Source organism: Methylocystis sp., from assembly GCF_051061285.1.
GTDB lineage: Bacteria > Pseudomonadota > Alphaproteobacteria > Rhizobiales > Beijerinckiaceae > Methylocystis.
This window is the reverse complement of sequence record NZ_JBPFEA010000010.1, coordinates 1-53,884: the sequence shown is the minus strand read 5'-3', so window position 1 is coordinate 53,884 and position 53,884 is coordinate 1. Positions and strand designations below refer to the sequence as shown.

Annotated in this window: 59 protein-coding genes and 1 riboswitch (1 of these 60 cut by a window edge); of the genes, 22 read left to right on the top strand and 37 right to left on the bottom strand. The window is 63.6% G+C overall.

What is annotated here, in order from left to right; genetic code table 11:
- A protein-coding gene (locus ACR65T_RS02915) for an AAA family ATPase (RefSeq protein WP_124738253.1) crosses the window boundary here: on the bottom strand, positions 1-173 show its 5' end (the start). It extends 832 nt beyond the left edge of the window; 173 of the gene's 1,005 nt are visible here — the first part of the coding sequence; the start codon lies at positions 171-173; the stop codon falls past the left edge of the window.
- 328 nt (positions 174-501) lie between these two features.
- Between ACR65T_RS02915 and ACR65T_RS02910 the strand changes: the two genes are divergently transcribed.
- Together ACR65T_RS02910 and ACR65T_RS02905 are read left to right on the top strand one after the other, a co-directional pair.
- Positions 502-759 (top strand): DUF6111 family protein, encoded by a 258-nt coding sequence (locus tag ACR65T_RS02910; protein WP_434495085.1) that lies wholly within the window; start codon positions 502-504, stop codon positions 757-759.
- Positions 756-2,003 carry a CCA tRNA nucleotidyltransferase gene (locus ACR65T_RS02905; RefSeq protein ID WP_434495084.1) on the top strand — a complete coding sequence of 416 codons (1,248 nt, stop codon included), beginning with the start codon at positions 756-758 and terminating at the stop codon, positions 2,001-2,003. The genes ACR65T_RS02910 and ACR65T_RS02905 overlap by 4 nt, the downstream gene beginning before the upstream one ends.
- Positions 2,004-2,012: 9 nt before the next feature.
- Here the strand turns inward: ACR65T_RS02905 and ACR65T_RS02900 are convergent, their stop codons facing one another.
- The 5 genes from ACR65T_RS02900 to recJ form a co-directional block, all read right to left on the bottom strand.
- Positions 2,013-3,083: a DNA polymerase III subunit delta' gene (locus tag ACR65T_RS02900; RefSeq protein WP_434495083.1), complete on the bottom strand. Its 1,071-nt coding sequence runs from the start codon at positions 3,081-3,083 to the stop codon at positions 2,013-2,015.
- Positions 3,080-3,754, bottom strand: a complete 675-nt coding sequence (tmk, locus tag ACR65T_RS02895) for a dTMP kinase (protein ID WP_434495082.1) — start codon at positions 3,752-3,754, stop codon at positions 3,080-3,082. The genes ACR65T_RS02900 and tmk overlap by 4 nt, the downstream gene beginning before the upstream one ends.
- Positions 3,751-4,938, bottom strand: a complete 1,188-nt coding sequence (locus ACR65T_RS02890; protein WP_434495081.1) for a D-alanyl-D-alanine carboxypeptidase family protein — start codon at positions 4,936-4,938, stop codon at positions 3,751-3,753. Before ACR65T_RS02890 ends, tmk begins: the two co-directional genes overlap by 4 nt.
- Before the next feature lie 88 nt (positions 4,939-5,026).
- Positions 5,027-6,037 carry a septal ring lytic transglycosylase RlpA family protein gene (locus ACR65T_RS02885; protein ID WP_434495080.1) on the bottom strand — a complete coding sequence of 337 codons (1,011 nt, stop codon included), beginning with the start codon at positions 6,035-6,037 and terminating at the stop codon, positions 5,027-5,029.
- Positions 6,038-6,316: 279 nt separating this feature from the next.
- Positions 6,317-8,113: a single-stranded-DNA-specific exonuclease RecJ gene (recJ, locus tag ACR65T_RS02880; protein WP_434495079.1), complete on the bottom strand. Its 1,797-nt coding sequence runs from the start codon at positions 8,111-8,113 to the stop codon at positions 6,317-6,319.
- 292 nt (positions 8,114-8,405) lie between these two features.
- Between recJ and ACR65T_RS02875 the strand changes: the two genes are divergently transcribed.
- From ACR65T_RS02875 to ACR65T_RS02865, 3 genes are read left to right on the top strand one after another with little or no spacing between them, the layout of a single operon-like run.
- Positions 8,406-8,834: a hypothetical protein gene (locus tag ACR65T_RS02875; protein WP_434495078.1), complete on the top strand. Its 429-nt coding sequence runs from the start codon at positions 8,406-8,408 to the stop codon at positions 8,832-8,834.
- Between the two features lie 36 nt (positions 8,835-8,870).
- A complete protein-coding gene (locus tag ACR65T_RS02870) occupies positions 8,871-9,836 on the top strand; it encodes a tyrosinase family protein (RefSeq protein WP_434495077.1) in 966 nt (321 codons plus the stop codon).
- A 41-nt stretch (positions 9,837-9,877) separates the two neighbouring features.
- A complete protein-coding gene (locus tag ACR65T_RS02865) occupies positions 9,878-11,068 on the top strand; it encodes a lipase-like domain-containing protein (RefSeq protein ID WP_434495076.1) in 1,191 nt (396 codons plus the stop codon).
- Between the two features lie 17 nt (positions 11,069-11,085).
- On the opposite strand, the gene ACR65T_RS02860 is transcribed toward ACR65T_RS02865, so the two are convergent.
- A complete protein-coding gene (locus ACR65T_RS02860) occupies positions 11,086-11,775 on the bottom strand; it encodes a MarC family protein (RefSeq protein ID WP_434495075.1) in 690 nt (229 codons plus the stop codon).
- A 172-nt stretch (positions 11,776-11,947) separates the two neighbouring features.
- Between ACR65T_RS02860 and ACR65T_RS02855 the strand changes: the two genes are divergently transcribed.
- Both ACR65T_RS02855 and ACR65T_RS02850 read left to right on the top strand, forming a co-directional pair.
- Positions 11,948-12,832 (top strand): aldose 1-epimerase family protein, encoded by an 885-nt coding sequence (locus ACR65T_RS02855; RefSeq protein ID WP_434495074.1) that lies wholly within the window; start codon positions 11,948-11,950, stop codon positions 12,830-12,832.
- 30 nt (positions 12,833-12,862) lie between these two features.
- Complete coding sequence (locus ACR65T_RS02850; RefSeq protein ID WP_434495073.1) at positions 12,863-13,894, top strand: cysteine synthase A; 1,032 nt, start codon at positions 12,863-12,865, stop codon at positions 13,892-13,894.
- Here the strand turns inward: ACR65T_RS02850 and ACR65T_RS02845 are convergent.
- Both ACR65T_RS02845 and mobA read right to left on the bottom strand, forming a co-directional pair.
- On the bottom strand, positions 13,891-14,460 hold the full coding sequence (locus tag ACR65T_RS02845; RefSeq protein WP_434495072.1) for a hypothetical protein: 570 nt from the start codon (positions 14,458-14,460) through the stop codon (positions 13,891-13,893). The genes ACR65T_RS02850 and ACR65T_RS02845 overlap by 4 nt on opposite strands.
- A gap of 44 nt (positions 14,461-14,504) precedes the next feature.
- Positions 14,505-15,119 carry a molybdenum cofactor guanylyltransferase MobA gene (gene mobA / locus ACR65T_RS02840; RefSeq protein ID WP_434495071.1) on the bottom strand — a complete coding sequence of 205 codons (615 nt, stop codon included), beginning with the start codon at positions 15,117-15,119 and terminating at the stop codon, positions 14,505-14,507.
- Between the two features lie 95 nt (positions 15,120-15,214).
- Here mobA and ACR65T_RS02835 point away from each other — a divergent pair, with 95 nt between their 5' ends.
- The 3 genes from ACR65T_RS02835 (at position 15,215) to ACR65T_RS02825 (ending at position 16,894) form a co-directional block, all read left to right on the top strand.
- Positions 15,215-15,613 (top strand): thioredoxin family protein, encoded by a 399-nt coding sequence (locus ACR65T_RS02835; protein ID WP_434495070.1) that lies wholly within the window; start codon positions 15,215-15,217, stop codon positions 15,611-15,613.
- A 4-nt stretch (positions 15,614-15,617) separates the two neighbouring features.
- A complete protein-coding gene (locus tag ACR65T_RS02830) occupies positions 15,618-16,349 on the top strand; it encodes a cytochrome c biogenesis CcdA family protein (RefSeq protein ID WP_434495069.1) in 732 nt (243 codons plus the stop codon).
- Between the two features lie 269 nt (positions 16,350-16,618).
- Positions 16,619-16,894, top strand: a complete 276-nt coding sequence (locus ACR65T_RS02825; RefSeq protein WP_014889772.1) for a DUF1153 domain-containing protein — start codon at positions 16,619-16,621, stop codon at positions 16,892-16,894.
- 58 nt (positions 16,895-16,952) lie between these two features.
- Here ACR65T_RS02825 and ACR65T_RS02820 read toward each other — a convergent pair whose 3' ends face one another.
- A complete protein-coding gene (locus ACR65T_RS02820; RefSeq protein WP_434495068.1) occupies positions 16,953-17,936 on the bottom strand; it encodes a lysylphosphatidylglycerol synthase transmembrane domain-containing protein in 984 nt (327 codons plus the stop codon).
- Positions 17,937-18,084: 148 nt separating this feature from the next.
- On the opposite strand from ACR65T_RS02820, the gene ACR65T_RS02815 reads away from it, so the two are divergent.
- Positions 18,085-18,663, top strand: a complete 579-nt coding sequence (locus ACR65T_RS02815) for a Yip1 family protein (RefSeq protein ID WP_434495067.1) — start codon at positions 18,085-18,087, stop codon at positions 18,661-18,663.
- Here the strand turns inward: ACR65T_RS02815 and ACR65T_RS02810 are convergent.
- The 6 genes from ACR65T_RS02810 to ACR65T_RS02785 all read right to left on the bottom strand — a co-directional run bounded on the left by ACR65T_RS02810 (position 18,660) and on the right by ACR65T_RS02785 (position 21,937).
- Entirely contained in the window at positions 18,660-19,127 is a 468-nt protein-coding gene (locus ACR65T_RS02810; RefSeq protein ID WP_434495066.1) for a molybdenum cofactor biosynthesis protein MoaE, read from the bottom strand. The genes ACR65T_RS02815 and ACR65T_RS02810 overlap by 4 nt on opposite strands.
- Position 19,128: 1 nt before the next feature.
- Entirely contained in the window at positions 19,129-19,380 is a 252-nt protein-coding gene (moaD, locus tag ACR65T_RS02805) for a molybdopterin converting factor subunit 1 (RefSeq protein ID WP_014889776.1), read from the bottom strand.
- Entirely contained in the window at positions 19,377-19,985 is a 609-nt protein-coding gene (gene pgsA, locus ACR65T_RS02800; RefSeq protein WP_014889777.1) for a CDP-diacylglycerol--glycerol-3-phosphate 3-phosphatidyltransferase, read from the bottom strand. Before pgsA ends, moaD begins: the two co-directional genes overlap by 4 nt.
- A gap of 162 nt (positions 19,986-20,147) precedes the next feature.
- On the bottom strand, positions 20,148-20,537 hold the full coding sequence (locus ACR65T_RS02795) for a DoxX family protein (protein ID WP_434495065.1): 390 nt from the start codon (positions 20,535-20,537) through the stop codon (positions 20,148-20,150).
- Positions 20,538-20,549: 12 nt separating this feature from the next.
- Positions 20,550-21,161: a malonic semialdehyde reductase gene (locus ACR65T_RS02790; RefSeq protein ID WP_434495064.1), complete on the bottom strand. Its 612-nt coding sequence runs from the start codon at positions 21,159-21,161 to the stop codon at positions 20,550-20,552.
- 17 nt (positions 21,162-21,178) lie between these two features.
- Positions 21,179-21,937, bottom strand: coding sequence for a hypothetical protein (locus ACR65T_RS02785; protein ID WP_434495063.1), 759 nt, complete (start codon positions 21,935-21,937; stop codon positions 21,179-21,181).
- Between the two features lie 222 nt (positions 21,938-22,159).
- Between ACR65T_RS02785 and ACR65T_RS02780 the strand changes: the two genes are divergently transcribed.
- The 3 genes from ACR65T_RS02780 (at position 22,160) to ACR65T_RS02770 (ending at position 26,385) form a co-directional block, all read left to right on the top strand.
- A complete protein-coding gene (locus tag ACR65T_RS02780) occupies positions 22,160-22,417 on the top strand; it encodes an acyl carrier protein (RefSeq protein WP_434495062.1) in 258 nt (85 codons plus the stop codon).
- Between the two features lie 198 nt (positions 22,418-22,615).
- Positions 22,616-24,448 carry a dihydroxy-acid dehydratase gene (ilvD, locus tag ACR65T_RS02775; RefSeq protein ID WP_434495061.1) on the top strand — a complete coding sequence of 611 codons (1,833 nt, stop codon included), beginning with the start codon at positions 22,616-22,618 and terminating at the stop codon, positions 24,446-24,448.
- 62 nt (positions 24,449-24,510) lie between these two features.
- Positions 24,511-26,385 carry a CHASE3 domain-containing protein gene (locus ACR65T_RS02770; protein WP_434495060.1) on the top strand — a complete coding sequence of 625 codons (1,875 nt, stop codon included), beginning with the start codon at positions 24,511-24,513 and terminating at the stop codon, positions 26,383-26,385.
- Positions 26,386-26,392: 7 nt separating this feature from the next.
- Here the strand turns inward: ACR65T_RS02770 and ACR65T_RS02765 are convergent, their stop codons facing one another.
- From ACR65T_RS02765 to tsaD, 3 genes are read right to left on the bottom strand one after another with little or no spacing between them, the layout of a single operon-like run.
- Positions 26,393-27,382 (bottom strand): NAD(P)H-dependent glycerol-3-phosphate dehydrogenase, encoded by a 990-nt coding sequence (locus ACR65T_RS02765; protein ID WP_434495059.1) that lies wholly within the window; start codon positions 27,380-27,382, stop codon positions 26,393-26,395.
- Positions 27,379-27,930 (bottom strand): phospholipase D-like domain-containing protein, encoded by a 552-nt coding sequence (locus ACR65T_RS02760; RefSeq protein WP_434495058.1) that lies wholly within the window; start codon positions 27,928-27,930, stop codon positions 27,379-27,381. The genes ACR65T_RS02765 and ACR65T_RS02760 overlap by 4 nt, the downstream gene beginning before the upstream one ends.
- A 9-nt stretch (positions 27,931-27,939) precedes the next feature.
- On the bottom strand, positions 27,940-29,004 hold the full coding sequence (gene tsaD / locus ACR65T_RS02755; RefSeq protein ID WP_434495057.1) for a tRNA (adenosine(37)-N6)-threonylcarbamoyltransferase complex transferase subunit TsaD: 1,065 nt from the start codon (positions 29,002-29,004) through the stop codon (positions 27,940-27,942).
- 352 nt (positions 29,005-29,356) lie between these two features.
- On the opposite strand from tsaD, the gene ACR65T_RS02750 reads away from it, so the two are divergent.
- From ACR65T_RS02750 to ACR65T_RS02740, 3 genes are all read left to right on the top strand, one after another.
- On the top strand, positions 29,357-29,782 hold the full coding sequence (locus ACR65T_RS02750) for a hypothetical protein (RefSeq protein ID WP_434495056.1): 426 nt from the start codon (positions 29,357-29,359) through the stop codon (positions 29,780-29,782).
- Between the two features lie 166 nt (positions 29,783-29,948).
- Complete coding sequence (hemC, locus tag ACR65T_RS02745; protein ID WP_434495055.1) at positions 29,949-30,878, top strand: hydroxymethylbilane synthase; 930 nt, start codon at positions 29,949-29,951, stop codon at positions 30,876-30,878.
- Positions 30,875-31,591 (top strand): uroporphyrinogen-III synthase, encoded by a 717-nt coding sequence (locus ACR65T_RS02740; RefSeq protein ID WP_434495054.1) that lies wholly within the window; start codon positions 30,875-30,877, stop codon positions 31,589-31,591. The genes hemC and ACR65T_RS02740 overlap by 4 nt, the downstream gene beginning before the upstream one ends.
- Here the strand turns inward: ACR65T_RS02740 and ACR65T_RS02735 are convergent.
- The 7 genes from ACR65T_RS02735 to mog form a co-directional block, all read right to left on the bottom strand.
- Positions 31,567-33,117, bottom strand: a complete 1,551-nt coding sequence (locus tag ACR65T_RS02735; RefSeq protein WP_434495053.1) for a serine hydrolase — start codon at positions 33,115-33,117, stop codon at positions 31,567-31,569. The two genes, ACR65T_RS02740 and ACR65T_RS02735, sit on opposite strands and share 25 nt — an antisense overlap.
- Before the next feature lie 43 nt (positions 33,118-33,160).
- Positions 33,161-34,570 (bottom strand): siroheme synthase CysG, encoded by a 1,410-nt coding sequence (gene cysG / locus ACR65T_RS02730; RefSeq protein WP_434495052.1) that lies wholly within the window; start codon positions 34,568-34,570, stop codon positions 33,161-33,163.
- A 290-nt stretch (positions 34,571-34,860) separates the two neighbouring features.
- A complete protein-coding gene (locus ACR65T_RS02725) occupies positions 34,861-35,259 on the bottom strand; it encodes a cytochrome c-554 (protein ID WP_434495051.1) in 399 nt (132 codons plus the stop codon).
- A 203-nt stretch (positions 35,260-35,462) separates the two neighbouring features.
- Complete coding sequence (locus ACR65T_RS02720; RefSeq protein WP_434495050.1) at positions 35,463-36,086, bottom strand: alpha-ketoglutarate-dependent dioxygenase AlkB; 624 nt, start codon at positions 36,084-36,086, stop codon at positions 35,463-35,465.
- A 98-nt stretch (positions 36,087-36,184) separates the two neighbouring features.
- Complete coding sequence (locus ACR65T_RS02715; protein WP_434495049.1) at positions 36,185-36,808, bottom strand: 2,3-bisphosphoglycerate-dependent phosphoglycerate mutase; 624 nt, start codon at positions 36,806-36,808, stop codon at positions 36,185-36,187.
- Between the two features lie 15 nt (positions 36,809-36,823).
- Positions 36,824-37,630, bottom strand: coding sequence for a 4-hydroxy-tetrahydrodipicolinate reductase (gene dapB, locus ACR65T_RS02710; protein WP_434495048.1), 807 nt, complete (start codon positions 37,628-37,630; stop codon positions 36,824-36,826).
- A 137-nt stretch (positions 37,631-37,767) separates the two neighbouring features.
- Positions 37,768-38,313, bottom strand: a complete 546-nt coding sequence (gene mog, locus ACR65T_RS02705; protein ID WP_434495047.1) for a molybdopterin adenylyltransferase — start codon at positions 38,311-38,313, stop codon at positions 37,768-37,770.
- A gap of 341 nt (positions 38,314-38,654) precedes the next feature.
- Here mog and ACR65T_RS02700 point away from each other — a divergent pair, with 341 nt between their 5' ends.
- Complete coding sequence (locus tag ACR65T_RS02700) at positions 38,655-39,092, top strand: septal ring lytic transglycosylase RlpA family protein (RefSeq protein WP_434495046.1); 438 nt, start codon at positions 38,655-38,657, stop codon at positions 39,090-39,092.
- Between the two features lie 249 nt (positions 39,093-39,341).
- On the opposite strand, the gene thiC is transcribed toward ACR65T_RS02700, so the two are convergent.
- Complete coding sequence (gene thiC, locus ACR65T_RS02695; protein WP_434495045.1) at positions 39,342-41,177, bottom strand: phosphomethylpyrimidine synthase ThiC; 1,836 nt, start codon at positions 41,175-41,177, stop codon at positions 39,342-39,344.
- Between the two features lie 99 nt (positions 41,178-41,276).
- Positions 41,277-41,370: riboswitch (TPP riboswitch) on the bottom strand.
- Between the two features lie 393 nt (positions 41,371-41,763).
- On the opposite strand from thiC, the gene ACR65T_RS02690 reads away from it, so the two are divergent.
- Positions 41,764-43,155 (top strand): OmpP1/FadL family transporter, encoded by a 1,392-nt coding sequence (locus ACR65T_RS02690; protein WP_434495044.1) that lies wholly within the window; start codon positions 41,764-41,766, stop codon positions 43,153-43,155.
- An 84-nt stretch (positions 43,156-43,239) separates the two neighbouring features.
- On the opposite strand, the gene ACR65T_RS02685 is transcribed toward ACR65T_RS02690, so the two are convergent.
- Genes ACR65T_RS02685 through ACR65T_RS02670 form a run of 4 tightly spaced genes read right to left on the bottom strand, consistent with a single transcriptional unit; the run spans position 43,240 to position 46,072 of the window.
- Positions 43,240-44,388: an Mrp/NBP35 family ATP-binding protein gene (locus ACR65T_RS02685; protein WP_434495043.1), complete on the bottom strand. Its 1,149-nt coding sequence runs from the start codon at positions 44,386-44,388 to the stop codon at positions 43,240-43,242.
- Positions 44,389-44,440: 52 nt separating this feature from the next.
- Positions 44,441-44,665: a GDCCVxC domain-containing (seleno)protein gene (locus ACR65T_RS02680; RefSeq protein ID WP_434495042.1), complete on the bottom strand. Its 225-nt coding sequence runs from the start codon at positions 44,663-44,665 to the stop codon at positions 44,441-44,443.
- Positions 44,666-44,698: 33 nt separating this feature from the next.
- The gene (locus ACR65T_RS02675; protein ID WP_434495041.1) at positions 44,699-45,085 is read right to left on the bottom strand and encodes a VOC family protein; all 387 of its coding nucleotides are present in this window, start codon (positions 45,083-45,085) and stop codon (positions 44,699-44,701) included.
- A gap of 51 nt (positions 45,086-45,136) precedes the next feature.
- Positions 45,137-46,072, bottom strand: coding sequence for a 2-oxo acid dehydrogenase subunit E2 (locus tag ACR65T_RS02670; RefSeq protein WP_434495040.1), 936 nt, complete (start codon positions 46,070-46,072; stop codon positions 45,137-45,139).
- A 329-nt stretch (positions 46,073-46,401) separates the two neighbouring features.
- On the opposite strand from ACR65T_RS02670, the gene ACR65T_RS02665 reads away from it, so the two are divergent.
- Entirely contained in the window at positions 46,402-46,776 is a 375-nt protein-coding gene (locus ACR65T_RS02665; protein WP_434495175.1) for a DUF29 domain-containing protein, read from the top strand.
- 138 nt (positions 46,777-46,914) lie between these two features.
- Here the strand turns inward: ACR65T_RS02665 and ACR65T_RS02660 are convergent, their stop codons facing one another.
- The 4 genes from ACR65T_RS02660 to ACR65T_RS02645 all read right to left on the bottom strand — a co-directional run bounded on the left by ACR65T_RS02660 (position 46,915) and on the right by ACR65T_RS02645 (position 51,791).
- The gene (locus ACR65T_RS02660; RefSeq protein ID WP_434495039.1) at positions 46,915-48,177 is read right to left on the bottom strand and encodes a hypothetical protein; all 1,263 of its coding nucleotides are present in this window, start codon (positions 48,175-48,177) and stop codon (positions 46,915-46,917) included.
- A 256-nt stretch (positions 48,178-48,433) separates the two neighbouring features.
- Positions 48,434-49,903: a pyruvate dehydrogenase complex E1 component subunit beta gene (locus ACR65T_RS02655; protein ID WP_434495038.1), complete on the bottom strand. Its 1,470-nt coding sequence runs from the start codon at positions 49,901-49,903 to the stop codon at positions 48,434-48,436.
- A gap of 12 nt (positions 49,904-49,915) precedes the next feature.
- A complete protein-coding gene (pdhA, locus tag ACR65T_RS02650) occupies positions 49,916-50,920 on the bottom strand; it encodes a pyruvate dehydrogenase (acetyl-transferring) E1 component subunit alpha (protein WP_434495037.1) in 1,005 nt (334 codons plus the stop codon).
- 94 nt (positions 50,921-51,014) lie between these two features.
- Complete coding sequence (locus tag ACR65T_RS02645) at positions 51,015-51,791, bottom strand: DUF1499 domain-containing protein (protein ID WP_434495036.1); 777 nt, start codon at positions 51,789-51,791, stop codon at positions 51,015-51,017.
- 206 nt (positions 51,792-51,997) lie between these two features.
- On the opposite strand from ACR65T_RS02645, the gene ACR65T_RS02640 reads away from it, so the two are divergent.
- Positions 51,998-52,210: a hypothetical protein gene (locus ACR65T_RS02640; RefSeq protein ID WP_434495035.1), complete on the top strand. Its 213-nt coding sequence runs from the start codon at positions 51,998-52,000 to the stop codon at positions 52,208-52,210.
- A gap of 112 nt (positions 52,211-52,322) precedes the next feature.
- Positions 52,323-52,631: a TonB-dependent receptor plug domain-containing protein gene (locus ACR65T_RS02635; RefSeq protein ID WP_434495034.1), complete on the top strand. Its 309-nt coding sequence runs from the start codon at positions 52,323-52,325 to the stop codon at positions 52,629-52,631.
- 55 nt (positions 52,632-52,686) lie between these two features.
- Here ACR65T_RS02635 and ACR65T_RS02630 read toward each other — a convergent pair whose 3' ends face one another.
- Both ACR65T_RS02630 and ACR65T_RS02625 read right to left on the bottom strand, forming a co-directional pair.
- Positions 52,687-53,256, bottom strand: coding sequence for an NUDIX domain-containing protein (locus ACR65T_RS02630; RefSeq protein ID WP_434495033.1), 570 nt, complete (start codon positions 53,254-53,256; stop codon positions 52,687-52,689).
- Between the two features lie 165 nt (positions 53,257-53,421).
- The coding region (locus ACR65T_RS02625; RefSeq protein WP_434495032.1) for an EF-Tu/IF-2/RF-3 family GTPase at positions 53,422-53,884 on the bottom strand (463 nt) is incomplete at its 5' end.

The following is a 53,884-nucleotide window of genomic DNA, read 5'->3' as shown; positions in this document are numbered from 1 at the left end:
AGCCCGTGGCCGCCCGCGAGGATCGTCACCAGCGCCTGTTCGACGACCTCGTCCTGGCCGAAAATGACGGCGCCGATCGCGGCGCGGGCGCGACCGATATGGTCGAGGGCGCGTTCGGCGGATTGAACGACGGCTGTTTCGAGCGAGGTCGTCCTGGTGTCGAATGAGGTCATTTCAGCGAGCTCAGGCAGCCTGTCTATGAAGAGGGTCGGGCGCATCGTAGCGGCGCTGCCGTGTTTCGCCGCAAGTCGATCCAAAGCCCCCGCGCCATTCGGCTCCGCATGAACTTTCAAAGGCGAAGCGGCGGAGAGTTAGGGCCAAGCGCAATCTTCGTCTCTCCGCCATTGCAATTCAAGCGCAACCGGCGCGGTGGAGAGGCATTTTACCGCCAAAGCCGCAATTTGGACGTGACAGTTTGTTCATGCGTCGCGCATTAAACGCACTTCGACGGACGCCATGTATATTCATCGGACATCCTCATCACGAAAGGCGTTTCCGCCCATGTGGCGCGCAATCGTTCAAACCGCCCTGCTCTTCCTCACGCCCTTCGTCGCCTATGCGCTTTTCCATTCGTTGCAGCGGCGCTGGCCCTTCGTGCGCGAGCTCTGGCATGGCAAGATCGTGTCGCTGCTGACGATCGCGGGCCTCCTCGTCGCCATCGTCGGGGTCGTGACGCTCGGCCTGACCGGGCTTAACCAGGGCGCTTATGTGCCGGCCCATATCGAAAATGGAAAATTAAAGCCGGGCCGTTTTGAATGAAGGCTGCGCAGAGACTGCTTGACGATCCCCGGCTGGCGACGCTGTTCGCGGCTCTCGCGAAGACGGGCGCGGAAACGCGCGTCGTCGGCGGCGCCGTGCGCGACGCTATGCTCGGTCTGCCGCCTCACGAGATCGACCTCGCCACGACCGCTTTGCCCGACGCCGTTCTTGCGGCCGCGCGCGACGCCGGACTGAAAGGCGTGCCGACCGGCATCGAACATGGCACGGTGACGATCGTCGTCGCGGGAACGCCCTTTGAAGTCACGACGCTGCGTGAGGACGTCGAGACCGACGGCCGCTTCGCCAAGGTGCGCTTTGGCGGCGATTTCGAGCAGGACGCGAAGCGGCGCGACTTCACCATCAACGCGCTGTCGCTCTCGTCCGATGGAGAGATTCACGATTACACGGACGGCCTCGCGGATATCGAGGCGCGGCGCATCCGTTTTATCGGCGACGCGGCGACGCGGATTCGCGAGGACTATCTGCGGATCCTGCGCTTCTTTCGCTTCAACGCCTCTCATGGCGAGGGGCCATTCGATCGCGAGGGCCTGCATGAGTCGATCGTCGCGCGGGAAAATCTCTCGCGCCTGTCGCGCGAGCGCATCCGCGCCGAACTGATGAAGCTGCTGCTCGCGCGCCGGGCGCCGGACGTGCTGCGCGCCATGTCGCACGCCGGCGTTATCGAAGTCATTCTCGGCATCGGCTATCCCTCTCGACTGCAGCGGCTAGCCGCACGCGAAGCGGCTTTGGGCAAACCGGCGGACGCGGTGCTGCGGCTGGCGGCCTTTTCGGTGCTGACCGCCGAAGACGCCGAGCGGCTGCGCGAGCGGCTGCGGCTCTCCAACGACGAATTCGCGCGGCTCGCGGCGGCGGCGCGAACGCTCGCGCCCTTGCATGGACGCGAGGCGCCGCCGCCGGCGTCGCATCTGCGCGAGATGCTGTTCCTGTGCGGCGCGCGCGCCGCGGCCGACGCGCTGGCGCTCGCGCATGCGGAAAGCGCCGCCGCGGCGGACAATCCGGAGTGGCGGGAGGCGGCGCGCTATCTGGACGAGACGCCCGCGCCCGCCTTCCCCATCAAGGGCGCGGATCTCATCGCCCGCGGCGTCGCGCCGGGCAAGCAATTGGGCGACGCGCTTAGAACGTTGCAAGCCGAATGGATTCGCGCCGGGTTTCCGCGCGACCCCGCGGTCGTTCTGCAGCTTCTTGAAAACGCCATGGCGAACAGCGGCCGGGAGGCGCGCTAGCGCCCGCCACTAGCCGGCTTCGGCTTTCGCGAGCCGATCAAAGATCCCCAGCACCAGCGCGCGCTTGTCGAAATTGAACACTTCAGTTTCCCTCGCGACGTCGCGAATGGCGTCCCAGGCGCTCGCGTAGCGGGCGAGTCTCGAAGGAGCGACGCCGGTCTGCGCAAGCGCGCGGACGCGCGAGTCGAGATGGCGCTGCGTCGCGCGCATGAAGGTCTCATAGGCCGCTTCATTGTCGCGGCCGGTGAGCTTGTCGGCCAGCATATGCGCGCCGAGCCAATCGACCTGCGGCAACCTTTCGAAAATCCGACGCACGGCGGCGTCGAAGGCGACGCCGTCATCGCCAAGCAGCCGCAGCGCCTCGCGCACCGAGCCCTCGGCGCGCGCGGCGGCGACGAGCAGGTCCGATTCAGGCGCCTCCGACCAGGGGGACCCAAGATTTTTCACGGCGGCGATCGTGTCTTCCGGCGACAGCGCGCCGAGCATCAGTCTGCGACAGCGCGAACGGATCGTCGGCAGCATGCGGCCCGGCTGATGCGCGACGAGCAGAAACAGCGAGCGTTGCGGGGGCTCCTCAATGAGCTTCAAAAGCGCGTTGGCGCTGGCGCGATTGAGATCGTCGGCGCAGTCGACGATGGCGATCCGCCAGCCGCCGCTTCCTGAGCCCTGATGGAAGGCCTGAATAACTTTCCGCACGTCCTCGATGCGAATTTCGGTGAAATGCTTTTTGGTCTTGTCGTTCCAGGCGCGGCGCAGCAAGAAAATATCGGCAAGCGCCATTGAGGCGATCCGACGCGCCGCCGGATGGTCGGCGGGCACCGCGAGGCTCTCCGCGGACTGAACCGCCGCGGCGGCCGGTTCCGGATGCGCCAGGAGAAACCGCGCCAGGCGCCAGGCGAGCGTCGCCTTGCCGACGCCTTCCGGCCCGCCGATGATCCACGCCTGCGCCATCTTGTTGCGGCGGTAGGCGTCGAGAAATTCATGCTCCGCCGCGGCATGACCGAAAAGCCCCAGGGTCTCCCGCGGATGCGGGGCGTCGTCGTAGCGATCGCTTTCCGGGGTCGCCTCTTCGCGGCTCATTGCGCGGCTTGCGCGGCATGCGCAAGGAAGCGGTCGTGAACGAGACGCTGCACCGCTCGCGCGACGTCGTCGATGGTCATTACGGCGTCAATCACGCAGCAGCGTTCCGGCTCGCTCTCGGCGATGTCGAGGAACGCCTGCCGCAGCTCCTCGTGAAAAGCCGGCGCTTCGCTTTCGAAACGATCGACCGCTTCGCCATGCCGCCGCGACGCCGCCCGCGTAAGGCCTTCTTTCGCCAGCAAGTCGAGCATGATGGTCAGATCCGGCCGCGTATCGCCCACCGCCGCCCTTTCGAGCAGCGCCAGAGTCTTGGCGTCGACGCCGCCGCGCGCGCCCTGATAGGCGCGGGTCGAATCGGCGAAGCGGTCGCACAGCACCCATGCGCCGCGCTTCAAGGCGGGCGCGATCAAGGTTTGGACATGATCGGCGCGCGCCGCCGAGAACAGCGCCGCCTCGGCGAGCGGACCAAGCGGCGCGGCGCGTCCCGAGAGCAGGAAGGCGCGCAGCTTCTCGGCCTTTGGCGTCCCGCCGGGCTCGCGCGTCGTCACCACCTCGAAGCCGCAATCGCGCAAATGCTCGGCCAGCCGCGCGAGCTGCGTCGACTTGCCGACGCCCTCGCCGCCTTCGAAGGTGATGAAGCGGCCTTTTTCGGGCGTCGCCTGGAAGGTCATTTCTTGCCAGAGAGTTTCTGGTGAATGGCCGCGGCGGCGGATTCGTAAATAGCGTCGAAGGCGCGCCGCGGCAGCGATCCCTGCTCGACCGATTCCGCAGTCTGCAGCGGCTGTTCGAGCACGACGGAGTTTCCGCGTTTCACTTCGAGGCGTCCAACCGGTGCGCCCGCCTCGACCGGCGCCAGCACCGGGCCTTCGTAAACGATCTTGCCCATCAGCCTCTCGTTCGCGCCGCGCGGCAGAAGCACCTTGATGTCCTCTTTCGCCGTCAGTTCGACAGAGCCCTTCGTTCCGCCATAGACCTGCGCAGGCCCGATGGTTTCGCCGGCCTTGAACAGTTCCTTCTCTTCGAAGTTGCGGAATCCCCATTGCAGCAATTTGCGCGCTTCTTCGGCCCTCTCCTTCGGAGTCTTTGCGCCATAAACGGCGACGATAAGGCGTCGGCCTTCCTGCGTGGCGGAGCCAACCAGTCCATAGCCGCTGATCTTGTCGATATTTCCTGTCTTCAGCCCGTCGGCGCCGATGCTCATCGTCAGCAGCGGATTGCGATTCTGCTGACGAATCTTGTTCCAGGTGAACTCCTTCTCGCCGAAATAGCCATAAAACTGCGGATAGGTCTTGATGATATGCGCCGCGAGCTTCGCCATTTCGCGCGCCGTTACTTTTTGGTCGGGACCGTCCATGCCCCAGGGATTGCCGAAGCGCGATTTGACGAGGCCAAGCTCGTCCCCGCGTTTGTTCATCCGCATGACAAAGGCTTCTTCCGAGCCCGCCAGACCTTCCGCAAGCGTAATCGCGGCGTCATTGCCGGACTGGATCACGAGACCGCGAAGGAGATCCTCGACGCGGGCGCGGCTATTGAGCGCAAGGAACATCGCCGACCCGCCCGCTGGCGCCCCGCCGGTGCGCCAGGCGTGTTCCGAAACCGTGAATTCATCGTCCAGATGCAGTCTGTCCTCGGCCAAGGCCTGGAAGATCAGTTCCGCCGTGAGAATTTTCACCGTCGAAGCTGGCTTCTGGTAGTCGTCAGCGCCTTTCTCGAACAGGACGGTGTTGGTGCCGGCGTCGATCAGAATCGCGCTCGGGACGCTCGTCTGAAAATTCTGGGCGCGCGCCGGCGCTGCGCCAAGCGCCCACAATGCGCAGAGGGTCAGAATAAGGTGCAGCCCGGGAAATTTCGGCAAGGCGCGCTCCCGTTATTTACGCCGCAGCGCGGCAAGCCGGGAGAAGATGGCGCGCGACGCCGAAAATTGCAATCGCGGCGTGGGCCGCTCAGTTCGTTCGAACCGAGGAGTTCAGCGCCTGTCGGATGGCGTTGCGAGCGGAAGCTTGACGGGCGCCGAATTGCGCGGGCCGCACTGGCGGCAGCGGCGCCACAACTTTCCTGAGCTTCTGGGTCGAAGCGACGGGTTCTTTGTCGATGCTGGCTTGCTCCCGCGCGGGAGGCAGGGGCGCGTCGCTCTCCTGCCTGGCATAGGGCCGCATCTGGTCATCTGACGCCTGCCCGTTCTCATAGGCGACGCGCGCCGAGAGTTCGGCGGCGTCCGCCCTTTCGTCATAGCGCGCCGCACGCGCTGGATCCTCGTTCGCCGCCGTCATCACCGGCGCCGGGGCGTCGATCTGCGCCGGTTGGCCATCGTCGCGCAGGGTCGCAAGGAGTTTATCGTCGTCGTCTCCGTCGATATCGGCGCGCCCGACCCATTCCACTTTGACGCGCGTCGTGCCGACGCCGTGAAAATCGAGCGCTTGCGCCACGCGCTGGGAGACGTCCATTACGCGTCCGCCATGATAGGGTCCACGATCGTTGACGCGCACCACGATCGACCGGTCATTGCGCAAATTGGTGACCCGCGCATAGCTCGGCAGCGGCATCGTGGGATGGGCGGCGGAAATCGACGCCCTGTCGAATATTTCGCCATTGGCGGTGCGTCGCCCATGGAAGTCCGAGCCATACCAGGAAGCCGTTCCTGTCGCCCTATAGGGCCTTTCGCTCGGATAATAGGTTCGGCCGGCGATCTTATAGGGCTTGCCGACCATATAGGCCCCGCCGCCCTTCGGCACCTCTTCGCCCTCGGCAATGACCCGCGGGCTGGGACGCACCCCGTAACGCGGGTCGATCTGACCGAATCCGCCGAGGCCGGCGCTTCTATGCGATCCCGTGGTCGAAGAGCATCCGGCGAGCGCGCCGAGACAGACAAGAGGCAGCAGTTTGGAAAGGATGATTGAGGAGCGAACCAGCGGACGCGGCGCATGAGCGGCGTTTTTATAGACGACAAATCGCATCCAGACGGTCCTTGCCACCAACTTCGATCCGCCGCCGACTTCACTGAAGCACGCCCCATAAGCGGCGACGCTACCTTCATTTTTCGGCGCGACGTCGAACCGCCGCGCGGCACAACCCGCGGAGTGTCTCGTTGATGTGTGAAGTTGTCGTTAAACGCCAGTTACGCTGGCGTCAGCAGGCGTCGCGAATGAGACCAAAATGCGACACCCGCCTTCCAAAAGCGTGCGCGCGCCGAGATTGAAAGCAGATGTGGCCCTGGCGCCACAGTATCCTCGGCTTCATTGAACGCGCGCGAGGTCAACGATTCGCGTCTCGACGCGCTCGATGCCGCGAAAGACGTTGCGCGACAGTTTCGCCGCGACGTGAAGCTGTGCGCCGTCCCCCCTCAAGAGCGCTTCGCCCAGCGGCGAATGCAGGGCGCGAAAGGCGATGGCGTCAACCGTCGCGCCGTCGCGCGAACGCAAGCGGGCGCGCACATGATCGGCCCCAACCGTCTGAGCGAATGTGACCTGCTGCTCAGGCAGAGCAAACAGGGGTTCGGGGTTGCCCTGCCCGAATGGCCCAGCCCGCTCCACCCGTCGCAGCAGTTCGAGACAGACACCGCGTCCGGCGACTGCCGCGTCGACAACCAGCGCATCGTCGAGACGCGCGGCGTCGACGGACGCCCCCAGCGCCTCATCGAGAAAACCGCGAAAGTCGTCGATTTTGCCCCGCGCCAAAGTCACGCCGGCAGCCATCGCATGGCCGCCCCCCTTGATCGCCAAGCCCAGATCGACGGCGCGCCGCACCGCCGCTCCGAGGTCGACGCCACTTAAACTCCTACCAGAACCTGTTCCATATTCTCCTTTGAAAGCAATAACAAATGCTGGAGTATTAAAGCGATCCTTTAAGCGTGACGCGATCAGCCCGACAACGCCCGGATGCCAATCCTGGCCGTGCACGACGAGACATGACAGGCGATTGGATCTCGCCACTTGCGCTTCCGCCTCGGCCACCGCCTGCTCCAAAATCATCTTTTCGACGACCTGCCGTTCGCCATTCAGCCGGTCCAGCTCGAGGGCGATACGACGCGCTTCCGCGCCGTCGGCGAGGGTGAGAAGCCTTGCGCCGAGGCCAGCGTCGCCGATCCGACCGCCGGCGTTAATCCGCGGACCAAGCGCGAAGCCAAGATGATAGGCGCGAGGCGGCCCATCCAAACGGGCAGTGTCCATCAGCGCGGCGAGTCCCAGACGGGATCGCCCCGCCATCACCACCAGACCCTTGGCGACGAGCGCCCTGTTGAGCCGCGCCAGCGGGGAGACGTCGGCGACTGTCGCCAGCGCGACGAGATCGAGCGCGGCGAGAAGATCCGGCTCTGGTCGATCGTCGCTCCACCAGCCGCGCGCCCGCAGCGTCCTCGACAATCCGACGAGGGCAAGAAAAACGACCCCTGCGGCGCAGAGCGCATCCTGCCCCGAAAGATCATCGAGCCGGTTTGGGTTGACGACCAGCGCGTCTGGCAGGATCTCCGGCGCCTGATGATGGTCGAGGACGATCACGTCGAGGCCAAGCGCGCGCGCGACGGCGAACGCCTCGTGACTCGAGGTCCCGCAGTCGACGGTCGCCAGCAGAGTCGCGCCACGCGCCGCGAGATCGCGGATCGCCTCGACGTTCGGCCCATAGCCCTCGATGATCCGGTCGGGAATATGGAGCAAGGGCTCCGGCGCGCCGGCCGCGCGCCAAAAGTCGATGAGCAAAGCGGAGGAGCAGGCGCCGTCGACGTCATAGTCGCCAAAAACGGCGATCTGCTCGGACTTTTCAATCGCCTCGGCGAGCCGGTTCGTCGCGGCGTCCATGTCGCGCAGCGACGAGGGGTCCGGAAGGAGGTCGCGCAGCTTGGGATCGAGATAGCCAGCGGCGTCGGCGACCGTCACGCCGCGCCCGGCGATCACCCGCGCAAGGAAATCGTCGATGCCGTGCGCCTGGGTCAGCGCGAGCGCCTGCGCCTCGCCTCGAGCGTCGAGCCGCCCGCGCCAACGCCGGCCGAGCACGGAGCGCTCGACCCCAAGAAAGGCGGGAACCATCGAATCGGACATTGGCGCCTCAAATCGAATCGCTAAGCCTCGCCGGCAAGCGACCCAAGTTCTTCCGATCGCGTTGAGCGCGGGACTCTCCGAGTACTGCAAATCGTTCATCAATTCTAACGCCTTGGAAATTCACTTGACATCACTGTCCAATGGCAGCGTCATAATGCTGGTGGAAAATTTCCAATCCAATCCGTTTTGATGAGGCGAACGTTCGACTGAAGTTTGTAGATTTTTCGCGCACTTAAAGCCTTCGCGCCTACAGCTTCGTCGGATTGCATAAAAGGAATTGTGCGGAGAGCTTATGGAGACCAAGAAGCTCGCGACGGGCGCGGCCCCTCGCAAACTCAGCGACTATCTCACGCGAGCGCGCGACAAAGCGCCAGCGCACGCCGGTCATGGCGCGGGCGGCGCGCAGTCGGTGCGCGAGGACAATTATCGCGGCCACGAGATCGAAATCGTCACGACCTACAAGATCCTGGTCGACGGAAAGAAAATCCGCGCGCCGCTCGGCGTCGACGCCTCCGGCCAGGTTCATTGTCATTCATTGCCGAACTACCAGACCGCGTCGGCGGTCGACATGGTGCGGGCGCTGATCGACGGCTTTCCCGAGGAGTTCGAGCGAAAGCCGGCCCGGGCAAAGCGCCAGCCCCCAGCAAGCCGCAAGCGCCGGCCCGCTCCTGCTCGCAAAAGCAGGCCCGCCGCGAAGAAAGGTGCAAAACACGAGCATTGATTTTTCAGGCGAGCATTGATTTTCAGGAGAGAGACGATGGCCGTCGTCCGAAAAAATATTTCGCAAAACGCCGATGTACGGGATCAGTACATTCAAGGCGTCCAATTGCTAAAAAATGAGGCGTCGGGCCGAAAAACCAATGAATTCGGCATTCCAGGCGCGGTGCGCTCAGTCAGCACTTACGATCTTTTCGTCATCTGGCACGTCACCGCCATGATGCTCGAGACGCCGCCGGGCAATCCGGCGGGACGAAACTCGGCGCATCGAGGACCCGTCTTCGCGCCATGGCATCGCGTGATGCTGATGCTCTTCGAACAGAACCTGCAGCGCGTCCTGAACGATGCAAACTTCGGCCTTCCCTATTGGGACTGGGCCGAAGACGGCGACCTACCGCCGCAGCAGCAGAGCGCTGCGGCAATTTGGGGCGCTGACTGCATGGGCGGACAGGGCAATCCGGTGACCACCGGCCCCTTCGCCTTCAGCCAAAGCGATCCTTCCGCCTTCAGAGTACGCATCTCCACCAATATTTCTGGAGAGTTGCGATCGGTGAACCGTGGTCTCCGGCGCGCCTTTGGCGTCAGCGCCGGCGCGTTGCCGAGAACGGCGCATGTGACGAATGCGCTGGCGCTGTCGCCCTATGATTCGCCCGATTGGGACGCCGACGCGAACAGCTTCCGTAATCGTATCGAAGGCTGGATGAACGACGACGGCGTTTCTGCGACCTGGATGCACAATCTTGTCCACGTCTGGGTCGGCGGCGAGATGTTGCTCGGCTCCTCGCCCAACGATCCGGTTTTTTTTCTCAATCATTGCAACATCGATCGCCTCTGGGAGAGCTGGATGTCCCGAAACGGGCGCGTCTATGTTCCCGATATGGCGGCGGGCGCGGATCTCAAGGGTCACCGCATCGACGATCCGATCAGCTCGCCGCTCGGTCGCAGCGCGACTCCGCGCGAGACGCTCGACGTGAGCGAAATTTATGAATATGACGCGCTCGCCTGAGCGCCCAAGCTTATTGATTTTCAATTGAATTCGGATCGGCGATGGCGCTCAAATCCACTCATATCATTTTCGTGCATGATTTCTTCGGCTGGGGGCCTCAAGAGTTCGGACTGCCCTATTGGGGCGACGCGCTCGATGAGGTCGGCGAACCCTTCGCGGTTCACGAAGCGAAGGTAGGTCCGGTCAGCTCCTTCCATGATCGCGCCTGCGAGCTTTTCGCTCAGATTGCCGGCGGACGCGTGGACTATGGCGCCCGTCATAGCGATGAGGCCCGCCACGCCCGCTATTCGCGGGAATATACAGAGCCTTTCGCGCCCGAGTGGTCGGAGGAAAACCCGGTGATCCTCGTCGGCCATGGCGCCGGCGCCCAGACCGCGATGCAGTTGCAGGCGCTGCTCGCCAGCGATTTCTGGGAGCGCGGAACCAACGCCGGCTGGGTGGAAGGGGTGATCAGCGTCGCCGGCGCCATCAACGGCTCGTTGCTGCCCTACGGCTTCGGCTGCGACCGTGAAGACGGACGGCTCAAGCGCAGGCCGAGCCGGTTCATTGCGGAATCATTCAATTTTCTCGGAATGGCCGCCGGCGTGCCGAGCGCCATGCGCAAGCCCTTCGATCTCCATCTCGACCAATGGACCGATGGCGAAGCCGACGCGACAGCGGCGATGGCGTGTCTGGACGCTGGCGCCTTCGTTGTCGGCGAGGACAATCTCGCCTACGACATGACGCTGCAGGGCTGCCGCAAGGCCAACGCCCGGTTCAGATCGCATCCGGGCACCTATTATCTGTCGCTGGTGACCAACGCCACGCATGTTCGCGCATCTGGCTTTTTCAGCAAGACCTGGCGGCCCGACCCGACGATCCATCCCATTCTCTGGCAGCCGGCGCTCTACCAGGCGCGCGAGGCCAACTTCGCCAAGGCGCCGATCGTCGGTTGGGGCGGCGGCGACCTTTCGCTGCCGCAGTGGCGGCCCAATGATGGCGCGGTGAGCGTCATCTCGCAAAGATATCCCTTCACGGCGCGGGAAGAGCCGGTGGGAGGCGAAGGCGTCTTCAAACGCCAAAGGCTCAAGCCGGGGCGCTGGTATTACGAATATCTCGACAAGGCCATCGGACAGCGGTTCGACCATTTCGACGCGGTCGTCGGCGCCCGGCTCAAGCCGTGGGTTCCGGGGCTGCGCGACGCGCATCGGGAGATCTATCTGAGGCTCGGCGAGACCTTGCGCAGCCTCTAGCCTTGTCTGAAGAGCGGCTAATGCAAGCCGCCAAAGCCTGCCGACCGAAGCGCATCCATGACGCCGTTGAAGATCAACGACACGCCCATCGCCGAGACGAAGAAGCCGACGATCCTGGTCGCCGCGTCAATCCCCAGCGGCCCCAGCGTTGTGGTCAACCGCGTCGCGAAGGCGAGGCAGGCGTAAGTGACGGCCAAGGCGAGAAAGATCGCGCCGAGAATGACGCCGAACGCCAACGCCTCATGGGACGAGTGCTCCACGGTGGCCATCATCCCGAGCACGGTGGCGATCGGGCCGGGGCCGATCATGAGCGGCATCGCAAGCGGCATGAAGGCGACATTGCCCGTCGATCGGGCAAACGCCGGCGTTCCGTCGCCGTCCGACGAGGGTAAAAAAAGCTCAAAGCCGATCTTCATCAGCACGATCCCGCCGGCGATGCGCACCATGCTGAGCGAGACGCCGAAGATTTTTAAGATCACCGCGCCAAAGAACAGGAAGAAGAGGATCAGCAGCAGCGCATAAAGACAGGCCATGAAGGCCACGCGACCGCGCTCCTGGTTGCTCTTATCGCGCTGGAGCAGAAGGAAGACCGGGAGCACCTCAAAAGGATTGATGACCGCCAGCAGCGTCGTGAACGTCGAGAAAAAGAGCGTCAACTCGGTTCTGAAAACTCCGGCGCCGATGTCTGAGACGAGACTGCTGTTCATAAGGCCTTCTCATTGGCGTTGCGCTGCGCCAACATGCGTGGCGGGTATGGCGGCAGCGGCGTGGCGGCGCGACCTTATTGCGGCGGGCGCCGCCGCTCAAGCGCCGCGCTGGAGGATCGCGCTGATTTTGTCTGCATTCGCTTCGACTTGTGTCTCACGATGGAATTGACCCATGACCGACGCGATTCAGCTCACCCATGCCTCTGGCGACGGCGCGGAGATCCTGGCTTTCGGCGCGGAGCTTTCGAGCTGGCGCGCGCGCGGCGTCGACATGATCTGGGCGAAGAACCCTGAGGTCTGGGACCAGACCGCGCCCGTGCTGTTTCCCGTCGTCGGCTGGACTCGCGACGGCCGCGTGCGCGTCGACGGCGAGACCTATCCGCTTGCTCTGCATGGCTTCGCCTGGAAAAAGCGCTTCGACGTCGCCGAGCGGCGCGACGACTATTTGCGGCTCGCGCTCGTCGACGACGCCGAGACCCGCGCGCTCTATCCCTTCGCCTTCCGGTTCGAAGTGGAGTTCCAGCTTCGCGCCGGGGCGCTCGAAAATAATCTCATCGTCTCAAACGCCGACTCGCGGCCCCTGCCCTACGCCTGCGGCTTGCATCCCGCCTTTCGCTGGCCGCTCGCCGGCTCTTCCTCGCCGCATGCGATCATATTCGAGAAGGCCGAGCGTGCTGAAGTTCCCATCATCGGACCGGGCGGGCTTTTCTCGAAACCCATCCGTAAAACGCCGCTTGTCGGCCGGCGACTGCCGCTCGAACCAGAAATGTTCACGCGCGACGCGCTGTGCTTTCTCAATCTTGCGAGCCGCAGCCTGGTGTTTGACAATGGCGAAGGCGCGCGTCTTTCGATCACGCTCGATGATTTTCCCCACGTCGGATTTTGGACGCTGCCGCCCGCCCCTTATCTGTGCATCGAGCCATGGACGGGCCATGGCGATCCGGAGGACTTTTACGGCGATCTCTATGAAAAGCCCTCGATGCGCATTCTGGCGCCGGGCGCGCAGGCGCGGCATGGCGCGATTTTCGCCTTTGAGCGGGAGCCGCCGGTCGGCTAGGAACGAACCGCCACTCGCCAGGAATCATAAATGACCGTCGCCTCCAGCGTCATCGAAGCCATCGGGCGCACGCCGCTCATTGAATTGCACGGCGCCTCGAAGGCGACCGGCTGCCGCATTCTCGGCAAGGCCGAATTCATGAACCCGGGCGGCTCCGTCAAGGACCGCGCCGCGCTGTCCATCGTCGAAGATGCGCGCGCGAAAGGATTGCTGAAGCCGGGAGGAGTCATCGTCGAAGGCACCGCCGGCAACACCGGCATCGGGCTCGCGCTCGTCGCCAACGCGCTCGGCTTTCGCACGGTGATCGTCATCCCCGACACCCAGAGCCAAGAAAAGAAGGACATGCTGCGCCTGCAGGGCGCGCAGCTCGTGGAAGTGCCGGCGGTTCCCTACGCCAACCCCAATAATTATGTGAAGCTTTCCGGCCGCCTCGCCGAGCGCCTCGCCAGGGAAGAGCCGAACGGCGCCGTCTGGGCCAACCAGTTCGACAATGTCGCCAACCGCGTCGCCCATCTCACCACCACCGGGCCCGAGATCTACGAAGCGCTGGAGGGCGCGGTGGACGCCTTCATTTGCGCCTGCGGCACCGGCGGCACGCTCGCCGGCGTCGGCATGGCGCTCAAGGAGAGAAATCCGGATGTGAAGATCGGGCTGGCCGATCCGTACGGGGCGGCGCTTTATTCCTATTATACGACCGGCGAGTTGAAGGCCGAGGGCGCATCCATCACCGAGGGGATCGGCCAGGGTCGGATCACCGCCAATCTCGAAGGCGCGCCGGTCGACGTCGCCTACCGCATCCCCGATGACGAGGCGCTGCGCATCGTCTTCGATCTCGCTGAGCAGGAAGGCCTGTTGCTGGGCGGCTCTTCGGGAATCAACATCGCGGGCGCCATCAGGCTGGCGCGCGATATGGGACCCGGCAATACGATTGTGACCGTGCTGTGCGACGGCGGCGCAAGATACGCCTCAAAGCTCTTCAACGCCGACTTCCTGCGCAGCCAAAACCTGCCGACGCCGCCCTGGCTCGAAGGCGCCGTCGCGATGGATCCGGGCTTCGTTTAGCCCTCGATCGGTTCCGCGGGCGCGGGCGACGCTGCGGCCTCGGCTTCGCGCTGCGGAACGAAATTCTCGCGACGCACGAAGAGCACCTTTCGCAGCTCCGCCTCCCCGACCAGCTTGGCGAATTCGCGGAAGCCAAAGAACGGGATCAGCGCGGCGAAGGTGACCAGTCCAACCGACAGGAGCGTGCGTAGATTGTCGAGATCCACGGGGTCGTGGTCCGCATGGGCCGGCCAAAAATGCTCCAGCAGCGCCTGTTCGACAATATCCATGCCGATGAGCAGCAGACCGAACAGCAGCGACTTGGCCAGGATCGGCACGATCAGCGGCTTTTTGTCGAAAATGCGCCAGATTCCAAATTTGTTGGCGACAAACAGCACCTTCGCGAACGCAAGCGCCTTGGCGGCGGCGAAGCCCTGATGCTGCACGATATGCGCTTGCGACAAAACAACCGATTTGTGCACGCCAAGCACGGCGAGCAGGAACCACACGTAGAGGAACACCGGGTAAAAGGCCCTGGCTTCCTCTTTCACCTTGCTCGTCAATCCCTTTTTTGTCCGCTCGCTCATGTCCCATCCTGCGCCGGTCTCTTCAGCCTTGGCTGCGCGTCAATTTAGCCGCGCGATTCGTCCTTGGCTATCGCATCGGCGCGCGCCAGATCCTCCGGTCGGTTGACGTTGAAGAAAGGGTCGTAAGGCTCTATCGGCCAATCGACGATCACATTCGCGTACCGCCCGATGAAGGCCGACACTCTGCGCTCGTCTTCCGCAACGAGCGCGCGCCGTAAATCCTCGCGCAGCGCGACCGGCCACAGCGCCACGGCGTGATGGGTTCGCCCGTTCGAGGCGGCGACGGCGATCGTCGCGCCTGCGCGCGATCGGGCGGCTTCTAGCCGCGAGAGGAGATCGGCGGGCAGGAACGGGGTGTCGCCCGGCGCGCTCAGCACATGCGCCGCGCCTTTCGCCGCGCCAAACTCCATGCCGGCGAGAACGCCGGCGAGCGGGCCCGCGAAACCTTCAACGCTGTCGCAGATGACGGGCGATCCGAAAGCGGAAAAGCGTGCCGGGTCGCCGTTGGCGTTGATCGCGAGACGCCCGCATTGCGGCTTCAGGCGGTCGATCACATGCTGAAGGATCGGCCGGCCGGCGATCTCGACGAGCGGCTTGTCGCCCCCGCCCATGCGCCGCGCCAACCCGCCGGCGAGGATGACGCCGATGCAGTCGTTCATGCGCTGTCCGGTTTGGCTTCAAAGAGGGGGGCCATTATGTTCGTTCATAATCCCGAGCGCCGCTCGCGCAAGGGGCAGACTTTCGAGGGCAGCACATGATCTCGCGTCGCCGACTCGCCGTTTCCGCCGTTCTTTTCGTTTCCGCGATCCTTTATTCGGCGGCGCCCGCCGGCGCCGCGGAACAGAGTTTTACGCCACAGGCCTTCGCCGCCGCGCAAACGGCCGGCAAGTCGATCATCGTGCATGTCTACGCGCCGTGGTGTCCGACCTGCCGCGCGCAGGAGCCGGCGGTGCAGCGCGTCGAAGCCGATCCGAAATATGCCGACGTCGCCATGTTCCGCGTCGATTTCGACAGCCAGAAGAGCGCTCTCCGCACGCTGAAGGCCAACCGGCAAAGCACGATCATCGTCTTCAAAGGCGATAAGGAAGTCGGCCGCTCTGTCGGGGTGACCGATCCGGGCGCAATTTCGGTGCTTCTCTCAAAGGCTCTGTAAATCGATGGATGCGAGCGCGCTTGGCGCCTTCGCCGTCGCCTTTGTCGCCGGCCTATTATCGATCTTATCGCCTTGCGTCCTGCCGCTTTTGCCTTTGGTGCTCGGCGCCGCGGCGGCGGAGCATCACTACGCGCCGGCGCTTCTGGCGCTGGGCGTCGCCCTGTCCTTCGTCGCCATCGGCCTTTTCATGGCGACGATCGGCTTCGCCGTCGGGCTCGACGGAGATTCGCTGCGGCTCGTCGCGGCGGCTTTGCTGATCGGGCTGGGCGTGATCCTGCTCGCGCCTGAGCTGCAGGCGCGCGTCGCCGCCGCCGGGGGCCCGATCAGCGACAGGTTGAACGCGGCCTTTGGCGACGGGGCTCGCGGCGGAATCTTCGGTCAGTTTGGCGTCGGTCTGCTGCTCGGCGCCGTCTGGAGCCCGTGCGTGGGTCCGACGCTCGGCGCCGCATCGGTGCTCGCGTCGCGCGGCGAAGACCTGAGCGCCGTCGCAGCGACAATGGCCGCGTTCGGTCTCGGCGCGGCTGCGCCGCTGATGTTGCTTGGAGCCCTGTCGCGGCAAGCGATGGCGCGTTGGCGGGGCCGGCTGCTGACCGTTGGACAACAGGCGAAGCAAGCGCTCGGCGCATCGCTCGTGCTGATTGGCGTGTTGATCGTGTCAGGCTACGACAAGACGTTGGAGACGGCGCTTGTCACGGCTTCGCCAGAATGGTTGACGCAGTTAACGACGCGTTTTTAGCGCTTCGCCAAATCAATACGGTCGAAGCTCGAGATGCTAACCTTGCCGGGTCAGCGCAAGACGCTCGATGCAAGCAAACCCAGGCAAAAGCAGACGCCGCTCTGGTATTGGCGGTTGCGCGGTCGGCGCGCCAAGTCTCCGAACGCCGCATATTCCTAAAATTTAGTTTATTTTCCATTGCTTATAGAGGCTACCCGTTTAGGCAATTCTTAAAGCGGCGCCTCTATAAAGACGCTACAACGTGGCTGTTTGAGTAGCGAGTGAGTGAGATGACCGAGACGCACCGTCCCCGTGTCAAATATGTCATCGGTCCCGATGGCAGTCCGCTGACCATTGCGGATCTACCCCCCGCTTCGACCAAACGCTGGGTGATACGGCGTAAAGCGGAAGTGGTGGCGGCGGTGCGCGGCGGCCTGCTCTCGCTCGACGAGGCCTGCAGTCGCTACACGCTGACCGTGGACGAATTCCTCAGCTGGCAGATGTCGATCGACCAGCACGGCCTCGCCGGACTGCGGACCACGCGCCTTCAGCAATATCGCATGTGAGCGCGGCGGCGACAGACGCCGAGACATTCGAAACGCCGGTCCGCGATGGCCGGCGTTTTTATTTTTGAGGCTGTTCCTCTATCCGGCGCCAGCGCTCGACGAGTTTCTTGCGTTCGAAGAGCGCGACAACGACGAGCGCGATCAGCAGCGGGACGATGAGATAGAAGAGTCGCCAGACGAGCAGCGCAGCCAGGACCTTCAGCCGCGGCACATCCGGCATGACATTGATGAACAGCAGCTCGAAGATGCCGAGCCCGCCCGGCGCATGGGACACCAAAGCCGCTGAAAAGGACAAGAGAAACGCGCCGAGCACGACGAGAAAGCCGGGATTGCCCTGCTCCGGCAGCGCGAAATAGATGATGCCGGCGGCGCCGACCAACTCCAAGGGAGCCGCGAAGAGCTGGCGAAGCATGATGCCGGGGCGCGGATAGAGAATTTCGAAACGCCCGAACAGCCGGATCGCGCGAAAATGCATGAGCGATCCGAGAATGTATAGAACGACGAAGGCCAGGCAGGACAAACCGACGACGAGCGCTGTGTTCGGGTTTGTAAGTATGTCCGGAAGGAAGCCCGACAGTCTTTGCATGAGCGCGGGGTCATAGGTCAGCAAAAGGCCGGCGAGCAGCACATTGCCGAAGCCGAACGTGTAGGAGCACAACACCACCAGCGTGGCGACCTGCGTCGCTGTCAGCCCCTTGGTGGAATAGGCGCGATATCGCACCATGGCGCCCGAGAAAACGCTTGCGCCAATGTTGTGCGACAAGGCGTAGGTCGTGAACGAACAGACCGAAATAAACAGCCAGTTGATGTGTTTGACGCCTAAGTGCAGCAGCGCGATGCGATCGTACCAGGCGAGCGCCGCATAGGCGACAAGCGTCGACAGCCCAGCGAGCAGATAGCGGTTTGTCGGAATGGCCTGGAGATTGGCCCAAACCTCGGCGCCGACCGACTCTCCTTTGAATTCGTGATAGAGGAGGAAGAATGAGGCGACGACCGCGACGAGGCCGACGGCCGGCCAAAAATATTCCAGCAGTTTTCTCATGCGGCCCGTCGCGTTAGATTTCACCGTCGATCATCGAACCGGCCGCAGCTGGCCGCACTCTCCCTCGCATGGAGGACCCGGCGCCCGCAAGCCCCGCTCCATGACCGCCTCGGTAATGAGCGCTTGCGGCGAATCAGTGGAGGGCGAAATGCAACTGCTATCGCGGATCAAGGGCTTAATCCTGGCCCCGCAGACCGAATGGGCAAAGATCTCGGAAGAGGAGACGTCCGTCTTCGATCTCTACCGCAATTATATTGCGATATTGGCGCTGCTTCCGCCGTTCGCGAGCTTCTTCGGCTCGTGGCTTTTCGGCTTTTCCTACGGCTCGCAAGGAATCATGCACCCGACGTTCGCGGCCGGGCTTTATCGCGCCTTCGTTCAGTATCTGCTGAGCCTGCCGGCGATTTTTATCGTCGCCTTCGTCATATCGGCCATTGCGCCGCATTTCGAAGGGAAGACCGACGATCGCCGCGCCCTGTTGCTGACCGCCTATTCCTACACGCCGGTCTGGCTCGCCTCGCTGTTTGGCCTGATTCCGGGTCTTCGATGGCTCGACGTGCTCGGCTTCTATGGAATTTATGTTTTCTCCGTCGGTCTGCCGCCCATGATGCGCGTGCCCAGAGAAAATCTCGACGTCTTCACCCTCGCGACGCTGTTTCTCGTCGTCGCGACCGTCGCGCTGCACGGCTGGCTGGTGCATCTCATCGCGCCGCAGCAGCTGATCTAGCGCCAACGCTCCGCGGCCGCTTCGTCCTCGGATGTCGCGCTGACCCAGTCGCCCGACGCGCCATCCGCGCGGCGCTCCTTTTTCCAGAAGGGCGCGCGGGTTTTAAGAAAATCCATCAGAAACGCCGCGGCGGCGAAAGCGTCAGCGCGGTGGCGCGCCGCCGCGAGCACGAGCACGATCTGTTCGCCTGGTCGGATGCGGCCGAAGCGGTGAATGACGGTCAATCCCTGCAAAGGCCATCGTTCGAGCGCTTCGTCGGCGACGCGACGGATCTCGGCCTCGGCCATTCCGGGATAATGCTCGAGCTCCAAAGCCTCGAGCGCGCCGTCCTCGTCCCTGCAGAGGCCCAGGAAGCTGACGAGCGCGCCGACGTCTCGCCGCCCGCCCGTCAGCAGCGCCTGCTCCCGCCCAAGATCGAAATCTTCCGCTTGCACGCGCACCGCCGGGGTCGGCCGCGGCGCCATCTCAGCCGCCCGTCATCGGCGGGAAGAAGGCGATCTCCCTTGCCGCGCCGATTGGCGCGTCAGGCGCCGCATGCGTCTTGTCGAGGGCCGCGCGGATCGTCGCCGGATTGGCGAAAGCGGCGGCATATCCCTCGTCCCGCGCGGACAGCCATTCGATCAGCTCACGGACCGTGACCACTTCACGCGGCGGCGCGATCTCCTCTTCCGCCAGACCGATGCGCTCGCGCACCCAAGCGAAATACAGCGCCTTCATGTCGCCTCGTCTTCTCCGAAATGGTTCCACGCCGACTGCAGGTAGTCGAACCCGGTATAAAGCGTCAGAATCGCCGCGGCCCACAAGAGCGCCGCGCCGATCTTGACCGTGCCGGAGAGAACGACTTCGCCGGCCGGTCCGGCGATCAGGAAGCCGAGCGCCACGAGCTGCGCCGCGGTTTTCCATTTGGCGATCGCGGAGACGGGCAAGCGCACCTTGAGCTCGGCCAAGTGTTCCCGCAAACCGGACACCAGGATTTCGCGACACAGAATGATGATCGCCGCCCAAATCGTCCAGCCGGCGACCGTTCGATCGGCGACAAGCGCCATCAGGGTCGTCGCGACGAGCAACTTGTCCGCGATGGGGTCCAGCATCCGCCCGAGCGGCGACTGCTGCTGCCAGATTCTGGCGAAATAGCCGTCGAGAAAGTCCGTCACCCCGGCGGCGATGAAAATGCCGAGCGCGGCCCAGCGCGCCCAGTGCTCCGTAAAGCCCAGGAGCAGCCCCGCCACCACCGGGACGGCGGCCATGCGGCCATAGGTCAGCAGATTAGGCAGCGCCAAGGCTTGAGACCGACGCTTGGCGGTGAGGGCCGTCTGGGACATACCGCAAGGGAATATGTCCCCCGTCCCCAATGTCAATAGAAAGGGCGTCGCCGTCCGGGGCGATCGGTGAAGGGCTGCCTCATCCTGAAGAGCGTGCGCAGCACGCGTCTCGAAGGACGACGGGCCTGCGTCGCCGCCGGGAATCGCTTGTGAAATGCGAAGTCACTCGCGGTCGAGCGCGAAGGCGCCGGGCCCTGCCGCCGCAAAGAACAGAAATACGAAGCAGTAGAGCGCGGCGAGCTCGCCCTTGTTTTGGAGCGGCCACAGATTCTGGCCGGCGTGGAAAAAGAAATAAGCGACCGCCATCTGGCCCGAAAGAATAAAGGCGACGGGCCGCGTGAAGAGGCCGAGCAGCAGCAGCAGTCCGCCGACAAGCTCAAGGACTCCAGCCGCGCCCAAGAGCGAGAACAGCTTCAAATTGTCGAACATCGCGACATGTGGGACGCCGAAAAGCTTGGCCGCGCCGTGCTGCATGAACAGCAAAGCGGCGGCGATGCGCAGCAGTCCCTGCGCGTGCGGGGCGAAGCGTTGGGGAATAATCCGCAGAGTCATGGACTTGGCCTCCTAAAGAATCGTCGCGATTTCCTCACAAGCGAGCCGCGGGCCGCGAGGGTAGAGCTTTGCGGGATCACCGTATCCGATGTTAATCAGAAAATTCGACTTTATCCGCGTTCCTTGGAAGAATTCCGCGTCGACCTTCGCCCTGTCGAAACCGCTCATCGGTCCGCAATCGAGACCCACCGCGCGCAGCGCGAGAAGAAGATAGGCGCCCTGCAGCGACCCGTTGCGAAAGGCCGTCTCCTCGATCAGCGTCTCATTGCCGACGAACCAGGAGCGCGCGTCCGTCGCCGGATAAAGGTGTGGAAGACTCTCCGGGAAATCGAGATCATAGCCGACGATCGCCGTGGCGGGCGCGGCCATGGTCTTCGGACGATTGGCGTCCGACATCGCCGGCGCGAGCCTGGCCTTCGCCTCCGGCGAGCGCACGAAGACGATGCGCATCGGCGAGCAGTTGGCGCTTGTCGGGCCCCATTTCGCGTAGTCAACGGCGAGTTCGAGCAGGCTGTCCGGCACGTCTTTGGGGAGCCAGCCATTGTGGGTCCGCGCTCCCGTAAAGAGCTGCTCCAGCGCTTCGGGCGCAACCGGACCCGCCGCCTGCCTGTCGGTCGTCGTCATCGCATTCCCCGCAGCGTTCAGATGTCGCGCCCCTCGACGTCAATATGCAGGCGCTCCTCGACTTTGCGGAGCGACTCCTGCTGGGGCGAGATCGCCAGCGACTTCCGATAGGCCGCGAGCGCGCCCCTCTTGTCGCCGGTCTTCTCCTTGAGCGCGCCAAGAGCGGCGAGCGCGTCAAAACGCTTCGGCTCAAGCGTCGCCGCGGTCTCGAGGTCGGCGATCGCGCCGCTGTCGTCCCCCTGCTCCGCCCGCACCTTAGCGCGTTGAACATAGCCTTCCGCCCACTTCGGCGAGAGCGCGACCACATAGTCGAGAAGCTTCAGGGCAAGAGGCGGCGCGCCGGCCGCGTCCGCCGCGAGGGCGCGCGCCGCAAGCAGGTTGATCGTGTCCGACTCCGAACGCGCCCAGCGGCTGACGATCGCCGCCGAAACGCCCTTCGCCTCCCGCTCGTCTTCGGCCCGCTCCAGGCGAAGATAAAGCCGCGCCATCTCTTCGGCCCGCTGCTGGTCGGGGTCCTTGGGCGGCGGGGGCGGCGCTGCCGCGGCCGGCGCGCGCCGCTCTGGATCAAGATCGCGCCCGCCTTGTCCGGGGCCGAGCGCGCGGGTCCCCGGGGGCAGTGGAATCCTTCCAATCCCAGGGATGAAAAGGAACTCGCCCTCTTCCTCGCCAAATGATTCGATCGACGGCGTCTCCGAAGCCAGCGCCAGCGCGAATCCGGCCGGCAGGGCTCCAAGAAAGATCACGATCGTCAGCGGAAGAAGCAGCGGCGTTCGCATTGCCGCTAACATAGCGCAGGTCAACAGAAACGGCCACAGAGCCGAGAATTAGATTAACCATTTGTAAGCCACGACTGGACCACGCGCGGCGAATTCATCCTGCGTTCAGGCGAGGCGCCCGAATCCTTGGCGCGCTAGTTCAGGTTGTTAGGAAACCCTCGCGCTTATCGCGACAACAACGCTGCAGCCCGCTTCAACCGCGGAGCTCATGGAGTTGGATCGATGATTGATAAGATACGCGGTTTGCTGCAAGAGCACGGCCGTCTGCATATCCCGGTGGAACATCTGTCTGATTCGGACGATCTCTACAGCGCAGGGCTGACGCCTTTTGCCGCCATCCGCACGATGCTCGCGCTGGAAGAAGCCTTCGACGTGGAATTCCCAGTCTCCATGCTCCAGCGGCAAAGCTTCGCTTCGCTTGACGCCATTCGAGACTGCGTCAGCAAATTGGCGCCGTCGGCGGAGCGCCGCGCCGCTTAAGCAGCGCTCGCTTCAGGTCATGCAGGGCGTAACAGCTCGCGCCCACGCTGACCTTGTCCTGCTCGGCGCATGCGCAGGGCTAAACGCTGCGAAAGCTCCGGCTTCGGCTGCTCCAACCGCAGTTGCGGCGGTTCGTTGGCTGCGATAGTCGTCTTTGGAAAGGCTCGAACGACGAGCCTTCGCGACGGCGAGAGTTCAATGCCTCCTTATCGTTCACGCACGACGACCCACGGCCGCAACATGGCCGGCGCGCGCGGCCTCTGGCGCGCGACAGGCATGAAGGAGGAGGACTTCGGCAAGCCGATCATCGCGGTCGCCAATTCCTTCACCCAATTCGTTCCGGGCCATGTGCATTTGAAGGATCTCGGCCAGCTCGTCGCCGCCGAAATCGAAAAGGCCGGCGGCGTCGCGAAGGAATTCAACACCATCGCGATCGATGACGGGATCGCCATGGGCCACGACGGGATGCTCTATTCGCTGCCCTCGCGCGATCTCATCGCCGACAGCGTCGAATTCATGGTCAATGCGCATTGCGCCGACGCGCTGGTCTGCATCTCGAATTGCGACAAGATCACGCCGGGCATGCTGATGGCGGCGCTGCGCCTCAACATTCCGACGGTGTTCGTTTCCGGCGGCCCGATGGAGGCCGGCAAGGTCGTGCTCGCCGGCAAGGAGCACGCGCTCGATCTTGTCGATGCGATCGTCGCCGGCGTGGACGACACGGTCAGCGAAGCGGACGTCGCCACGATCGAGCGCTCGGCCTGTCCGACCTGCGGATCATGCTCGGGCATGTTCACGGCGAACAGCATGAACTGCCTGACCGAGGCGCTGGGGCTGTCGCTTCCCGGCAATGGTTCGATTCTCGCGACCCATGTCGATCGCCGGCGCCTGTTCGTCGAAGCCGGCCATCTCATCGTCGATCTCGCGCGCCGCTACTATGAGCAGGACGACGAAACCGTGCTGCCGCGTTCGATCGCGAGTTTTGAAGCCTTCGAGAACGCCATTACGCTCGACATCGCCATGGGCGGCTCGACCAACACCGTGCTGCATCTTCTCGCGGCGGCGCACGAGGCGCAGGTCGATTTCACTATGGCCGACATCGACCGCCTGTCGCGGCGGGTGCCGGTGCTCTGCAAGGTCGCGCCCTCGGCCCCCGACGTGCATCTTGAGGACGTGCATCGCGCCGGCGGCGTGATCGCGATTCTCGGCGAGTTGCTGCGCGCCGGTCTGCTGCACGGCGAGCTTCCGACCGTTCACAGTCCTTCGGTCAGCGACGCCGTGGCGCGCTGGGACATCGCCGTCACGCAGAGCGAAACCGCGCGCACGTTCTTTCGCGCCGCTCCGGGCGGGGTTGCGACGCAAGTCGCGTTCAGCCAGGACTGCCGATATCGGGAGCTCGACGCCGACCGCGAAAAAGGCGCGATACGCGACGCGGCGCACGCCTTCTCCAAGGATGGCGGCCTCGCCGTGCTTACCGGCAATCTCGCCATCGACGGCTGCATCGTGAAAACGGCCGGCGTTGACGATTCGATCTTGAAATTCGCCGGCCCCGCCAAGGTCTATGAGAGTCAGGACGCGGCGGTGTCGGGAATTCTGACGGGCGACGTAAAGGCTGGCGAGGTGGTCGTCATCCGCTACGAAGGCCCGCGCGGCGGACCCGGCATGCAGGAAATGCTCTATCCGACGAGCTATTTGAAATCGAAGGGACTCGGCAAGGCCTGCGCGCTGGTGACGGACGGAAGATTTTCCGGCGGCACGGCCGGGCTTTCGATCGGCCACGTCTCTCCCGAAGCCGCCGAGGGCGGCGCGATCGCCTTGGTCCGGGACGGCGACAGGATTGAAATCGACATTCCGGCGCGCCGGATCGCGCTGGCTGTCAGCGAAGACGAACTGGCGACGCGGCGCGCCGAACAGTCCGCGAAAGGCTTCGCTCCGGCCAAGGCGCGGCCTCGAAAAATCACGACGGCGCTGCGCGCCTACGCCTCGATGACGACGAGCGCGGCCAAAGGCGCAGTGCGACAGGTCCCCTGAACCTTTCGCATTTAGGACGTGCGTCGTAGAGTGGCGCGCGTCCATCCAGTCGCCGGAACAAAATGTCTCCGACACGTAAATTCGTCGCTTCGGGACTATTTGGCATCGCGTTAGGATTCGCGGTGCTTGCGCTCGCCAGCTATGTGGCCGTGCGCGCTGAATTCCAGCGCCGTACAGCTGGCGCATGGCTGCGCCACACTATTCATGTGCAAAGCGATCTTTATCAGCTTTATGGACTGCTGCAGGCCGCCGAGAGCGGTCAGCGCGGTTTTATCATCACTCAAGACGAACGCTATCTCGACGCCTGCGCCGAAGCGGTGCGCAAACTGCCCGTCGTCGTCGATCGCCTTTCCGAGAGCGTAAGAGACAATCCCAAGCAGCTCGAGGCTGTCGCGGAAATGCGGCCGCTGCTTGGCGCAAGGGTCGAGATCATCGATGAGGCGATCGCCGATATGCGCGCGCTCCGGGTCGACAAGGCCGTGCAACTCGTCAAGTCCGGGCGCGGAAAGGCGCTGATGGACCGGCTCCACGCCATCATCGACACTATGACTGAAAATGAGAGCAATCTCAGCGAGGAGCGCGAGCGCGAACTCAACGCGGCCGGCGGCGAGTTTGACGCGGCCGTTTGGGCGCTCGGCGGCATAATCTTCGCGCTTGGCGCATTTGCGCTTCTCAATGCGCAAAAGCAGATGCACGCGCTGCAAATGTCGCGCGACTCGTTAAAGACCGCCTACGACCAATTGATTGGGGAAACGACGCGCCGCGAAGCGCTCGAGTCGCAGTTGCGGCAGTCGCAAAAACTCGAAGCGCTCGGCCACCTGACGGGCGGCATCGCGCATGACTTCAATAATATGCTCGGCGTCATCGTCGCGAGTCTGCATCTGCTGCGGCGGAAGCTTGGGGATTCGAACGGAGATTATGTTCAACTGATCGATTCAGCGATGGACGGCGCCGATCGCGCCGCCGCCATGGTGCGCAGGCTCCTCGCATTCTCGCGCCGCCAGCCTTTGTCGCCGCGCCCGCTCGATCCGAACAAGTTTGTCTCCGCCGTCTCGGACATGGTGCGTCGGGCGCTTGGCGAGAAGATCGAGCTCGAAACCGTGCTCGCCGGCGGCCTATGGGCGACAAAAGTCGATCAGCACGAATTGGAAAGCGCCATCGTCAATCTCGCGGTCAATGCGCGCGACGCCATGCCGAATGGGGGCAAGCTGACGATCGAGACGGCCAACTGCTTTCTCGATGACGCCTACGCCACCGAAAACATGGAAGTGAACCCTGGCCAATATGTGATGATCGCCGTGACCGACACGGGTCAAGGCATGCCGCCCGAGGTCTTGTCGCAGGCGTTCGATCCGTTCTTCACCACCAAGCCCACAGGCAAGGGTACGGGACTCGGCCTCTCGCAGGTGCATGGATTTGTCAAACAATCTGGCGGCCACGTCAAAATCTATTCCGAACCCGGGCGCGGAACATGCATCAAGCTCTATCTGCCGCGCTTCAATCACGTCGAAGCGCCCGCCGAACTGCCCCTACCGCGTCCTAGACCCCTCGAACTTCCGCTTGGAAGGCCGGAAGAACTTGTGCTCATCGTCGAAGATGACGACACGGCGCGCCGGGTGACCGCGCAGGGCGTGCGAGAATTGGGCTATTCGGTTCTGGAGGCCGAGAACGGACGCGCGGCGATCGACATTATTCGTCGTCGCGCCGACATCGCGCTGATGGTCACCGATGTGGTTATGCCTGATATGGACGGCGCCCGCCTCGCGCGCGAGGCGGTGTTTCGCCGCCACAGCCTGCGCGTTCTGTTTATCACCGGCTATACGCGCAACGCCATCGTGCACAACGGCGTTCTCGACAAGGACGTCAAGCTGCTCACCAAACCGTTCACCTTGGAGCAGCTTGCGGTCAAGATGCGGGAGATCCTGGATTCGAGATAGCCTGCGATCAGTCTTCGGCTTTGAGTGGACGCATCAGCAGCGCTTCGATGGCGCCGTCGACGCTTAGCCGCGCGGAAAGAATGGCGTCAACGGCCTCGGCGATCGGCAGCTCGACATCATGCGCGCGCGCCATTTCCACCATGACGCGCGCTGTAAAGGCGCCCTCCGCAAGCTTGCCATGCGTGGCGTCTTCCACCGACTTTCCCTGCCCCAGCGCTTCGCCAAGCGCAAAGTTGCGCGACTGCGCCGATCCGCAGGTGAGCACGAGATCGCCCAATCCGGAAAGCCCCATCAATGTTTCCTGACGCGCGCCCAACGCGCGCCCGAGCCGCATCAGCTCGGCAAATCCGCGTGCGATGAGCGCCGCCTGCGCGCTCGCGCCGAGCCCACGGCCGTGGCTCATACCTGCGGCGATGGCGAGAACGTTTTTCGCGGCGCCGCCGATCTCGGCGCCGCGCACGTCGGTCGAGCGATAAAGCCGAAACGTCTTCGTCGAAAGCTCTTCACTCAAGCGTCGGGCCAGCGCTTCGTCATGCGCCGCGAGAGTCACCGCCGTCGGCAATCCTCTGCATACGTCCGCCGCGAAGCTTGGTCCCGAGAGCACGGCGACGTCGGCGTGGGGCAGTTCTTCCTTCGCGACTTCGCTCAGGAACTTGCGCCGGTCGCGTTCGATCCCCTTGGCGCAAATCACAAAGGCGGCGCGCTCGCGCATATGCGGCCGCGCGGCGCGCGCGGTCATGCGGATCGCTTGTGCGGGGGTGACGGCGAGTACGATGTCCGCCTCACGTACGACGGAAATGTCGCTCGTCGGGGCGACCGCGGCGGCAAGCGGCAGACCCGGCAATCGGCGCGTGTTCTCGCGGTCGCGCGCCAGGGCTTCGGCGGCCTGAGGATCGTGCGCCCACAAGGGCACGCGCGCGCGGCCTTGCGCGGCGACGTTGGCGAGGGCGACGCCCCAAGCGCCGGCGCCGAGAACAGCGACAGTCGCGCGCGTCATCGCATGCCGATCCGCTGATTGTCCGGACGCGACCACAGCCTTTCAAAAGTTTGATGAAACCGCGCCGCGGCCTGTGGGCTCTCGATCACGATCAAATCATTGTCCTGATAGACTTCGCCGGAGACGCTGAAATTCGCGGAGCCGCTGCGCAGGACGCGACCGTCCACCTGATATGATTTCAGATGCATCAGATCGCGCGAGCGGCCTTTGCGGCGCACTTCGACGTTCGGGGCGTCGGCGATTTCGTCGATCACGGACGCGCCGCGCCGCATTTCCTCGCCGTCGAGATAGATCCGCACCTTGACGCCGCGCATGGCCGCGCGGCCGAGCGCCGTCGTCAGAGAGCGGTCGGTCAGAACATAGGCGGCCATGTCGATCGAGCGGCGCGCGTCGTTGATCAGCCGCCCGTCGACCGCGCCGAAACCGTCGCCGGGCCCGTAGAACACGCGCACGCCCGCGAAGGTCGGCTCTTCTGCGAGCAGTCCGGCCGGCTGCGGCGTTGGCGCAAGCGTCATGGCCGCAAGCGCCGCTGAAAAAAGGAGCCGCATCAAACCGCCCTAGGCCTTGCCGTGGTGTGATCGGCTCGGCGCGGCGTCGAGCGGCCATCGCGGCCGCGGCGCAAAGTCGAGGTCATCGGTCAATCCGCGTTTTAAGCGCTCGAGACCGGTCCAGGCGATGATCGCGCCATTGTCGGCGCACAGCGCCGCCGGCGGCGAAATGAACCGCAGCCCGCTTTCGGCGCAAAGCCGCATGAGCGCGCGGCGAATGGCGCCATTGGCCGCGACCCCGCCGCCGATCACAAGGCCTTGCGGGGCTCGACCCTCGCCTGCCGTAAAGAGGCGCACGCCGGCGCGCACCCGATCCACGATCACGTCCACGATCGCAGCCTGGAAAGAGGCTGCAAGATCCCTGACGTCCTTTTCGCTCAGCGTCTGCAATCTGAGGATTTCCTGCCGCACCGCAGTCTTGAGGCCAGAGAGGGAAAAGTCGGCTCCTTCGCGGCCAAGCATCGGCCGCGGAAAGTCGAATCGTCGCGCGTCGCCTTCAAGCGCGAGTTTCTCGATTTGCGGCCCCCCGGGATAGGGCAGCTCCAGCATTTTGGCGACTTTGTCGAAGGCCTCGCCGGCGGCGTCGTCGACGGTGGATCCAAGCCGGCGGTAGTCGCCGACGGCCTTCACCGCGACGATCTGCGTATGCCCGCCGGAGATGAGGAGCGCCAGAAAGGGAAAGTCCAGGCGGTCCGTGAGCCGTGCGGTCAGCGCGTGGGCTTCCAGATGATTAACGGCGATGAATGGTTTGCCCAACGCAAGCGCCATGGCCTTGCCCGCCGTGAGCCCGACGAGAACGCCGCCGATCAGTCCCGGACCAGCCGCTGCGGCGACCGCATCGAGGTCCTTCGCCTCGGTCTTGGCGCGCTCCAGCGCGCGCCTGATCAGCCGGTCGAGGACATCGATATGGGCCCGCGCGGCGATTTCCGGAACGACGCCGCCATAGGCGGCGTGGCGGGCGATTTGGCTCAACACCTCATTGGAAAGGATCTCTCCACCTTCGCCGCCCAGCCGCTCGGACACGACCGCGACCGCGGTTTCATCGCAAGTGGTTTCAATGCCCAAAACGCGCATGCGAACTCCCTGCGCAGAAAAGCCGCGCCGCCTCACCGGCGGAACGAAGCCTTATACCGCCATACGGCGGGAAGTTGGAAAATTGTGGTTGGTAAAGGATTTACGCCCATAATTCTTAGCTGTCGTGAATATCGACGTATACTAATGCAGCGCTAAAGATAGCTACATTAAATTTCCTAGAATTCGTTGACGTCCCTCTTGACACGATCTCGATTAATACAAGTTGGGTCAGCAGATCGTTGCTCCCCCAACGACGCACATATCTTGAGCTGAGTAGAATTATGGCTAAGGCGAAGAGGTAATTAGCGTCACGGTTGAGGTTGCTCTCGGTCTAAACTGTATGGAGGTGAAAATGGCGTCGAACAAAATTAAAGCCTTGGCGTTAACGTCCACGATTGCGATGGCCGCCGTGATCGGCTCCACGAGTCTGGCCGAAGCGCGCTACTGCCGTGCTCATTACGGCTGGCATCGGCACTGCGGCGGAACCTATTGGGGTTACGCGCGGCGCCCCTGCAGAACCTATTGGGGCTCCGCTGTGCGGCCCACCTATTGGGGATCGGCGTATCGTCCGATTCGCTACTCCCGCTGCTATCGGCCTGGCTATTATGGCTATGCCGGCGCCGGCTGGTATGGAGCGAACTGGCCCTACGGCGGCTACTACGGCTATGGCGGCGCCCCGGGCTATTACGGCTATGGCGGCGGCCTGCTTGGCGCGGGACTCGGCCTGGGCGCAGGTATCGGCGCGGGCATCGGGAGCGGCCTGTTTGGCTGGTGGTGATCAGTAAGCATTCCGCGAGCCGCGTAGAGTACGCTTGCGGAGCTAAAAAGAACGTCCGCTCCGACGGAGCGGACGTTCGCTTTTCGAGGAACGCCGTCGCCACGCTGCTTCCGCTTGCCCTTCGCGGGCTCCCGCCTATAGTCGCGCGGGTAACGGCTGGCGGATCATGACATCTCTCCCTTCCCTTCGCATTGGAACGCGCGGCAGTCCGCTCGCCCTCGCCCAGACCCATATGGTCCGCGCGGCGTTGGCGCGCGCGCATGGCGGAAGCGAAGCGGACTTTCCGATCGAGATCATCCGCACGACAGGCGACCAGATCCAGGATCGGCCTCTCTCTGAATCAGGGGGCAAGGGGCTTTTCACCAAAGAGCTCGATTCAGCGCTCATCGCCAGCGCGATCGATCTCGCCGTGCATTCCTCGAAGGATCTGCCGACGCATTTGCCAAGCGAGATCGTCATCGCCGGCTATCTGCCGCGAGAGGATGCGCGCGACGCCTGGATATCGCGCGGCGGTCTCGCGCTCGACGCGCTTCCCGCCGGCGCCGTCGTCGGAACCGCCTCGCTGCGCCGCGCCGCGCAGGTGAAGCGCCGGCGACCCGACCTTGTGACGACGCTGCTTCGCGGCAACGTCGAGACTCGTCTGAAGAAAGTTGAGAACGGAGAGATCGACGCGACCCTCCTCGCGCTCGCGGGATTGAAGCGGCTGGGTCTCGCCGATCGCGCGACGGCGCTGCTTTCCTTGGAAGAGTTTCCGCCCGCTTGCGGACAGGGCGCGATTGGCCTCACGCGGCGCGCCGGCGACGACGCCACGCGCGATCTGCTCGCGCCGCTCTTCGACGAAGCGACCGGCTTCGCGCTCGCCGCCGAACGCGCCTTCCTTACGGCGCTCGATGGGTCCTGCCGCACGCCAATCGCCGGCCATGCGCAGGTTCACGGCGCCGAACTGTCCTTCGTCGGCGAAGTGCTCAGAGCCGACGGCGCGGAAGCCTATGTCGTGCGCCGCCACGGCCTCGCGATTGACGCCGCGCTGATCGGCGCGGACGCCGGCAAGGAAATCCTGCTGCGCCTGCCGCATGGCGTCGCGGGGCTTATGTGAAGTCCATTCTGGTGCTGCGCGCGGCTGAAGACGCCGCGCGCACGGCGGGAAAGCTGCAGGCGCTGGATTGCGTCGCCGTAATCTCGCCTGTGCTGGAATTCGCCGCCACGGACGCGATCATTCCCTGCGGTGCGTATGACGCCGTCATCGTGACGAGCGCGAAGGGCGTCGAGTTCGCCGGCGATGCGCGCCAGCTCAGAGCGGCGCCGCTGCACGCCGTCGGCGAGAAAACCGCCGAAGCGGCGCGCGCGCGTGGCTTCCACCCAGATATCGTCGCCGGGAACGCCGAAGCGATGCTTCCGCTTCTTCTCGAACGCTATCAAAGAGTGGCGCATTTCCTTTATCCGGCCGGGCGCGATCGACGGCCCGTTCTGGAAGCGGGTCTGCGCGGCGCAGGCCACGAAGTCCATACGGTGGAGGTCTATGAAGCGCGCGCGGCTCAATCGCTGACCGCCGAGGCCTTAGCCGCCATCGCCGCGCGGCGCGTCACCGCCGCCCTGCACTATTCCCGGCGCAGCGCGGAAATCTTCCTGCAGCTCGCGCAGGTCGCCGGCGTCGCCGATGCGTTGCGCGACATGACGCATGTCGCGCTGTCGGAACATGTCGCGGCGCCGCTTCGACACTTCGGCTTGGAGACGCTCGTCGCGGCAAAGCCGGACGAAGAACATCTGCTCTCTCTTCTCTCGAATCAGCTGCGCACGAAAACGCCCTGACCGTTCGCGTTGAAATAGTCGATGGCGACGGCGCTCGCCTTCTCGCCGCCGCTTCGAGAAAACCTGACCGGACTGACCCCGCTGGCGTTTTCTCCTGGAGGCTGAAAGGTGAAAATGTCGCCTGAATAATGACGCAGCGGATAGGGCGTGGGCGTCGGGCCGAGCGTCAGCGAGAGCCCTTCGGCCGTTTCGACAACGCCGATGGGACCGTAAAGCTCATTGCGGTAGGCGCCAGCATATGTCGCGCGCGACGCGCGCGCCGGCGCGCTGGCGAGCGGCTTGGCGTAATCGGCGTCCCGACCGTATGCGGGGACCGCCATCTGCGCAAAAGCCTCGCCAAAGAGCGCGAGCCAGTCCCGTTCGATCTTCCCCGTCAGGACGATATCGAGGAAGCTGCGGCAGATGGTTTCTGGCGCGCCGACCGGCGCGGAATTGCTGAGCACGACAATGCCGAATCGCTCCGCCGGCATGACATAAACGCACGTCGAGGCGCCAAGAGAGAAGGCGCCCGAATGGCTCCAGCGCACGCGCGCCGGACCGCCATAGTCGATGTCCCAGCCAAGCCCATAAAAGGTCGGCCCGCGCATCGGGTCATGGGCGGGTCCCGTGGCGATCTGCGGGAAATGCGTATCTGCGAGCGCCTCCGGCTTGATGATCTCGCGGCCGTCGAGCGCGCCGCGTCCGAGTTGCATCCTTACCCATGTCGCCATGTCGCGCGCCGACGCAGACGCGCCGCCCGCCGGCGCCTGCGCGTCGGGATTTCGCGGTTCGCCGACCACCCATCTGTCGCCGCGGCGCACATGGCCGAATGCGTGGTTCCTACGCGCGACGAAATCGGCGTGGCGCGAACTGGCGTTCGCCATTCCAAGCGGCCTGTACAGATGTTCGTCGCAAACATCTTCCCAGGACTTGCCTGCAGCTTTCGCCGCCGCGAAACCCGCCGCCGAAAACCCTATATTATTGTATGCGTAATGCGTGCGAAAGCTCGTGTCCGGTTTGATGTAGCGCAGCCGGCGAATGATTTCGTTGCGGTCGTAGCCGATGTCTTCGACAAGATCGCCGGCATGGTCGGGAAGTCCGCTGCGATGGCAGAACATGTCGCGCAGCGTGATCTCGCGCGTGACCCACGGATCGCTCATCGCGAATTCCGGCAGGCTTCGCACGATCGGATGATCCCACGAGACGACGCCGTCTCCGACGAGGCTCGCGACAGCGGTCGTGGAGAGCGGTTTGGAAAGCGACGCGAGCTGGAAGACCGTGTCGGGGTCGACGCGTTCGGCCGCGCCGGCGCGGCGCACGCCGAATCCTTTCAAATAGAGCACGCGATCGGGCGAAACGACGGCGACCGACATCCCCGGCACGCCGGTTTTTTTCATGACATCGACGACGAGCCCGTTGAGTTCGTTCAGATGTTTTTGGGTTGGCTCGCGAACGAGCGACGGTTTGGAATTTTCCTTGGCGAGCGCTTTGGGAGACAGCAAGCCGAACCCAGACGCAATCAGAGCGGACCGTCTCGTGAAAGGCATATTGGCACTCCGCTCGCGCTTCTTGCCCAACAATAGCGCTGAATCAATTCTCCGCCAGCGCCCAGCCGATCAGCACCATCACCGGCCCGACGATGGTCTGTTCCGCCGCTTTTGACGGCAAATCCGCGATCGTGCCCTTGACCACCCGCTCGTGCGGCGTGGACGCGCGTTCAATGAGGAAGGCGGGCGTATCATGCGACATGCCCTCCTGCAGCAAACGACGCGACAATTCCGGCAGCGTGCGGTTGCCCATATAGACGGCCGTCGTGGCGCGTTCGTCGGCGAGCGCGCCCCAATCGAAGTCCTCGGGAAATTCGCCGTCCTTCGTGTGCGCGGTAATGAATTGCAGTCGCCGGGCCGTCTCTCGGCTCGTCAGCGACTTGCCGATCGCAGCGCCGCCGGCGCAGGCGGCGGTCACGCCGGGCACGATCTCTATGGAGAAGCCTGCTTCGCGCAACGCGGCGATTTCCTCATTGGCGCGGCCGAAAATGAGCGGGTCGCCGCCTTTCAGCCGCACGACGTTCCTGCCCTCGCGCGCGAGTTCTACGAGCAGAGCGCTGATTTCCTCTTGGCGCACCGACGGCGCATAGCCGCGCTTGCCGACGTTGATGCGGGTCGCTTCGCGGCGAGCGAGATCGAGAATGCTCGCCGGAACGAGATCGTCGAAGAGCACGACGTCGGCGCCGGCGAGCGCGCGCATGCCCTTCAGCGTCAGCAGCTCTGGATCGCCGGGCCCTGCCCCGACGAGCGTGACGCGGCCGCGCGCCGTGGCCTCGGCGCCGGCGCGCGCCTCTTCGATCAGCGCCGCGCGGTCGTCCTCTTGCGGCGCGCGCTCGATGTCGCGGAAGGCGAGCCGCGTGAAGCGGCGCCAGAAATCGCGCCGCGCCAGAAAGTCGAGTCCGGACGCGCGCACGAGCGGCCGCCAGGCCTGCGCTGCGCGCGTCCAGGCCTGGAACGTCGCAGGCACCAGCGTCTCGATTCGGCCGCGCACCGCCTGGGCGAAAACCGGCGATGCGCCGCCGGTCGAAACGCCGATCACCAGCGGCGAGCGATTGACGATGGCGCCCATGATAAAATCGCTGAGCGCAGGCCGATCGGCGAGATTGAGCGGCACGCCGGCCGCGCGCGCCCACTCGTGAACCCGACGCGCGAGCCCGTCGTCTTCGATCGCGCCAAGCGCCATCGCGGCGCCGGCGAAATCGTCGGGCTCGACGGCGCGCTTGTGAATGGCGACGTTGTCGCGCGCCGCGCCGATCTCGCGAAGCTTGTCACAGGGCGCAGGCGCAAAAACGTCGACCTGCGCGCCGGTCGCGGCCGCCAAATCGACCTTCCAGGCCGCTGCTTCGCCGCCGCCGATGACCAGCACGCGCCGCCCGGCAAGCGTGTAGAACACCGGAAGAGTCGCCAGCGGCTGCATCAGATCTGCGGATACTTCATCGGGTTTGCGGGTCACGGCGTCCTAGGTGCAGGACCAGCGGGCGCGGCGCAAGAGCTTTAACCCTCCGGCTTTCGACGGCGGACGCGCTTTATAAGCAAGGAGAGGATTTGCGCCGCAGCCATAGTCCATTCCGCGCCGATCGGCGAGCCTCAAGACCGGGCGCCGCTCGTCTCGGCCGGAGAGCGGGGGTTCTCCGCAGCGCGCTGCGCGGGCCAGAGCGCTCCGCGCTCGCCACGCCGGTTCGCTCATAAAAAGGCGGTCCTGAGAACAGGACCGCCACAACGTTACGTGCGATGAAGCGCCGCTTACTTCTTCTTGCCGTCGGGGCCGAACTGAACGAGATAGGCCCACACGTTCTCTTCGTCGCTCTCGCTGGGCAGGCCCTGGAAGATCATCTTGGTGCCAGGAACCTTCGCTTTGGGACTCTTGATGAACTCCTTGAAATTGGCCGCGTCCCAGACGATGCCGGAGCTCTTCATCGGCTCTGAATAGTTGTAGCCCTCGACGGAGCCGGCCTTGCGTCCGTCAATTCCGTTGAGTTCAGGCGCGACGGCGTTCTTGGCGGTTTCACCGACCTGATGGCAGGCCTTGCACTTTGCAAAGGTCTTTTCGCCCGCAGCTGGATCGCCAGCGGCGAGAGCCTGGCCGGCGGATGCGGCGAAAGCGACGCTCGCGGCGAACGTCAGCAGGGAAATAGTCTTCATCCTTGTTCCTTTCCTCATCCTGGCGTTCGCGACGCGCCCGCCCTTTTTAAAATGCGCCCGGCCAAATATTGGCGCCTCGCCGACGCTCTTTAGACGGGTTGCAAACTACAACGAAGCCGGCTTTCAAGACAACTACGCAAGAGGTTACGTTCCCTGCTCGGGACATTATCCCGGAAGCTGTGAACGCCCGCTGAACCCAAGGCTTAAGTGACACGCCGAAGCGTCAAATTGACGCGAGCGCCGAGCGCGGCCAGCGCGTCCGACAAAGGCGCGCTGATCGTCGGCAGAATCCTGTCCACGCCGTGATAGCGCATCCTCGCGGGTCCAGAGAGCACGAGCGCATCTCCGGAAGACAACGCGAACGCCTTCGCGCGATCGCCGCGCCGCGTTCCGCCAAGCTTAAAGCGGCAGTCTGCGCCAAGCGACAAAGAGAGAATCGGCGCGGCGAAATCGGATTCATCCTTATCCTGATGAAGGCCCATGCGCGCCGTTTCGCCATAGACGTTCACCAGACAGGCTTCCGGCGGCTTGTCGTAACGCGCGAGTTCGTTCCATAATTCGAGAAGCCTTTGCGGCATCGCCGGCCAGGGATTCCCCGTCTGAGGATGGCGCGGCTCGTAGCGGTAGCCCCCTTCCTTATCGCTGACCCAGCCGAGCGCGCCGCAATTGGTCATACGCACCGACATTGGGACGCCGGTCTTGGGCATGGTCGAGACATAGAGCGGCGCGGCCGCGATGACCTCGGCGATCTCTTCAGCCAGAGCCGTTTGCGCCGCTGCGTCGAGAAAGCTCGGATAGTGGAACGCGCCGGGCGCGATTTCAGGCATGAAGCGACATGTGGCGCCGAACGGGCGTTTCGTCCATCACTGTCGGGACGCCGCCTGCGAACGCCAGCGAGAACAGAGCGCGGCTGCGCAGAACGAGGCTAAAGCAACACAGTCTTCGTCGCCACCGTCGAATCGGCGTTGAGCTGGTATATGATCGGAACGCCGGTCGTAAGTTCCAGCGTCGTCACCGACTCGGGCGTCATCTGCTCCAGCACCATGCAGAGCGCGCGCAGCGAATTGCCATGCGCCGCGACCAGCGCCCGTTCGCCGCGCATCACCGGCGGCAGAATGCGCTGGACATAGAAGGGCACCACCCGCGCGACCGTGTCCTTCAGGCTCTCGCCGCCTGGGGGCGGCACGTCATAAGACCGTCGCCAAAGGTGCACCTGCTCCTCGCCCCATTTGTCGCGCGCCTCATCCTTGTTGAGCCCCGAAAGATCGCCGTAATGGCGCTCGTTCAACGCGCGGTCCTTGATGGTCGGGACGTTCGTCTGGCCCAGCTCCTCGAAAATGAGATCGATCGTGTGTTGCGCGCGCAGCAAAGCGGAGGTGAAGCCGACGCTGAATAGAATGTCCCGCTTCTTCAGCTCGCGGCCGGCGCGGCGCGCCTCTTCGATGCCGAGCGGCGTCAAATCGGGGTTTTTCCAACCCGTGAAAAGGTTTTTGGCGTTCCACTCGCTTTGACCGTGGCGTACCAGAACGAGAGTGCGATTCATGCTCATAAATTCTCGTCGATATCAGGCGCCGGAAAGGCCAAGCACGTCGGCCATCGAGTAGAGCCCCGGGGCCTTCTCGCGCGTCCACAGCGCCGCGGCCAGGGCGCCGCGGGCGAACACGCCCCGATCCTCGGCGCGGTGCGAGAATTCGATGCGCTCGCCGGCTCCGGCGAAGACGACCGTGTGATCGCCGACGACCGTGCCGCCGCGCAGGCTCGCAAATCCGATCTCGCCGATCCGCCGCGGACCTGTCAAACCATCGCGTCCGCGCGCGCTGTTTTCGTCAAGATCGATTCCGCGACCGTGCGCGACCGCCTCGCCGAGCAGCAGCGCCGTTCCTGATGGCGCATCGACTTTGAGGCGGTGATGCATCTCGATGATCTCGGCGTCCCAAGCCGGTCCAAGCGCGCGCGCCGCGCGTTCGATAAGCACGGCGAGGAGATTGACGCCGAGGCTCATATTGCCGGAGCGCACGATCGCCGTTTCCCGCGCGCATTCGGCGATGGCGGCGAGATCTTCCTGAGACAGTCCGGTCGTGCCGATAATGTGCGCCACCCGGGCCCGCGCGGCCGCCCGAGCCATTTCCACGCTGGCGCTCGGAGACGAAAAGTCGACGATCGCGTCAGCGTCGCCGAGGGCGGCGCCGAGGTCGCTCGTGATCGGCACGCCGTTCGGCGCGGCGCCGCCGCTGTCGGCGCCGAGCGCCGCGGAGCCGGGACGCTCCAGAGCGGCAGTCAATCGGACGCCCAAAGTATCGGGGATGATCTGGGTCAGCATCCGGCCCATGCGGCCCGCCGCGCCGACTACCACCAAACGCAGTTCGTTCATGTTCAGTCGCCCTCGCCTCCCGCAGCTTAGCGGCTTCGATTCGCTTTTCGTGACGCGCCATTTTCCTATACAGGCGAGGCGCCGCGATGAGAAGCGCGCAGCTTGCGCCCGGCGTCGGACACTGCCCGAACGGGCGGTTATTTGGCGTTAGGGCGAAAGCTTTTGACAAGCGCCGGATCGGTTTCGATATAGGCCGCGCCGATGAGATCGAGGCAGTACGGCACCGCGGGCATGACGGCGTCGAGACAGAGTTCGATCGCCCTTGGCTTGCCCGGCAGATTGATCACCAGACACTTGCCGCGATGCGCGGCCAATTGCCGCGACAGGATCGCAGTTGGCGTCTGCGCCAACGAGACCTGTCGCATCCGCTCGCCAAAGCCGGGCAGCTCGCGCGGGCAGGCTGCGAGCGTCGCTTCGGGCGTCAGATCGCGGGGGCTCGGGCCTGTGCCGCCGGTCGTAACGATGAGGTCGCAACCGACAGCGTCGGCCAGGTCGATCAGCGTGTCGCGCACGCTTTCAAGCCCATCAGGAATGATCCGCCGCTCGATGCGGAAGGGCGTCGTCAGTGCTGCGCGCAGATAGGCCTCGATCGCCGGACCGCTCTCATCTTCATAGACGCCGGCGCTCGCGCGGTCGGAGGCGGTGACGACGCCGATGATCGCGGCGCGCTTTTCGTCTGTCATTGGCGAGTCCTCCGGCGCGCATGTTTGCCGCCTCAGCTCGCTCTTGTCACTCCCCCACGCCGCAGCGCTTAAGCTAGTATAGATTGCACAGATATCGCGCAAAAGGCAACTATGCAAAGACATATAGCGACAAGAAATTGAATAAATCGACTCAATATCGAGAATATTGTACGGCGCGACGAACATATACGCCATGATATTGGCAGCACATATTTTGCCACATTTCACAATTAACTAATTTGTCTTCGCCTCCATTCAGACGGATGGAAACTGTGCGCTTGACGAAGCGAACGCGCTCGTCAGCATCCTTCACGCATTGTGCGTAAACGGAGCAATCCTGAATGAATCGTATCTGTGGCGTACTGACGATCCTTGCACTGACGACCGCGCCGGCTCTGGCGCATCACCATCACGCCTCCCGCCATTCCTCCCACCATTCCTCCCACAATGCCTCGCGCCACGCCGAGGCTTCGCAGGGCTTCACCGCCAACGCGTCATTCTACGGCGGCGGCCCGCGCCGCTACGAACCCAACAGCCACACCGCCAACGGCGAACTCTTCAACATGTGGGACATGACGGCCGCCCACCGCACGCTGCCGATGGGCACGCGTCTGCGCCTGACCTACGCCGGGCGTTCGGTGGTGGTGCGTATTAATGACCGCGGACCGGCGGTCTGGACGGGGCGCAGCCTCGACGTGTCGCGCGGCGCGGCGACCCAGCTCGGCCTCATCGAACGCGGCACCGGACAGGTGCGCGTCGAGGTGATCGGAAAGAGCTAAGAACATCGCGCGCAACCCTCTCCCATCGGGAGAGGGTCGGACCGGAGGTCCGGGGTGAGGGGTTTCCCTCACATAAATCTGCGCCCCTCCCCAACCCTCGCCCGCCGCGCTTCGCTTGCGGGAGAGGGAGTTGGCGGCGCGCTTCACCGAGATATCCGCTTCAAGGGCGCAATCTCCTCCCTCTCCCGCGGCAGCGGGGGAGGGTTGGGGGCGTCCACCCTCTCCCACAGGGAGAGGGTTACGCGCGCGCTATGGGAGAGGGGTTTCCTTCACATAAATCTGCGCGCCCTTTTCCAAAAACTCGGCGCTCTTTTCGGCCATGCCCTTCTGGCGTTCGATCTCTTTCGCCTCTTCGCGCAGGTCGCGGGTGATCTGCATCGAGCAGAATTTCGGTCCGCACATCGAGCAGAAATGCGCGACCTTGTGCGCCTCTTTCGGCAGCGTCTCGTCGTGAAATTCGCGCGCCGTGTCGGGATCTAAACCGATCTCGAACTGATCCTCCCAGCGGAAGTCGAAACGCGCCCGGCTCATCGCGTCATCGCGTTCGCGCGCCGCCGGGTGGCCTTTGGCGAGATCGGCGGCGTGCGCGGCGATGCGATAGGTGATGACGCCGGTCTTGACGTCGTCGCGATCCGGCAGGCCGAGATGTTCTTTAGGCGTGACGTAACACAGCATAGCGGTGCCGAACCAGCCGATCATCGCGGCGCCGATGCCCGACGTGATGTGATCGTAGCCCGGCGCGATGTCGGTGACGAGCGGGCCAAGCGTATAGAAGGGCGCCTCGCCGCAGACTTTCAGCTGCTTGTCCATATTGGCTTTGATCTTGTGCATCGGCACATGGCCGGGGCCCTCGATCATGACCTGGCAGCCCTTGTCCCAGGCGATCTTCGTCAATTCGCCCAGCGTCTCCAGCTCGGCGAATTGCGCGGCGTCATTGGCGTCGGCGTTGCAGCCGGGGCGTAGACCGTCGCCCAGCGAGAAGGACACGTCATATTTGCGCATGATGTCGCAGATCTCGTCGAAGCGTTCGTAAAGGAAGCTCTCCTTGTGCTTCGAGAGACACCAGCGCGCCATGATCGAGCCGCCGCGCGAGACGATGCCGGTGACGCGATTGGCGGTCAGCGGCACATAGGCGAGGCGCACGCCGGCATGGATGGTGAAGTAATCCACGCCCTGCTCCGCCTGCTCGATCAGCGTGTCTTTAAAAACTTCCCAGTCGAGCTTGAGCGCATCGCCGCCCACCTTTTCGAGAGCCTGATAGATCGGCACGGTGCCGATCGGCACGGAGGCGTTGCGGATGATCCAGTCGCGGATGTTGTGAATGTTGCGGCCGGTGGAGAGGTCCATCACTGTGTCGGCGCCCCAGCGGATCGCCCACACCATCTTTTCCACCTCATCCGCAACGGAAGAAGTGACGGCCGAATTGCCGATGTTAGCGTTGACCTTCACCAGGAAGTTGCGGCCGATGATGACCGGCTCCAGCTCCGAGTGATTGACATTCGCCGGAATGATGGCGCGGCCGCGCGCGACTTCCTCGCGCACGAATTCGGGCGTGACGAATTCGGGAATGGCGGCGCCAAAGCTCTCGCCGTCGGCGATGCGTTCTCTCGCGACGTCAAGCGCGCGCTCGCGGCAGAGGTTCTCGCGATGCGCGACATAGATCATCTCCTCCGTCACCATCCCGGCGCGGGCGAACTCAAGCTGAGTGACGGGCTGCGCGCCGGCCGCCCGATAAAGCCCGCGCGCGGCGGGGCAAGGCGGCACGAGCCGCTCGCCTTCAGCGAAGCCGTTGTCCTCTGGCTTGACGCCACGTCCTTGATAGGGCTCGAGTCCTGCGCGCGTCGCGAGCCAGGGACGCGCCGAGGGCAATCCCGCCGAAAGGTCGGGCGTGAAGGATGCGCAGGTATAGGGTCCTGACGGGTCGTAGACCCGAAGCGGCGGCTCGCCCGAGGACGGGTCGAGCGCGATCTCGCGATAGGGAACGCGAATGTCGTCGCGTTCCTTCGGCGAGGAATAGACCTTGCGCGATTTTCCGACCGGCCCGGTGGTGACACTTGCCGGCATGCGCTTGTCGTGGATGTTCATGATCGCGCTCCTTCATCGCGCTTCGTCAAGGGAAGCGGACGCTGAGTCAGGAAGACGAAGGAGGATGCGCTATCATTGCGACGACGCGAGGCGCGCCGTTCGCTCTTTCGCTGGCCTTCCCTACGCCGGCATGACCCGGATCAGGTTCGACGGGTGCTTCTCAGCCGCGCTTGCGGCGCCCCTCGCCATTAGGTGAAAACTAGTCCGTTCGCCACCGCACCGCAAGGCGGCGAACGACGCCCATCAGGATGGCTGATCGGGACTCTGCTCATTGCGCCGATGGCTGACGCCAACGACCTTTTCGAGCGCCACGACGAAAGCGAGGGCTCTACTGCCGCGCGCACCGCGAGAAGACGCGGTCCTTTTGTCGATTTGCGCTCAGGCGCACAATGCGCAGACAGCATATGTGTTGCAAAGACGTTACAGAGAGGAGAAATCTTTGCGTGTGAAGGCGAATTCGCGCCTAAAGTCGAGCGGCTCTTGTATTGTCTAATATACTGTAAACATGCGTCGACCTTCGGCGCGACAGGCGAATGCCCGCCAGTGGCGAGGCTTGAGAGACGGTTCGCTTCGGGACTCGCCGACAATGAAAAAATCGAATTCGCGCAGCTTGCTCTTCTCGCTGACCGCAATCGCAGCGCTTGCGCCGTCCGTCTCCTTCGGCGCCGACGGCTATTTCCTTACAGGCTTTGGTCCGCGTCAGAGAGCCTTGGGTGGCGCTGGCGTCGCGGACTCGCGAGACGCAATGGCCATGTCGATCAACCCGGCTGGCATTGTCGGACTCGAACGGATGTTTCAAGTCGGACTCGGCGTGAGCCTGCCCGAGCGGGGGTACTCGACCGTAGGGCAACCAGTGGTCCTGGCGCCTGGCGATGTGAGGAGCGGTCGGCCCATCTTTCCGGTGCCCAACGGCGCTTATGTCCACCCGATTGACGCGGAGTCTGCTTGGGGCCTCGCCACATACGGCAACGGCGGCCTCAACACCTCCTACGACATCGGGCACTTCAAGCCGCCGGTCAAAGCTGGCCCGGGAGGCATTATCACTGTCTCTCCGTCGTTTGGCGGCGTCCTCGGCGGCGGCGCGGCCGGACTCGACCTCCAGCAGTCCTTTATCAGCGCCACCTACGCCAGAAAATTCGGTTCGTTCAGCGTGGGCGTCTCACCCACTTTGGCGATCCAGATGTTCAACGCGCAAGGACTGAAAATTCTCTCTCCCTACTCCTCCAACATGTACAACTTTACCGATATGGCCTACGATTGGTCAGCCGGAGGGGGCGTGCGGGTGGGTTTCGAGTGGCGCGCGACAAATGAGCTGCGCTTTGGACTCGCCGGCGCAACGCCGATGTTCATGTCCAGATTTCTGAAATACAGAGGACTTATCGCGGACCAGGGCAGTTTCGACATTCCGGCGAACGTGACCGCGGGCGTAGCCTATGACGTGCTGCCCAACCTCACGCTGATGGCTGACTGGAGACACATCTTTTACTCCGCGACGACCGCCGGTTATTCGAGCTATCCCATTTGGTTCGGGTCCTTCGGCTCATCCGGCGGCACTGGCTTTGATTGGCGCGACACGGACTCCGCATCATTGGGCGCCGAATGGCGGGCCACGCCAAAACTAACCTTGCGTGCTGGTTACCACTACTCAACCCTTGCGATGAGAAACCGCGCCGCCACGCTTGCGGCGCTGGCGCCAGCGGTCGCCGCTCACTCCGTCACCGGCGGCTTTGGCTATCAGTTGACGAAGAATTCGTCGATCGACTTCGCGGCCATTTACGACTTCAAAAATTCGGTCAGCTACGCGGAAGACGTTCCATTTGTCGGCAGGGCGTTCTTTCCTTCAATTCCACTGAATGTTCTTCCTCACTACAATCCAAACGCCACGATCACGGCCTGGGGACGCGCCACCCAGTTCACGGTCGGCTACAACTATAAATGGGATGCAGGCGATACGTCCTGGATCCCCAGTCATTTCTGAACATTAGCGCTCCCTGACGGCCGCAGCGATCGGCCCGCCTGGCGCGCCTCCTGAACGGAGGCGCGTCTTTTTTGCGCCCTCGACTCAGCCGACGACGATCTTTGGCGCAGCGCGCTGTTTTTGCGTTTCGAGCAGCGTCTTCACTTTCGCCGCGAGATTGAGATAGACGGCGGCCTGCGGGCTGTCGGGCTCGGCGCCCACGACGGGAGTCCCGGCGTCCGAGGTTTGACGGATCTTGATGTCGAGCGGGGCCTCGCCAAGAAAAGGCACGCCCATCTGCTCAGCGTCATGGCGCGCGCCGCCATGTGCGAAGATCTCCGAGCGACCGCCGCAGTGGGGGCACAGGAAGTAGCTCATATTTTCAATGACGCCGAGGATCGGCGCCTCGACTTTCTGGAACATCGACACGGCGCGCCGCGCGTCGATCAGCGCCAAATCCTGCGGCGTCGAGACGATCACCGCGCCGGCGAGCGGGACCTGCTGCGCGATGGTGAGCTGAACGTCGCCCGTCCCCGGCGGCATATCGATCACCAGCGCGTCGAGCTCTCCCCAGGCGACTTCGCCAAGCATTTGCGAAATCGCCTGCGACACCATCGGACCGCGCCAGACCATCGGCACGTTCTCGTCGACGAGAAAGCCCATCGACATGATCTTCACGCCATAGGCTTCGAGCGGCGCCAGCTTGCCGCCTTCGACCTTGGGTTTGTCAGTCAAGCCGAACAGCCGCGGCATCGAGGGGCCATAGACGTCGGCGTCAAGCAGGCCGACGCGCCAACCCTGAGCGGCGAGGCCGAGCGCCAGATTGGCCGACGTCGTCGACTTGCCGACGCCGCCCTTGCCCGAGGCGACGGCGACAATGAAACGGATTTTTTCCAGCGCCGGGATACCGCCTTTTTGCTGAGGCGGCGGCGCGCCGGCCCCATGCGCATGGGCTTGGGCATGGGCATGGCCTTGAGCTTGGGCTTGAGCCCGAGGCTGCGGAGCCTCGGGGCGCGAGGCGCGCTCGGCCGTCAAGGTCACCACAGCCTGCTCGACGCCGGGCGCCGCCTTGATCGCGCGCTCGGCCGCGACTCGCGCCGCCTCCCAGGCCTGCGTCTGGCTCGGATCGCCGGCCAGCGAAACGAAGGCTTTGGCGCCCGATAGGTTGACGCCGCTTACCGCGCCGGCGAGCGGCGCGCCGCCCGGCCCGTAGAGCCCTTCCAGAGCCTTCAAAATGTCAGCTTCCGTCGCCACGCGCCCGCTCCTTGCCTGTTTAGAGCTGTTCCAGGCAAGCCATATGCCGCGATTAGCGCCCCCCGTCCATCGGCGCGCCGCAACAATCGCCCTCCTTCTGCACGGGCGGGCATGGAACGTCGCCATAAGAGCAGAACACACAGCAGTCTCCCGCCTTTGGCCTCAGCCGCGCGCCGCAGGAGACGCAGACATGCACGACGACGCAGGCGTCCTGCGGCATATCGAGCGTTTCCGCGCGCGCGCAGTGCGGACAGGCGAGAGTCGATTGGAGCTGCAAATCCGCCTCTTTGTGCGCCTGATCCGAATTTGATCAGGCGGCTGTTCCTATCACGCAGAATCCATTGCCGAATGGGTCGGCGCAAAATGCTATGGGCGGGCGGGCGCCGCCTTCGAATTTCTGCTCACATTTCGCGCCAGCGTTTACTGCATTTGTCAAAAAGGCTTCAAAATCGTCGACGTGAAAGTCGATATGAACAGGCGTCCAGTGTCGCTCATATCGACGAACCTCGTCTGTTCCCTGGGCCGGTTTGCTTCCAGCCGATTTCTCGATCAGTCCGATTTGGGAGTTTCCACATTTGAGCAGGACATATGTGGGAACAGGTCGAGCGATCTCGGGAAGTCCCAAGGCGTCGCGATAAAATCGCAGGCCGTCTTCAAGCCGCGGAACGTCGATTGAAACTGAGTAGTTCATGCTCATGCCCGGTCAGCCCGACGCTCTGCAATCATTCTGACGAATTTCAAATCTCTCTCATGCGAACATCATCGCCGGATGTTCGATGACATGTTTGAATTCCGCCAAAAGCTCGGCGCCGAGCGCGCCGTCGACGGCGCGATGATCGCAGGACAGCGTCACGCTCATCATCGTCGCCACAACGGGCGCGCCGTTCTTCACGATCATGCGCTGCTCGCCCTGCCCGACCGCCAGGATCGTCGACTGCGGCGGATTGATCACCGCCGTGAAGCTCTGCACGCCATACATGCCGAGATTGGACACGGCCGACACGCCGCCTTCATATTCATGCGGCTTCAGCTTGCGCGCGCGGGCGCGCCCGGCAAGCTCCTTGATCTCCTCGGAAATCTCGCGAACCGATTTCGCCTCGGCGCTACGGATGATCGGCGTCACGAGCCCGCCGGGGATCGACACGGCGACGCCGATATCGGAGGATTTGTGGCGCAGCAGCGCGTCCGGCGTATAGGTGACATTGGCTTCCGGCTTGCGCTGCAGCGCGATGGCGAGCGCCTTGACCACGTAATCATTGACGGACGTCTTCCATGTCGGTTTGCCGTCAGAGCCGAGCGGCGCGGCGGCGTTGAAATCCTCGCGCAGGCGCAGCAGCGCGTCGATCTCGCAATCGACGTTGAGATAGAAATGCGGAATGGTCTGGATCGATTCCGTCAGCCGCCGGGCGATCGCCTTGCGCACATTGTCGTGCGGGATTTCCTCGTAAGAGCCGGCTTCGAAGAATTTGCGCGTCGCGTCGGCGGAGGGAGCGGATGCGAGCGACGCCGCCTTCGGCGTCTCTCCGCGCGCGAGCGCCGATTGCACATCGCGCTCGATGATCCGGCCATGCGGCCCTGAGCCTTGCAGCGCGGAGAGATCGAGGCCGCCTTCCTTCGCCAGTCGGCGCGCGAGAGGCGAAGCGAAGATGCGGGCGCCGGGGGCGAATTGAGCGGGAGCGTTCATCGTGCGGAATCGCCTTTGGCGGCGGAAAGTTCGCTATATATTAGAGGCCTTGCCGAGAGCAGTCCATGAATGCGCCAGGGAATTGGGCGAATCGTTTTTCCTCACCCTCATCCTGAGGAGCCGCCCGCAAGTCGGGTTTACCCGACTTGCGAATTTAACGTCGATCTCGGGCAAGCCCGAGATCGAAGGCGGCGTCTCGAAGGACGAGGGTGAGGAAAAATACGCGAAATCGGGCTTCCTCGTCCTTCGAGACGCGTGCTTCGCACGCTCCTCAGGATGAGGAAGCCCTTGACCCGATCGGCCTGATGAACGTGTCGCCGAGTAGATAAATCGGCCGAGGAAAAACGGCCGCGAGCCAGCTTTATGACCAAGATTTCTACGCCTGGGCCAATGAGCAGGCGGCGCTTCTACGCGCCGGCAAGCTCAGCGAGGCGGATATCGAGCATATCGCCGAAGAGGTGGAGAGCTTGGGCAGGACAGAAAAGCGCGATCTCGTCAGCCGCCTCATCGTCCTGATGGTTCACTTGCTGAAATGGCGCTTTCAGCCGAGCCTGCGCGGGCGCAGCTGGAAGCTGAGCGTCGACGAGCAGCAAATCGCGATTGACGCGCATCTTTCCGACAATCCCAGCCTCAAGAGCGTCATCGCTGACGCGACGGCGCTCGCCTATCGTCAGGCGGCGGATCGGCGTGCAGCGCGAAACTGACCTCGACGCCGCTCTGTTCCACGCGCAGTGCCCCTGGACGTTCGAAGAGATGATGGACGAGGATTTCTGGCCAGAGGAATGATGCGGCGTGCGCAGGGGTGACATGCGGCGCGCGGCGAAAGAGACGTTTGGGATAGGCTAGTAGCCCCAGCTCCTTGAACGCGAGGCCTTGAGGGCGTTAACGTCGTAAGGCTCTTCTCTGGCGTTCTTACTTGGTAGCAAATTGTTAACTCTCTTCCCTCCCTCGACGTTTACGAACGTGTTCCGTGGGTTCCATATTTCTATCGACATGTGGGGACTTAATACAGTGCGGCCGGTGTTTGTGACGAACTCGAATTGGAAACGCAACAGGCTGGATTTTGTTGCTCCAACGGTGACCGCCAGACGATCAAAGCCTCCAGCGGGTACCTCGTGGGCTACAGAAAGTTCAGAGATTTCATGCGGCTTTTCGACATCGACTAGGAAGTTATAGCTCGCACTGGGAGCGATTAAGGAATATCGTATTCCCCTGTCATATTCCACGTACATAAAACCTCTGGGTCCATAATAAATGTTCTTGTTATCATATACGCTTCGCTCAATACGCTGAATCGTAACAGTTTCTGAATAATTCTTTCCATACTGATCGCTGTACGTTACATGCGCATTTAGGCCGTGCAGCCCATTCGACTCAATCTTGTGTTGAAGCGCCCAGAAGGATTTTTCATTCGCTTTCGCTACCTCATTGGTTTGTTGAACCCGAAGAGTTTGCGGAACGTTGGTTAACTTTAGTTGATCTTTCTTTAGTACCGTGAATTTTGTCGCGGAAAATACACCGTTAGCGTCGGCAACCGCAGGTGGTAATTCGGCTAATTCAATCTTCCGCACTTTTCCTGTTAGTAGCGCCGACCCAAATGGCGATAAATCAACCTCTACTGAGACCTCGCGGGCGCTCCCCCATCCGAAATTACGAAGTTCTAGAAACAAGTCGCCATCCGCAACTACTAATGAGTACTCAATTGATGGAGTTATGTTGACATTCACGTCACGAACCAAGAGTTTTAGCCTAGTAATCATCTCAGAAATTTTTCCAGGATTTTGGAATTTGAGATCAATTACTGGAAACTCGTTTGCGAACTCCGAACTTCTGAACGCGTTAGGCGATTCCATTTCTTCTGCCGGCCCAACCGTTGGCTCCTGTCTCTGAGCTGAAGAGGGAGGAGGGCTTGCCAATCTAATGTCGGCAAACTTCGTCCCCTCTGCCTGCTTTTGGGCCTCGCTTGCCTGATTATAAGTAACGACGAACACCGCAAACGATAATAGCGTTAGAAGAAATGTTACGAGAAATAGCGCTTGGGCCCAATTTGGATAGAAAATCAATAACGGAAAAACCGACTGAAGTGTCTTCACAATACTTTCCATTACAATTTCTCCTCGATGCGCAGTTGAGGAACCTTATAGAATGAGTCCGTAAGGTTATAAGGCACACTCATTAAAGACCACCATCTCTATCGGACAGTGGCCGGAAACGAGCCGATAGTGACGGAGGTTCGGCAGTCGCATCAACACGCACGATGCCCGCGACGCCACCTAGCCCCGGCGCGCCTTGCGGGAATATGGCGCTGCCCGCATCACTTCCCTATCACTACGCGCACGGCTTCCCTCTTGGCGCATCCGATCACCGATACATCACCGCCTTCGCCGCCGTGACGACCTCCGCCACGCTCGGCAAAGCGAGCTTTTCGAGATTGGCGGCGTAGGGCATCGGCGTGTCCTTGCCGGTGACGCGCAGCACTGGCGCGTCGAGATAGTCGAAGGCTTCCATCTGCACGCGCATCGCGATTTCGGCGCTAACGCCGCATTGCGGCCAGCCTTCTTCGATCGCGACGCAGCGGCCGGTCTTCTTGACGGACTCGATCACCGTCGCCGTGTCCATCGGCCGCAGCGTGCGCAGATCGATCACCTCGGCGTCGATCCCCTCCTTGGCGAGTTGTTCGGCGGCCTGCAGCGCATAGGTCATGCCGATCGAGAAGGAGACGAGCGTCACGTCCTTGCCGGGCCTTGCGATGCGCGCCTTGCCGATCGGCAGAACGAAATCTTCCAGCGCCGGCACTTCCGACGTCTTGCCGTAGAGAATCTCATTTTCAAGAAACACGACCGGATTGTCGTTGCGGATCGCGGCCTTCAGCAGGCCTTTCGCATCGCTGGCGTTTGACGGCGCAATCACGATCAGCCCCGGCACCTGCGAATACCAGGCGGAATAATCCTGGCTGTGCTGCGCGGCGACGCGCGCCGCGGCGCCGTTCGGTCCGCGGAAAACGATCGGACAGTTGATCTGTCCGCCGGACATGTAAAGCGTCTTCGCCGCCGAATTGACGATGTGGTCGATCGCCTGCATCGAAAAATTGAAGGTCATGAATTCGAGGATCGGCCGCAGCCCGGCGAAGGCCGCGCCGACGGCGACGCCGGCGAAGCCATATTCGGTGATCGGCGTATCGACGACGCGCTTCGCGCCGAATTCCTGCAAAAGGCCCTGCGTAATCTTGTAGGCGCCCTGATATTCGGCGACCTCTTCTCCCATCACGAAGACGTTCGGATCGCGCCGCATCTCCTCTGCCATGGCGTCGCGAAGCGCTTCGCGCATGGTCATCGACACCATCGTCGTGCCTTCGGGCACCTCAGGGGCGACCGTCGCTGATGGTTCCTTGGCGACGCTCGTGGCCTTGGGCGTCGGCGTCGCAGCCTCGACCGCGGCTTTCGTCGCGGCCCTGTTGGCTTCGCCAGGTTCGTCCTGCGGCGCGGTCTGGCCTGGAACCGGCGGGGCGGCTTCGGCCTGCTTTTGCGCTTTGTCCTCTTCGCCAACGCGATCGGCCGGCGCATGGTCGGCGGTGTCGGCGACCTCCTCGCCCTCCTCGGCGATCACCGCGATCGGCGTGTTGACGGCGACATTCTCGGTGCCGCCGGGAACGAGGATGCGCGCAAGCACGCCCTCGTCGACGGCCTCGACCTCCATCGTCGCCTTATCGGTCTCGATCTCGGCGATGACGTCGCCGGCTTTCACCGCGTCGCCTTCGTTCTTGAGCCATTTGGCGAGCTTGCCCTGCTCCATCGTTGGAGACAGCGCGGGCATGAGGACATTGACGGTCATTGACTCAATCTCTCACGCCAGCACGTCCGTCCACAACTCGCTTGGATCCGGCTCCTTGTCCGCAGTGGCGAAATCGGCGGCTTCGGCGACGATCTTGCGCGCATTGGCGTCGATCTTCTTGAGCTCGTCCTCGCTGACGCCGTCGGCGATCAGCCGCGCGCGGACTTGCTCGATCGGATCATGCTCCTCGCGCATCTTCTGGACTTCTTCCTTGGAGCGATATTTCGCGGGATCGGACATCGAGTGGCCGCGATAGCGGTAGGTCTGCGCCTCTATGAGATAGGGGCCCTTGCCGGCGCGGCACCATTCGATCGCCTCGTCCGCCGCAGCCTTGACGATTCGCACGTCCATGCCGTCGATCTGCTGGCCGGGGATCGCGAACGCCGCGCCGCGTTTGGAGAAGTCGATCTGCGCGGAGGCGCGATGGATCTCGGTGCCCATCGCATAGCGGTTGTTCTCGACGATGAAGACGACCGGCAGCTTCCACAGCGCCGCCATGTTGAAGGCCTCATAGACCTGGCCCTGATTCGAGGCGCCTTCGCCGAAAAACGTCAGGGATACGCGCCCGTCGCCGCGATAGGCGTTGGCGAAGGCCACCCCCGCGCCGATCGGCGCCGGCGCGCCGACAATGCCGTGCCCGCCGTAGAAATTCGCTTCGCGCGAAAACATATGCATCGAGCCGCCCTTGCCCTTGGAATAGCCGCCGCGCTTTCCGGCGAGTTCCGCCATGACGCGCCTGGGCTCCATTCCTGAGGCGAGCATATGTCCGTGGTCGCGGTAGCTCGTGGTGAATTGCTCGCCGTCGCGGGCCGCCATCTTGACGCCGACGACCACGGCTTCCTGGCCGATGTAGAGGTGGCAGAATCCGCCGATGACGCCCATGCCGTAAAGCTGTCCGGCCTTCTCCTCGAATCGCCGGATGAGCAGCATGTCGCGAAAGGCGGTGAGTTCTTGTTCGCGAGTGAAAGGCGGGACTGTTGACGCGCCCGCCGCGCCGCCGCCGCTTTCCTCGACCATTTCACCGCTCCCGTCGCTAAGCTTTACTGTGCAGAGTAATCCAAGACGCCGCCGAAAACGAGCGTCTCGCCTGCCTTTCAATTTGGGGAGCGCGCTAGCGCGCGTCGAGCTGCGACTGCAGTTCCTCGGCGAAAGCGGTGATTCTTTTGGCGTTCACGCCAAAGTCATGGCGTCCGTAACGCGACGCCGAGCGCAAATCGATGCGCGTCTGGCCGGGCAGCGGCTTGAAGCGGACTGTGATGTCGTCGTCAAATCCCATGACGAGCGTTTTGTCGATGAAGTCGATATGAGCGTCGCCGCTACGTCCGCCCGGCGGCCGCTTGTCGACAAGCGTCCATCCGCGGGCTTTGGCCGTTTTCAGCACCAAAGCAAAGGCCTCGTCCGTGTCCAGATCGACGACGATCGGTTCGACGTCGGGATAGGCCGGTCGCTGCGTCTCCCGCGCGCGGGACGGGAGGCCGGGAGGCTGGAAGCCGCTGCGCGCCTCGAAGGCGGCTTTGGAGAAGGAGAAAAAGGGCGGATCGGCGACGTCCGTCGAAATGTCGGAAAGCACCGGCAGACGCACCGCCTCGAACGCCAGATAAGCCGGGTAGCCCAGCGTCAGGGCCGCGATGACGAACGCGGTCGCCGCCGCGCCGGCTCCGCGCCGTCCTGTCCGCCAAATCACGCTGCAAGCGGCGCAAAATAAAAGCAGCGCGATCAGCGCCAAGGCCATGGCGCCGCCTAGCGAGGCGAGCGCCGACGCCGGGTCAAGGGCGCCAAGTCGCCCCAGAAGGATCGCCAAAATCGCCACAGTCGCGGCGAAAATCGCGAACCGTCGGCTCCAAAGCGCGACTTTCGACCAGGGCTCGGGCGGAAGATGACGTCGCATCGGTTCAAAGACTCGCGTGACCGCCGCCACCGGGCGGCTCCGGCGCATTTTTCGCAATTTCACGGCGAATGCAACGGCTCTCGCGCATTTGAAAAAAAGTCGGGCGGGCGCCGCCTCCGCGCCGGTTCCTTAGCGGCGCGTTAACTTGCCGAGGACAATCCTAGGAAAACGTCCCTTGAGTTCCCCTCCTGTCGTCGAGCCCGCCCATGTCCGACAAGTATTCCGTCGAGTTTAACGAGCCCCAATCCGGCGGCCATCCCCATGACCTTCTCGCGCGGCTTTACCGCGAGATCGGCATTTCCGCCGTCGCCGCGGCGCTGGAGGTGGAGCAGTTCGCTCAACATGAGACGGCGGCGGTCGCCCGCCTCGACGACCACCGCCCGCCCGCGATGCTTCTGGGCGACGAACTCGCCGCCTGAGCTGGGGCCAAGCAGGGCGGCCACCTTTACACGGCCTTTTACGGCCGCGGTTCGCCGGCCTGCTTCCTTGTGACCCCGGGCCCCTATATGCTTCGGGCAGGAGGACAACGCCATGCGCAAGGCTGTCGCCCTATTCCTGCTCATCGTCGTCGCCACGGTTGGTCTGACAACCGCCGCCGCTGCTGACGTACGCGTGCGCGGCGCGCACGCCCGGGTTCATCGCGTCGCGCCGCCGCCGCCATATACTGATGACGGCTATTTCTCGGACTATGTGACCGGACCGACGGGGGCTCCAACCCCCGTCATGCAAGTGCCGGGCTCCACGAGCGTCATCACCCGAAAAATGATGGACGACTTCCAGTCGCGCAATCTCTGCGACGCGCTGCGGCTTGCGCCGGGGGTCAGCGGCGGAGGCTGCTAGTGTCCACCGTCATTCGCGTGTGTCGGCTTACGTCGGCCCGCCCAGTCGACGTGCGTCAGTCGAAGAGTTCAGGACGGCGAAGCTGCAGCGCCTGAACGAGCGCGAGCGTTTTCATGTCGACGAAGCCGTCCGCCGCCATCAACGCGGCGAGTTCCTTGAGGCCCAGTTCGACGACGCGAACCTCTTCCTCTTCATGCGCGACCCCGCCGCCCTCGCCGACGCGATCCTCGGCCCGGTATTCGGCGAGATATAGCGCCATGCGCTCGGTCGAGACGCCCGGCATCGACCAGGCGCTCGCGACATGTTCGAGCGCGCCGAGCCGCAATCCGCCTTCTTCGAGCGCCTCGCGTTTTGCCGTTGCGACCGCATCATCCTCACCCTCGACGAGACCGGCGATCGCTTCGAGCGATTGCGTCGCGCCGACGGCGATCAGCGCCGGGGCGCGCAGCTGCTCCACGAGCAGCGCCGTCCTGCGCGCGGGATCGTATGGCAGCACGGCGGCCGCGCAGCCATGGTCCTCGACGTCGCGCAGGACGGTCCTTCCGTCCGGCATGCGGATGGTCGCGATCGACATCGTCGCCCAGCGCTGGTGCGTGCGTTCGAGTTTGATGACGGAAGGCTTCATGGCGGAGCTCAATCGCTGGCCGCATCAGAAATCGGATAGACCCAAAAATAAAGGGGCAAGAGCGCGGCTCCTGCCCCTTTACGGATTTTCTTAGCGCGCGTCAGCGGTCATTCGATGCCGGCGCCGCATCGGAATCCGGTTGATCGCATTCCGTCGTTGCCTCGATCATTCAATGATCGATGCGACCACTCCAGCTCCAACCGTTCGGCCGCCTTCGCGGATGGCGAAGCGCAGCTTGTCCTCCATGGCGATCGGCACGATCAGCGCGACTTCCATCGTCACATTGTCGCCCGGCATCACCATCTCCACGCCCTCAGGCAATGTGACGATGCCGGTCACGTCCGTCGTGCGGAAGTAGAATTGCGGACGATAATTGGTGAAGAACGGCGTATGACGGCCGCCCTCTTCCTTGGTGAGGATATACGCCTCAGCCTTGAACTTCGTATGCGGCTTCACCGAGCCCGGCTTGCACAGCACCTGGCCACGTTCGACGTCCTCGCGCTTCGTGCCGCGCAGCAGGCAGCCGACATTGTCGCCCGCCTCGCCCTGGTCGAGCAGCTTGCGGAACATCTCGACGCCCGTCACCGTCGACTTCGTCGTCGGACGGATGCCGACGATCTCGACTTCC

Excerpts from the sequence above, each read along its gene's own strand:
- ACR65T_RS02910 (WP_434495085.1), top strand. The coding sequence starts at position 502 with ATGTGGCGCGCAATCGTTCAAACCGCCCTGCTCTTCCTCACGCCCTTC.
- ACR65T_RS02905 (WP_434495084.1), top strand. The coding sequence starts at position 756 with ATGAAGGCTGCGCAGAGACTGCTTGACGATCCCCGGCTGGCGACGCTG.
- ACR65T_RS02900 (WP_434495083.1), bottom strand. The coding sequence starts at position 3,083 with ATGAGCCGCGAAGAGGCGACCCCGGAAAGCGATCGCTACGACGACGCC.
- tmk (WP_434495082.1), bottom strand. The coding sequence starts at position 3,754 with ATGACCTTCCAGGCGACGCCCGAAAAAGGCCGCTTCATCACCTTCGAA.
- ACR65T_RS02885 (WP_434495080.1), bottom strand. The coding sequence starts at position 6,037 with ATGCGATTTGTCGTCTATAAAAACGCCGCTCATGCGCCGCGTCCGCTG.
- recJ (WP_434495079.1), bottom strand. The coding sequence starts at position 8,113 with ATGTCCGATTCGATGGTTCCCGCCTTTCTTGGGGTCGAGCGCTCCGTG.
- ACR65T_RS02875 (WP_434495078.1), top strand. The coding sequence starts at position 8,406 with ATGGAGACCAAGAAGCTCGCGACGGGCGCGGCCCCTCGCAAACTCAGC.
- ACR65T_RS02870 (WP_434495077.1), top strand. The coding sequence starts at position 8,871 with ATGGCCGTCGTCCGAAAAAATATTTCGCAAAACGCCGATGTACGGGAT.
- ACR65T_RS02865 (WP_434495076.1), top strand. The coding sequence starts at position 9,878 with ATGGCGCTCAAATCCACTCATATCATTTTCGTGCATGATTTCTTCGGC.
- ACR65T_RS02860 (WP_434495075.1), bottom strand. The coding sequence starts at position 11,775 with ATGAACAGCAGTCTCGTCTCAGACATCGGCGCCGGAGTTTTCAGAACC.
- ACR65T_RS02855 (WP_434495074.1), top strand. The coding sequence starts at position 11,948 with ATGACCGACGCGATTCAGCTCACCCATGCCTCTGGCGACGGCGCGGAG.
- ACR65T_RS02850 (WP_434495073.1), top strand. The coding sequence starts at position 12,863 with ATGACCGTCGCCTCCAGCGTCATCGAAGCCATCGGGCGCACGCCGCTC.
- ACR65T_RS02845 (WP_434495072.1), bottom strand. The coding sequence starts at position 14,460 with ATGAGCGAGCGGACAAAAAAGGGATTGACGAGCAAGGTGAAAGAGGAA.
- mobA (WP_434495071.1), bottom strand. The coding sequence starts at position 15,119 with ATGAACGACTGCATCGGCGTCATCCTCGCCGGCGGGTTGGCGCGGCGC.
- ACR65T_RS02835 (WP_434495070.1), top strand. The coding sequence starts at position 15,215 with ATGATCTCGCGTCGCCGACTCGCCGTTTCCGCCGTTCTTTTCGTTTCC.
- ACR65T_RS02830 (WP_434495069.1), top strand. The coding sequence starts at position 15,618 with ATGGATGCGAGCGCGCTTGGCGCCTTCGCCGTCGCCTTTGTCGCCGGC.
- ACR65T_RS02825 (WP_014889772.1), top strand. The coding sequence starts at position 16,619 with ATGACCGAGACGCACCGTCCCCGTGTCAAATATGTCATCGGTCCCGAT.
- ACR65T_RS02820 (WP_434495068.1), bottom strand. The coding sequence starts at position 17,936 with ATGAGAAAACTGCTGGAATATTTTTGGCCGGCCGTCGGCCTCGTCGCG.
- ACR65T_RS02815 (WP_434495067.1), top strand. The coding sequence starts at position 18,085 with ATGCAACTGCTATCGCGGATCAAGGGCTTAATCCTGGCCCCGCAGACC.
- ACR65T_RS02810 (WP_434495066.1), bottom strand. The coding sequence starts at position 19,127 with ATGGCGCCGCGGCCGACCCCGGCGGTGCGCGTGCAAGCGGAAGATTTC.
- moaD (WP_014889776.1), bottom strand. The coding sequence starts at position 19,380 with ATGAAGGCGCTGTATTTCGCTTGGGTGCGCGAGCGCATCGGTCTGGCG.
- pgsA (WP_014889777.1), bottom strand. The coding sequence starts at position 19,985 with ATGTCCCAGACGGCCCTCACCGCCAAGCGTCGGTCTCAAGCCTTGGCG.
- ACR65T_RS02795 (WP_434495065.1), bottom strand. The coding sequence starts at position 20,537 with ATGACTCTGCGGATTATTCCCCAACGCTTCGCCCCGCACGCGCAGGGA.
- ACR65T_RS02790 (WP_434495064.1), bottom strand. The coding sequence starts at position 21,161 with ATGACGACGACCGACAGGCAGGCGGCGGGTCCGGTTGCGCCCGAAGCG.
- ACR65T_RS02785 (WP_434495063.1), bottom strand. The coding sequence starts at position 21,937 with ATGCGAACGCCGCTGCTTCTTCCGCTGACGATCGTGATCTTTCTTGGA.
- ACR65T_RS02780 (WP_434495062.1), top strand. The coding sequence starts at position 22,160 with ATGATTGATAAGATACGCGGTTTGCTGCAAGAGCACGGCCGTCTGCAT.
- ilvD (WP_434495061.1), top strand. The coding sequence starts at position 22,616 with ATGCCTCCTTATCGTTCACGCACGACGACCCACGGCCGCAACATGGCC.
- ACR65T_RS02770 (WP_434495060.1), top strand. The coding sequence starts at position 24,511 with ATGTCTCCGACACGTAAATTCGTCGCTTCGGGACTATTTGGCATCGCG.
- ACR65T_RS02765 (WP_434495059.1), bottom strand. The coding sequence starts at position 27,382 with ATGACGCGCGCGACTGTCGCTGTTCTCGGCGCCGGCGCTTGGGGCGTC.
- ACR65T_RS02760 (WP_434495058.1), bottom strand. The coding sequence starts at position 27,930 with ATGCGGCTCCTTTTTTCAGCGGCGCTTGCGGCCATGACGCTTGCGCCA.
- tsaD (WP_434495057.1), bottom strand. The coding sequence starts at position 29,004 with ATGCGCGTTTTGGGCATTGAAACCACTTGCGATGAAACCGCGGTCGCG.
- ACR65T_RS02750 (WP_434495056.1), top strand. The coding sequence starts at position 29,357 with ATGGCGTCGAACAAAATTAAAGCCTTGGCGTTAACGTCCACGATTGCG.
- hemC (WP_434495055.1), top strand. The coding sequence starts at position 29,949 with ATGACATCTCTCCCTTCCCTTCGCATTGGAACGCGCGGCAGTCCGCTC.
- ACR65T_RS02735 (WP_434495053.1), bottom strand. The coding sequence starts at position 33,117 with ATGCCTTTCACGAGACGGTCCGCTCTGATTGCGTCTGGGTTCGGCTTG.
- ACR65T_RS02725 (WP_434495051.1), bottom strand. The coding sequence starts at position 35,259 with ATGAAGACTATTTCCCTGCTGACGTTCGCCGCGAGCGTCGCTTTCGCC.
- ACR65T_RS02720 (WP_434495050.1), bottom strand. The coding sequence starts at position 36,086 with ATGCCTGAAATCGCGCCCGGCGCGTTCCACTATCCGAGCTTTCTCGAC.
- ACR65T_RS02715 (WP_434495049.1), bottom strand. The coding sequence starts at position 36,808 with ATGAGCATGAATCGCACTCTCGTTCTGGTACGCCACGGTCAAAGCGAG.
- dapB (WP_434495048.1), bottom strand. The coding sequence starts at position 37,630 with ATGAACGAACTGCGTTTGGTGGTAGTCGGCGCGGCGGGCCGCATGGGC.
- mog (WP_434495047.1), bottom strand. The coding sequence starts at position 38,313 with ATGACAGACGAAAAGCGCGCCGCGATCATCGGCGTCGTCACCGCCTCC.
- ACR65T_RS02700 (WP_434495046.1), top strand. The coding sequence starts at position 38,655 with ATGAATCGTATCTGTGGCGTACTGACGATCCTTGCACTGACGACCGCG.
- thiC (WP_434495045.1), bottom strand. The coding sequence starts at position 41,177 with ATGAACATCCACGACAAGCGCATGCCGGCAAGTGTCACCACCGGGCCG.
- ACR65T_RS02690 (WP_434495044.1), top strand. The coding sequence starts at position 41,764 with ATGAAAAAATCGAATTCGCGCAGCTTGCTCTTCTCGCTGACCGCAATC.
- ACR65T_RS02675 (WP_434495041.1), bottom strand. The coding sequence starts at position 45,085 with ATGAGCATGAACTACTCAGTTTCAATCGACGTTCCGCGGCTTGAAGAC.
- ACR65T_RS02670 (WP_434495040.1), bottom strand. The coding sequence starts at position 46,072 with ATGAACGCTCCCGCTCAATTCGCCCCCGGCGCCCGCATCTTCGCTTCG.
- ACR65T_RS02660 (WP_434495039.1), bottom strand. The coding sequence starts at position 48,177 with ATGGAAAGTATTGTGAAGACACTTCAGTCGGTTTTTCCGTTATTGATT.
- ACR65T_RS02655 (WP_434495038.1), bottom strand. The coding sequence starts at position 49,903 with ATGACCGTCAATGTCCTCATGCCCGCGCTGTCTCCAACGATGGAGCAG.
- pdhA (WP_434495037.1), bottom strand. The coding sequence starts at position 50,920 with ATGGTCGAGGAAAGCGGCGGCGGCGCGGCGGGCGCGTCAACAGTCCCG.
- ACR65T_RS02645 (WP_434495036.1), bottom strand. The coding sequence starts at position 51,791 with ATGCGACGTCATCTTCCGCCCGAGCCCTGGTCGAAAGTCGCGCTTTGG.
- ACR65T_RS02640 (WP_434495035.1), top strand. The coding sequence starts at position 51,998 with ATGTCCGACAAGTATTCCGTCGAGTTTAACGAGCCCCAATCCGGCGGC.
- ACR65T_RS02635 (WP_434495034.1), top strand. The coding sequence starts at position 52,323 with ATGCGCAAGGCTGTCGCCCTATTCCTGCTCATCGTCGTCGCCACGGTT.
- ACR65T_RS02630 (WP_434495033.1), bottom strand. The coding sequence starts at position 53,256 with ATGAAGCCTTCCGTCATCAAACTCGAACGCACGCACCAGCGCTGGGCG.